The following is a 56,211-nucleotide window of genomic DNA, read 5'->3' as shown; positions in this document are numbered from 1 at the left end:
CGGGCGCGGGCGACCGCGTCCTCGCCGCACATGCGGAGGTAGGCGGTGACGGCGGCCCGGGCGACGGCCAGCGCCTCGCGGTCGACGGCTCCGGGCACGTCGGCGTACGGACCGGTCTGTCCGGGTGCGGTGCCGGCGGCCGTGTCGAGGGGGTGCACGGCGTCGGCGGCGGCCTCGACGAGGTCGAGGACGGCGGGGTCCCGGATGGCGGCCAGATGGTGCAGGGCGGCGGCGCGCGCGCCGGGGGCGCCGGCGCGGGCGGCGGCCAGCAGCTCGGGCCGGTCCTCGGGACCGGCCACGGCGGCCAGGCAGCGGGCGGCGGGTCCGGCGAGGTCGGCGCCGCGCTCGTACCCCTCCTGGGCCCAGTCGAGGACGGCGCGGACGCTCCAGCCGGGGCGGGGCCCGGTGGGGCGCAGCTGCCGCTGCCAGCGGTCGAAGGAGCCGTGTTCCTGGGCGGCGCGGACGCGGGCGCCGACGGCGTCGCGCTGGTCCTCGGCCCACAGGCGCCAGGGGCGGGGCTCGAAGGCGTCGCGGACGGTGCCGGCGAGCGCGGTGTCGCCGGCCTCGTCCTGCGGGAAGCGGGCGAGGACGGGCTCGGCGAGCGCACGCAGTCCGGCGTCGTCGTCGCGCAGGGCGAGCTCGTCGAGGGCCCAGGCCCAGTTGGCGCCGGTGGCCGCGTAGCGCCGGAGGAGCAGCAGGGCGTCGTGGCGTCCGTAGGAGGCCAGGTGGCCGAGGACGGCGAGGGCGAGGCCGGTGCGCTGCTCCTCGGGGTCGAGGCGGTCCTCGGGCGCGAAGAGGTGCGCCTCGATGGCCTCCAGGCCTCCGTGGAGGTCGAGGTAGAGCCGGGCGTAGTAGAGGGAGCGGTTCTCGACCCGCCAGTCGTGGCGCGGGTCGGCGAGCACGCAGTGGTCGAGGGCCGCGAGGGCCTCGGCGCGGGGGGCGGCGAGGGCGTGCAGGGTGCCGTCGCCGCGGCCCCTCTGCAGCAGGCCGAGCAGGGTGCCGCTCGGCGCTATGGCTGGTTCGAACATGGGAAGACGCCTCACATCAAGCTGTCGTCACGACGGGTGGACCGGGGCGGCGGAGGCCGGGCACAGGGCCCGTCCGCGCGGAGCCCGGCCTAGTAGGCCGTGGGACAACAGATCGGGCCGTCCGTCGTACGTCGCTTGTGCGCGCTGCTCATCTTCCTCTGCCTCTCGTCCGTGGCCCGGTCGGACGGCCGGGCTTGTCGTCATGATGACCGACCGTCCGCACGGTCGCGACCACATTTACGGACCCGTTCCCACCTGGGGTTCAGGCCGCGTTCACCTGGTGGTGAAGAGCTCCAGGAGTTCGGTCTTGCCGAACATGCGGGCGGTGTCCACGGCGGACGGAGTCCCGGACTCCGGATTCGCGCCGCCGGCGAGGAGGGCGCGGATGACGGCGTCGGCGCCCTTGAAGACGGCTCCGGCGAGCGGGGTCTGGCCGCGGTCGTTGGCACGGTCGGCGTCGGCGCCGCGCTCCAGGAGGGCGGTGACGGCGTCGGCGTGGCCGTGGTAGGCGGCGAGCATGACGAGGGTGTCGCCCCGGTCGTTGGTGAGGTTCGCGGGGACGCCCGCGTCGAGGTAGGCGGCGAGGGCCGCCGCGTCGCCGGTGCGCGCCAGGTCGAAGACCTTCGACGCCAGCTCGACGACCTCGGGGTCCGGGGTCTCGCTCATCCTCACAACCGCCTTCCGTGCTCGACCGCGTACCGCGCGCCTGTCGCCCGGTATCGCCTGCCCTTGACCTGCGCACGGCACGCGCGGCCGTACGAGTGAACCGACAGGGTACTGCCCGCGCGGTGACATGACCGCGTCCGGCCGAGGCAAGGATCACGGCGTCCACCCCCGTGGCCCCCGCCCCTCGGGGCTCCCTTACCCCACTTCCGCGGTTTCGCCACCCGGGACGGCGATCACCGTCCGCCGGTCAAGTGAAAACGCCCGCCCTTCACCCGAATGCACCTTTAGTCACATAGATACTTGCCGTGAACCTGGAAGGACTCATCGTGACTGTCCCCTCAACCAGGAGAACACCCAATGATCCTGTCCATCTCAGGCGTGGTCCTGCTCGGCATCATCTGCTTCCTGTTCTTCAAGAAGGACGGCCTCAAGGCCTCGCACGCCCTCGTCTGCGCGCTCTTCGGCTTCTACCTGGCGGGCACCGCCATCGCACCGAGCATCACCGCGGGCGGCCAGAGCCTGGCCGGCCTGCTGGGCGGAATCAAGTTCTGACGCCACTCACCCCCTTCCACCCCTCCAGGAGTACGACGTGTCCCGGCGACCACTCCCCCGCATTCTGAGCAACGGCGGCGCGCAGCTCGCGCGCGGCCGAGAGATCGCGCGGTCGGCCGCCGACAGCGCCACCGACGTGCTCCACCCGCTGATCACGGTCTCCCGCGGTCTGCGGAAACTGGCCGCGACCGCGCGCGCCAAGTGGGCCGCGACCCCCAAGGAACGGCGCGGTCCCACGCTGTTCCTGGTCGCGGCCTGCGCCCTGGCCGTCGCCCTCATGCCGTACGGGCCGCTGCTCGCGCTCGTCGCGCTCATGGGCGCCGCCGCGTGGAAGGGGCGTGAGAAACCGGTCGTGAAGACCGGCCCCGACGAGGCGGAGACGGCCCGGCTGAAGGGGCTCTACGAGGCCCTGGTGCCGTACTTCTCCGTCCCGGAGGACCCCGACCCGCTCTTCGCCCACGGCGGCGACTGGTCCCGGGCCTTCGGCGACCACGCCTTCGACGACAGCGGCCGCCTGACACGGCTGCGGATCTCCTACCCCCCGTACTTCACCGACGGCGAGGCCGCCTCGCGCGCCCGCATCGAGCAGCTCCTGCACGCCAAGTCGGGCCGCGGCCGCGAGTACCTCTTCGACTGGGACGAGGAGGGCAACCGGCTCGACATGCACGTGCTGCCCGCCCTCCCGACCACCATCGCCGCCCAGCGGTTCGTCACCGCCCCCGGCGAGACCGTCCTCGGCTTCACCGACGCCGACGCCGTGCAGCGGACCGTGCCGGTCGTCTCGGCGGACGGCTCCGAGGACGCGCCGGCCGTCGTCTGGCGCACCGGCCCCCGCTCCACCGAGCCGCACCTGCTCGCCGTCGGCCAGCCCGGCAGCGGCACCACCTCCCTGCTGCGCTCCCTGGCGCTCCAGGCCCTCGCCCACGGCGACGTGCTGATCGTGGACGGAGCCGGCGCCGGCGAGTACGCCTGCCTGGTCGGCCGCGACGGCGTCCTCGGCGTCGAGAGCGAGCTGTCCGGCGCCCTGGAGAGCCTGGAATGGGCCTCCCACGAGACCGAGCGGCGGCTGATCACCGCGAACCGCGCCCGGCAGGCGGGGCACCCCGCCCCGGCCGACACCCGCCGCCCGCTGTGGATCCTCCTCGACCGCCCCGGCGTCCTCGGCCACCTGGCCGCCGCCGAGGGCCGGCCCGACCCCCAGGAGCTGCTCCGGGTTCCGCTGCGGCACGGCCGGGCGGCCCAGGTGACGGTGGTGGTGGCGGAGCAGTTCGACACCGCCGACGCGCTCCACGAGGGGGTACGCGCGCACGCCCGCGCCCGCGTGGTCCTCGGCCCCGCCTCCCCCGAGCAGATCGCCGGGGTGCTCGGCGCCGCCCCGCACACCACGCCGACCCCGCAGGTCCCGCCCGGCCGCGGCTACGCCCGCCTCGGCACCGGTCCGGTCCTCCGCCTCCAGGTGCCGGCCACGCCCGACCCGTACGACGACGCCGTCGGCGACACCGACCGCCAGGCCGTCCTCGACCTGCTGCCGGAGCGGCGGGCGGCGGTCACGGTGGCCCTGGAGAAGGTCCCGGAGGCGGCGGCCGAGCCGACCCCCGGCTCCCTCCCCCGCCACGCCCCGGTCCCGGCGGATGGCTGACCCCACCGGAAGCAGGGGACGGCGAAGGCCGGTGCGGACCCCGGGGTCCGCACCGGCCTTCGCCGTCCCCACGCGCGCGTGCGTGGGAACGGTTCCTCCACGCGCGCGTGGAGGGAAGGGCCGTCCCCACGCGTGCGTGGGGACGGAAGCCTCCCGTCAGGCCACGAAGGTCCTGAGCGGCTCCGCTCCCCCGCCGAGCCCCGACTCGACCAGCCGGGCCGCGGCGGCCAGCCGGACGGCGGCCTCCTCGGCGACCGGACCGCCGACGGTGAACGGCAGCCGGATGAACCCCTCGAAGGCGCCGTCGACGCCGAAGCGGGGGCCGGAGGGCACGCGGACGCCGACCCGCTCGCCCGCCTCCGCCACCCGGGAGCCGGAGAGCCCGCCGGTGCGCACCCAGAGCGTCAGGCCGCCCTTCGGCACCTCGAACTCCCACTCCGGCAGCTCCCTGCGGACCGCCGCGACGAGCGCGTCCCGGTTCTCACGCGCCTGCGCCCTGCGCAGGCCGACGGCCTCCTCCCAGCCGCCGGTGCGCATCAGCCAGTTGACGCCGAGCTGCTCCAGGACCGGGGTGCCCAGGTCGGCGTAGGCGCGGGCGGCGACGAGGGAGCGGATGACGTCGGGCGCGGCCCGGACCCAGCCGATCCGCATCCCGGCCCAGAAGGCCTTGCTCGCCGAGCCAACGGTGAGGACGGTGGAGCCGGCCGGGTCGAAGGCGCAGACCGGCCGGGGCATCGCCACGTCCTCGTCGAGGCGCAGCTCGGTCATGGTCTCGTCGACGACCAGGACGGTGCCGGCCGCCCGGGCGGCCTCCACGAGCCCCCGGCGCTGGTCCTCGTCGGCGAGGGCGCCGGTGGGGTTGTGGAAGTCGGCGACCACGTACGCGAGGCGGGGCGCGGCCTCGCGCAGCACCTGGCGCCAGCGCCCCAGGTCCCAGCTGCCGAGCCCCTCGGACATGGCGACGGGGACCAGCCGGGCGCCCGCCTCCCGCATGAGCTGGAGGATGTTCGCGTACGACGGGGATTCGACGGCGATCCGCTCGCCGCGCCCGGCGAAGAGGTGGCAGATGGCGTCGATGGCGCCCATCGCGCCGGTGGTGACCATGATCTGCTCGGGCATCGTCGGGATGCCGCGGGCGGTGTAGCGCTCGGCGATCGTGGCGCGCAGCGCGGGGAGCCCGGCGGGGTAGTCCCCGTGGGTGTGCGCGTACGGCGGCAGCTCCTCCAGGGCGCCCTGGACGCTGCGGGTCAGCCAGGGCTCGGGGGCGGGCAGCGCGGCGCAGCCGAGGTCGATGAGGGAGCCGAGGGCCTCCGGCGGCAGCGGTTCGAGGCCGCGCGCGGGCAGCGGGTTGCCGGCCGGGACGGCGGTCCAGCTGCCGGCGCCGCGCCGGGACTCCAGGAAGCCCTCGGTGCGCAGCGCCTCGTAGGCGGCGGCGACGGTGGTGCGGCTGACGGTGAGGGCGAGCGCGAGTTCCCGCTCGGCGGGCAGCCGGGCGGCGACCGGCACCCGGCCCTCCAGGACGAGCAGGCGGATGCCGTCGGCGAGGGCGCGGTAGGCGGGCGGCTTCCGGGCGCCGGGTCCCGCGGGGCGGGGCTGCTGCGCCTGGAGCTGCCGGGCGAGCTGGGCGGCCCCGACGGCCGAAGTCCACTGAGCCATGGAAATCAGTCCACCTTCATCAAATTGGCCATGGTTGGCATCCGTTCTCCCGCCACAGAGTGTCATGGGTCGGTCCACTCCCACCACAGCGGGCCGCGATCCTCTGCCGACACCACCACCCCAGGGGGGCACCTCCATGTCCATCGCCTCCGGCTCCCGCGGCCGGCATCTGACCCGCCGGCTGGTCCAGCTGTACGCCGGCCTCACGCTGTACGGGGTCAGCTCGGCCCTGCTGGTCAGGGCGGGGCTCGGCATGGAGCCGTGGAACGTGCTCCACCAGGGCCTGGCCGGGCTGACCGGGCTGACGATCGGGCTGGTGTCGATCGTCGTCGGCGCGATCGTGCTGCTGCTGTGGATCCCGATCCGGCAACGGCCGGGCCTGGGCACGGTGTCGAACGTCTTCGTGATCGGCCTGGCGATGGACGGCACCCTGGCACTGCTTCCGGACGGCCACGGGCTCGTGGTCCGCGGCGCCCTCATGGCCCTGGGCATCGTGCTGAACGGACTGGCGACCGGCCTGTACATCGCGGCCCGCTTCGGGCCCGGCCCGCGCGACGGCCTGATGACGGGCCTGCACCGGGTGACCGGATGGTCGATCCGGCTGACCAGGACCCTGATCGAGGTGGCGGTGGTGACCTCCGGCTTCCTGCTCGGCGGCTCGGTCGGCGTCGGCACGCTCCTCTACGCGCTGTCGATCGGCCCGCTCGCCCAGTTCTTCCTCCGCTTCTTCGCGGTCCCGGAGTCACGGCCCGTCGGGACGGCCGTCGCCCCGGAGTCACCGGAAGGCGCCATACTGCGGCGGTGACGCACGTACGACACCCCTACCTCGACCATCCGTCCCCGCTGCCCTTCGCCCACCGGGGCGGCACGGCGGACGGCCTGGAGAACACCGCGGCCGCCTTCCGCCGGGCCGCCGCCGCGGGCTACCGCTACTTCGAGACCGATGTCCACACCACCGCCGACGGCGTGCTGGTCGCCTTCCACGACGCGACCCTGGACCGGGTGACGGACACCGCGGGCCGGATCCGGGACCTGCCGTGGGCGGCGGTGCGGGAGGCCCGGGTGGCCGGCAAGGAGCCGCTGCCGCTCTTCGAGGACCTGCTCCAGGAGTTTCCCGAGGCCCGCTGGAACGTGGACCTGAAGACCGAGTCGGCGCTGGCCCCGCTGGTCGACCTGATCTCCCGCACCGACGCCTGGGACCGGGTCCTGGTCAGCTCCTTCACCGAGGCCCGGATCGCCCGCGCCCAGCGCCTCGCGGGCCCGCGCCTGGCCACCTCGTACGGCGTGACCGGCGTCGCGGCCCTGCGGCTGCGCTCGCTCGGCCTGCCGGCCCCGCTGCGGGCCGGCGCGGTGGCGGCGCAGGTCCCGGAGACGCAGGGCGGGGTCCGCGTGGTGGACCGCCGCTTCGTCCGGGCGGCGCACGCGCGCGGCCTCCAGGTGCACGTGTGGACCGTCAACGATCCGGAGCGCATGGAGTCTCTCCTCGACCTGGGGGTCGATGGCATCATGACCGATCATCTGGAGACGCTGCGCGAGGTCCTCATCGCCCGCGGGGCATGGGTCTGAGGGCGGGCGGGCTTCCCGGGGACGGGGACGAACGAGGGGGGCGTGCGGCCGTGACCGCCGAGACGACCGGGCCCGAGGGGCCCACCACCGATCCGGCCGAGCGCAGACGGGAACAGCGCGGCTGGTACTTCTACGACTTCGCCTGCTCGGTGTACTCGACCAGCGTCGTGACCGTGTTCCTGGGCCCGTACCTGAACGAGCTGGCGAAGACGGCGGCCGGCGGCGGGACGCACGTGTACCCGCTCGGCGTCCCGGTGCACGTCGACTCGCTGTTCGCCTACGCGGTGTCGGCGTCGCTCGTGGTGGCGATCGTCGCGATGCCGCTGGTGAGCGCGGCGGCCGACCGCAGGGGCCGGAAGAAGCCGCTGCTCGCGGCGGCCGCCTACCTCGGGGCGGGGGCGACGACCTGCATGTTCTTCCTGAAGGACGACCGCTATCTGCTCGGCGCCCTGCTGCTGGTCGTGGCGAACGCCGCGCTCGCGGTGTCGATGATGCTCTACAACTCCTACCTGCCCCAGATCTCCGAGCCGGAGGAGCGGGACGCGGTCTCCTCGCGCGGCTGGGCCTTCGGCTACACCTCGGGCGCGCTGGTCCTGGTCCTCAACCTGGTCCTGTACTCGGGGCACGAGTCCTTCGGCCTGTCCGCGGGCGAGGCGGTCCGGATCTGCCTGGCCTCCGCCGGGCTCTGGTGGGGCGCCTTCGCGCTGATCCCGCTGAAGCGGCTGCGCGACCGGGGGCTCCCGGCGGCCGGCACGGCCGAGGCGGACGGGACGGGCGCGGTGGGGGCCGGGTGGCGCCAACTGCGGGCCACGCTCGTGGACATGCGCAACCACCCGAAGACGCTCGCCTTCCTGCTCGCCTACCTCGTCTACAACGACGGGGTGCAGACGGTGATCTCGCAGGCGGCCGTCTTCGGCAAGAACGAGCTGGGGCTGGAGCAGACGACGCTCATCACGGCGGTCCTGCTGGTGCAGGTGCTCGCGGTGGCCGGAGCGCTCGGGATGGGCCGGCTCGCCCGGACGCACGGGGCCAAGCGGACGATCCTGGGCGCCCTGGTCGTGTGGACCCTCATCCTGCTGGCGGGGTACTTCCTGCCCGCCGGGGCGCCGGTCTTCTTCTACTGCCTGGCGGCGGCCATCGGCCTGGTGATGGGCGGGACGCAGGCGCTCTCGCGCTCGTTGTTCTCGCACACGGTGCCGGAGGGCAAGGAGGCGGAGTACTTCTCGGCGTACGAGCTGAGCGACCGGGGGCTGAGCTGGCTCGGCCCGCTGGTGTTCGGGCTCGTGAACCAGCTGACCGGAAGCTATCGAGCTGCCATCATCTCCCTGGTGATCTTCTTCGTGGCCGGATTCGTCCTCCTCGCGCGGGTGCCGGTGCGCGAGGCGGCACGGGAGGCGGGGAATGTCGTACCCGAACGAATTTAGACGCGGAAGTGAAAGGCCGGTAGTGTACGCGTTTGGCCTGCCAGGCGGACCGTTACTGCGTGCTGCTTTAGTGAAGACCACGAGTCACATCTGCCGCCGGATGTGACAAAACGGGCACTGGTGGGTACAACAAGGGGCGGCACGACGGGCGACGCATTACCCGGAACGGGAATCTTTCTCGCCGACCGGACGTTGACCGGATGACGACGACAGCGACACCTGTCCTGTGGGCGACAAGCCCGGGAGGCACGATTCATGAGTGAGCGAGCTCTTCGCGGCACGCGCCTCGTGGTGACCAGCTACGAGACCGACCGCGGCATCGATCTGGCACCTCGCCAGGCCGTGGAGTACGCATGCGAGAAGGGCCATCGTTTTGAGATGCCCTTCTCGGTGGAGGCGGAAATTCCGCCGGAGTGGGAATGCAAGGTCTGCGGAATCCAGGCACTCCTGGTGGACGGCGACGGACCCGAGGAGAAGAAGGGCAAGCCGGCGCGTACGCACTGGGACATGCTCATGGAGCGGCGTACCCGTGAGGAGCTGGAGGAGGTCCTCGCCGAGAGGCTGGCCGTCCTGCGCTCCGGCGCCATGAACATCGCGGTGCATCCGCGCGACAGCCGCAAGTCCGCCTGACGGACGACCCGGCACGAGCAACGCCGAGGGGCCCGGTACACGGATCGTGTACCGGGCCCCTCGGCGTCGCCGCGCCCGCCCCCGGAGGAGCGGGCGCTCGGGTACGCGGCCGGATCGATCAGGGCATCAGCGGCGGGCGGCGGTCGTCGGCGGCGCCGTACGGCCCCCGGGGGGCGTCGTCACGGATGACCTCGCCCTGCACCACCTTCCCGTCCGGACGGTGCATGCGGGCCTGCTGGAAGGCGTCCTGGAGGCTGCCGGGAGGTGCCGCGGCCATCCGGCGCTCGACCGCCCGCTCCGCGGCGCGCCCGAGGGCCGCCCGCACCGGGGGCACGAGGAGCAGCAGTCCGGCGGCGTCGGAGAGGAGCCCGGGGATCATCAGGAGCAGTCCGCCGAGCATCAGGAAGCCGTTGCGGTCCTCGGCGCCCTTGCGGTCGGCCGCGGTCGGAGCCGTACCGCTCTGCGCGGCGGCCTGGGCCTGCTGGAAGGTCGAGGTGAGGTTGGCGAAGGCGCGGCGCCCGGCCCGCTTGATCACCACGGTGCCGAGCACGGCGCCGCCGATCAGCAGGAGCAGCACGGTCAGCCCGCCGGCGACGTCCGCCACGACGGTGAGGAGCCAGATCTCCAGGACCAGCCAGGCGGCCAGGCCCAGCGGGAGCAGGGTGCGCGCCCGGGAGCGCCGAGGGGTCTGCGAGGGTGCGCCGGTCGTCATGGGCTCCAGTGTGCCTGGGGTCCCGCTAAAACGTCGTAAGGAAAGGATCGACCCGGCCCGTGGGGCCGGGTCGAAGGGCGGTGCCCGTGCCGTCAGGCGTTCTTGCGGCCCAGGGCCTTGGAGAGCTTCTCGGCGCGGGCCGTGACGCCCCAGCCGGTGACCCGCCACAGGGCCTCGACGACGATGTTCCGGCTCATCTTCGAGTCGCCGATCTCGCGCTCGACGAAGGTGATGGGGACCTCGACGACGTGGAAGCCGGCGGCGACGGCGCGGCGGGCGAGGTCGACCTGGAAGCAGTAGCCGGCCGAGGCGACGTCCTCCAGGCCGAGGCCCTCCAGGGTCTCCTTGCGGAAGGCGCGGTAGCCGCCGGTGACGTCGCGGATCGGGACGTCGAGCATGAGGCGGGAGTACAGGCTGCCGCCGCGCGAGATGAACTCGCGGGACTTCGGCCAGTTCACGATCCGGCCGCCGGGCACCCAGCGGGAGCCGAGGACGAGGTCGGCGCCCTTGAGCGCGGTGAGCAGGCGGGGCAGCTCCTCGGGCTGGTGGGAGCCGTCGGCGTCCATCTCGACGAGGACCTCGTAGCCGTTCTCGATGCCCCAGCGGAAGCCCGCGAGGTAGGCGGCGCCCAGCCCCTCCTTGCCCTTGCGGTGCAGGACGTGGACGTGGTCGTCGTCGGCCGCGAGCTCGTCGGCGAACTTGCCCGTGCCGTCGGGGCTGTTGTCGTCGGCGACGAGGATGTGCGCCTCAGGGACGGCCTCCCGCACCCGCGCGACGATCGGCCTGATGTTGTCCGCCTCGTTGTAGGTCGGAATGATCACCAAGACCTTGCCGAGCGGGCCGTAACGCCTCACGCCACCGTCGTTCACTACTGCCCCTTCGGATACAGACACAGGCCCCCACCTTAGCGAGGTCTCCGACGTGGTCCGGTCCTGCGGGGTGTGAGACGTGCGACCTCGGCGCGGGGTGCGGTGCGGGGCCCGACGTCCTTCGGTCCGACCCGGGACCCGCCGGCTGCGGATCGGCACAAGGCCGTTGTCTACTGAACGTCCGGGCCCCACCCGGGTCGCACCTTCCGCCGGCGAAACCTTCCCTCGCGGCCGAGGCGCGGGCGGCGGTCGGCGCGTGCGAGGAGGCGTGGTCCGGTCGGACGTCCTGTGGTGGACGCGGGAGAACCTACCGGGCCAGGACGGTCGGCTGTCAACACCCGCTTGACCTGCGGGGTTACCGAGAAGCCGCAGGCCGGGCCGGGAGATCCGCAGGTCCGGGACGAACCCGTGGTGCGCACATCCGGGTGGCCGTCAACCGGACATCACTCGTTCGGTCGTACGAACACCGTCTGTCCGTGCACGACCGTCCGCAGGCAGACGGGGAGGTCGACCCCGGGAGACAGGTCGGGCAGACCGGGCGTTCCGGACCTGGGGTCGGTGGACCAGCGGGCCACCCGGTCGTCCGGCGCCTGGACGACCAGGTCCCCGGTCCGCCAGATCGCGTAGTCGGCGGGCGCGCCCGGCACCAGGATGCCGGCGTCGTCCCGGCCGACCGCGCGCCAGCCGCCGCGCGTATGGGCGGTGAAGGCGGCCCGGACCGAGATCCGGTGCTCGGGGGTGCGGTGGAAGGCGGCGGCCCGGACGGTCCCCCACGGGTCCAGCGGGGTGACCGGGCTGTCCGAGCCGAAGGCCAGCGGCACGCCGGCCCGCAGCAGGGCCGCGTACGGGTTGAGGGTGCGGGCCCGCTCGGCCCCGAGCCGCTCGGCGTACATGCCGTCCTCACCGCCCCACAGGGCGTCGAAGGCGGGCTGGACGGAGGCGGTGAGGCCGAGCTCGGCGAAGGCTGCGACCGTCTCGGGGGTGAGCATCTCGGCGTGCTCGACGCGGTGCCGGGCGGCCCGGACGCGGGCCGGGCCGAGCTTCTCGGCGGCGGCCCTGACGCCGTCCACGACGGCGCTCACCGCGGCGTCGCCGATGGCGTGGAAGCCGGCCTGGAGCCCCGCCTCCGTGCAGGCGACGACGTGCGCGGCCACCGCGGCGGCGTCCAGGTGGGCCGCACCGGTGTGACCGGCGGAGTCCGCGTACGGCTCGTGGAGGCAGGCGGTGTGCGAGCCGAGGGAGCCGTCGGCGAAGAGGTCGCCGGCCGCGCCGAGGGCGCCGAGCGCCCGGGCCCGCTCGACGTCCAGGTCCGCCCAGTAGCCGACCACCCGGGGGCCGGGCTCGCCGCGGGCGAGGTCGAGGAGGCCGGTGAAGTCGTCCTCGGAGGAGATCTGCGGCCCGCCGCACTCGTGGAGGGTGCCGATGCCGAGGGAGGCGGCGCGGACGCGGGCGGCGCGCTGGGCCTCGGTGCGCTGGGCCGGCGAGACGGCGGCGAAGGCGGCGGCGCGCACGGCGTGGTGGGCGTCGCCCGTGAGGGGCGCGCGCCCCTCGTGGAAGCCGTCGAGCTCCCGTACGCCGGGGACGAGGTCGAGCAGCGCGGTGGTGACGACGGCCGAGTGGACGTCGATCCGGGTGAGGTACAGCGGGCGGCCTCCGGTGAGGCCGTCGAGCTCCTCGCGGGTGAGCGGGCGCCGTTCGGGCCAGCGGGAGGCGTCCCAGCCGTGGCCGATGAGGATGCGGTCGCCGGGGCGGGCGGCGGCGTGGGCGCGGACCAGCTCCGCCGCCTCGGCGAGCGAGGCGGCGGAGGAGAGGTCGAGGCCGGTGAGGGCGAAGCCGGTGGCCGTGGTGTGGACGTGGGCGTCCACGAAGGCCGGGGTGACGAGCGCGCCCTCCAGGTCGATCACCTCGTCCACGCCGGAGGCGAAGGCGTCGGCGGCGCCCTCCTCGCCCACCCAGGCGACGTGACCGCGCTCCACCACCATGGCGGTGGCGAAGGGGTCGGCGGGGCTGTGGACTTCTCCACCGCGCAGCAGCACGGTGCGGTGTTCGCCGGAATTCAGGCTCTCGCTCATGCGACCAGGCTAAATGCGGGGCGGCCTGGCTTCGTACGGGGTGGACAGGACGACGGTGGTGCGGCTGGAGACGTGCGCCTGGGAGCGGATCCGGCTGAGCAGGTGCTCCAGCTCCAGGGGCGTGGCGACCCGGACCTTGAGGATGTAGTTCTCGTCACCGGCGACGCTGTGGCAGGCCTCGATCTCGGGGATGTCGGCGAGCCGGTCGGGGGTGTCGTCGGGGGCGCTGGGGTCGAAGGGTTTGACCGAGATGAAGGCGGTCAGCGGCAGGCCCACCGCCTCGGGGTCGACGACGGCGGCATAGCCGCGGATGACTCCGCGCTGCTCCAGGCGGCGGACGCGCTGATGCACGGCCGACGTGGACAGGCCGGTGGCCTTGCCCAGGTCGGTGTAGCTCATGCGCCCGTCCTTGACGAGCAACTCGACGATCTGACGATCCAGCTCCTCCATGCGCCGACCCTATTGCGCCGAAGGGTCCCGGGCCCAGCCGGGAGGGATCCTTATGGACCGCTATGAGCCCCCGCGGGGCACCTGCGACAGGCATGTGACGAACGCCACAGGTTTGCCCGGGGCATCTGCGGTCCGCTCACGGTTATGCGGAGTTCCGCATGGGAAGGGCTTGCTGTGGTCCCGGCCGCACAGTATCGGCCGACCGGTCCGAGGGGGAGATTCTCCATGCAGGAGCCCGTTGAATCCGTCGAGCCGTCCGACGAGCTGGACGCGTACGACACCTTTGAGATGTACCGGGTGGTGTGCCCGGAGTGCGATCAGCCGATCGCACTGCTCGCCGACGAGGACGCGCTGCCCGAGCACGCGCTCTGCCCGTCGCCGTGGAACCCCTTCACCTTGACGGTCTGCCCGGGCACCGGCCGGGCCGCCGACGAGGCGGAGTCCGCCGACGCCGAGGCGGGTGTCCAGGAGCAGGACACCGCGCTCCTGCTGACGCTCCCCCAGGGGCTCGACTGGCGGACCCAGCCGTTCTCGCACATCGGCGGCCCCGGCTCCCGGCCGATCCGCGCGGCGCAGCTGCGCCGCGCGGCCTGAGGCCCGCCGGTCCCGTAGCGTCCCCGCACCATCGCCGCGAGGGCGGCGTGGTGCGGGATCAGCCGGCCGGGGTCCACGGGGACCTCGACCTCGCCGAAGTACGCCCGGCGGTACGCGATCCCCGGTATGACGATCGCGTGCCGCAGCGCCGCGCGCAGGATGCGCCCGGTCGGTCCGGCGCACCGCCGTCCGGCCGCCTCGCGGCGCAGGAAGCCGGGGAGGCCCGGCCGGCCGGAGCCCTCGGTCGGGTCCTGGAGGAAGCTGTGCGGGGAGACGCCCCAGCCGAGGTCGGCCGCGCGGGGCGCGCAGGCCCCTCGACGTCCGGCCACCGCTCCTCCAGGCGCGCGAGGACCGCCTCGATGAGCGGTGAGGGCGCGAGGCCCTCCACCACCCAGGCGCAGGAGGCGCGTCGGGCGTCGGCGTGCCGACGCGGCGCGCCACCGTCGCCGACGGGCAGCAAGGAACTCGGCCTCCTTCGCCGGGAACCGGTCGTGGAGCCGGGCCAGGATCGCCACCGACTCCGTCTCCAGCGCTTCCCGTCGGGCGTCGGTGGCGGCGTGCGGCCGGTTCCCTCGTCCGTGGAGGGCATGACGTCCGGCGGGACGCGTCCCCCGGCGCGGGCCGTACGAAGAAGGACGTGCGCGAGGACACGCGCAAAGGCGCGCACCAGGCCGCGGGCAGGGGCGCACGCGGGGGGTGAACGGCGGCGCGCATAAGGGCCGGATAAGCGATGAGTAGGCCGCGAACTGGCGCTCGAATCCGTCGGGCGGTGACCCGGCGAGCCCGGGGCGCGTTGGTCCGGGCATGACCACGCTGTACTCCACACCCAGCGGAGTCGGTCGGCATCGGCAGACCGAACCGCGCGGTGAAGAATCGGTTCTTCCCTGGATTCCGGAGGCCTCCGGCCCCTCGGACCCGGCCTCCGACGGCACCGCGCCGGCACCGGTACCCCTGCGGTCCCCGGTTCCCCCGCCGCCCCCGGCCCCGAGCCCCGCTCCGGGCCCGACCCCGGCTCCGGTTTCGGCCCCGGAAGGGGCGTCCCGGCCCGCGCCGGCCCCCACGGCCGTCGCCCCGGTACCGGTGGTGCCCGTGCCGACGCCCGCGCCGGTCCCCGTACAGGTCCATCCCGACCCGCCGATCTACCAGGCGCTGTACTCCCTCTGGGCCAGCCAGGGCCGCACCCTGCCCGGGCGCCGGGACCCCGAGTGGGCACGGCTCGCCGCGGGCCCCGTCTGGGCCGACCGGACCGTCCGCGTCAGCGGCGTCCTGGTCGCACCGGACGGCGCCCGCTGACCGCCCGCCGGGTCACATGAGACCCGCTCGGGTGACGAGGACGGCGAGCAGGACGACGAGGGTCCAGCCCAGGACGTGCTCCAGGAGCTCGGGACCCCGGTCGTCCTGGGGCCCGCCGGTGCGCGTACGCGTGAACAGACGGGCCGCGAAGGTGGTGGTGGTGGCGCTCATGCCCACCACCATGGGCCAGACCCCCGTCCCCCCACCAGAGACGTCGCTCACACCCCCGGACGGCCCCCGGACGGCTCAGAGCACGCCCACGGCCCGAAGCGCCTTGCGCTGCGCGGGAGTCGGCCGGTCGGGGAAGTACAGGTAGCAGACCCCGCCTGTGCCGGACACCACTTTCCCGCTCGCGTTGTACCGCTTCGTGCGGAGCCAGATGTTCTCCCACTCGCGGCGGCGGTAGACCCGGCGGACGGCGTCGTTGGTCGGGGAGGCGGGATCGTTGGCGATCACGTCGCCGTCGGGGGTGAAGCCGATGACCGTCATCAGGTGGCCCGCGGTGCCGTAGCCGGCGCCGGTCAGTTCCTCCGCGCGGAAGGACTGGGAGGTGATCGCCGGGATGCCGGCGCGGATCAGGGTCTCCAGGTCGGTGAGCGAGCGGAGCCGGGTGACGACGGCGTTCAGGTCGGGGTAGGCGGCGGCGTAGGCGGCGTTGAAGGGCCAGTTGCCGCAGCCGGAGTACTGGTGGTCGTAGGTGAAGCGGGCCGCGTGGCAGACCTGGGGGTCGGCGTAGTCCGGGTTCACCCAGGCCAGGTCCGCGGCGGAGGGGGCCCGGCCCCAGTACTCGACGATCATCTGCGAGGAGGTCGGGCTGCACCAGGCCTCGCCGCCGTTGTCGTACTCGGGGTACTGGCCGGCGTGGGTGTTCTGGGAGTAGCGCGGGACGGCCAGTTCGCGGGCGAGGCCGGGCACGGAGGCCGGGACGGTGAAGCGGTCCGGGACGTCCGAGGCCATCGCGCCGAGCCGCCACACGGTGGGGGTGAGCGCGGTGCCCGGACGGCGGTGGAGGGTGAGCCGGAGGCGGTACGAGGCGAGGCGGAGGCCGCTCGCCGGGTCGTCGACGGCGAGGGTGTCGGTCCAGACGGTGCTGCGGCCGTCGGTCTGGTCGTCGACCGAGGTGCGCTTGATGTCGGTGTCCCCCGAGGCCCAGCGGCCCATCACGAACCAGGGGGTCCGCGTGCCGTCGGAGTACGCGCCGGAGAGCTCGACCTGGAGCCAGGTGCCGGCCGGGGTGTGGGCGTTCCAGGAGGCGATCACCTCGGTGGCGGGCACCGCCGGGGCGTGCTCCGGCGAGGTCCAGCGGGCGTACTCCCAGGCGGAGGTCGTCCCGGTGTGCGGGTCGGTGTAGTCGGTACGGCCCAGGGGCGCCTCCAGGACCAGGCCGGGGCGGTACCCGGCGACGGCCCGGGTGCCCTCGGCGGTCCCGGAGCGCCAGTCGGTGAAGGTCGACCAGAAGCGGTTGGCGACGGTCGCGGCGGCCGGGGCGGCGGAGTCCGCTTCCGCGGCGACGGGTTCGGCCGCCGTGGCCGACACGGCTCCCGCGGTGCCCGCGGCGGCCGCGAGCGCCGCGGCGAGGACGGTCCGGCGTGAGGCTGATCCGGGCATGGCGAGGACCCCCAGTCGAGGACGGGACGGCGATCGGACGGGGCTGCGCGGGCCCACTATCCCGGCTCGGCGGGGCCTTCGCCAGCACTTCGGCCCGCGTCGCCGCCACCGACATGGGTGCAGACCACTGACGGCGGCACCGCGCTGACCTGCGCGGGCGGCCCTGGCCTACGCTGGGCGGCATGGACGACCTCGACCGCGCGGCCCGCGCACTGCGCCGGCTGCCGCCCTCGCTCGGCCCGGTGCGGCTGGTCGCGGTCGACGGCCACGCCGGCTCCGGGAAGTCCACCCTCGCCCGCCGGCTCGCCGCCGCGCTCGACGGCGCTCCCGTGCTCCGGCTCGACGACCTCGCCACCCACGAGGAGCTCTTCGCCTGGACGGACCGGCTGCGCGCCCAGGTCCTGGAGCCGCTGGAGCGCGGCGAGACGGCTCGCTACCACCCGTACGACTGGAATCTGCGGAGCTTCGGCGCCGCCCGTGCGCTGCCCCCGGCGCCGGTGGTGCTGGTGGAGGGCGTGGGCTCCGGGCGTCGGGAGCTGCGGCCGCACCTGGCGTGGCTGCTGTGGATGGAGCGGCCGGCCGGGGCGTCCTGGGAGCGGGGGCGGCACCGGGACGGGCCGGAGCAGGCGGAGTTCTGGGACGGCTGGGTGGTGGCGGAGACTCGCCATTTCGCCGAAGACCCGTCGCGGCCCTTCGCCGACACCCTGGTACGGGAGCGGGGCGAGGGGTACGCATGGCTTCCCGGGCCCACTGTGACGGCGGGCGCGGACCAGATCATCACCCACCGTGACGGCCTGATGGCGGCGGACTGAGTCCCCGGAATTCCGCTTCCGCAAGTGCCTGGAGGGCGCTTGACCCCGGGGGCTTAAAGGTCTTACGTTCTCAATGTGCGGCTTTTCTACAGCCGCCGCGGACACGAAGCCCCCGGTTGTTCCCCCGTGATCGGGGGCTTCGTTCCGCCCTCGCGCGCCCTCGCCGGCCCCCTTCCCACCGCCTGCGCTCACCCAGGGTCACCACTTCCGGATCTTGCGCTTCTTCTTAAGCGCACCCCGCCTGCGCAGGTACGATGCCCGCAGGTGCGGTCAAATCCCGTCCATACGCCGACGGTTGTGGGGGACCCGATGGACATCGGCACGCAGGGCGCGCAGGCCCCCGCCGAACTCGCCTGGCTGCGCGGAGTGGACGCCTACACGATGGGCGCCTACCCGCAGGCCGAGGAGGAGTTCCGGGCCGCGGTGCGGATCGACCCCGGCATGGCGGACGCCTGGCTCGGGCTGCACGCCCTCCGGGTGGACACCACCACCGCACTGCTGCGCATGTACCGCAACCGCGAGCGCTTCGGCGAGCAGCGCGCCCGGCACCGCCGCACCCTCAACTCCTGGTACTGGCTCGGCTGGTGGGTGCAGCCGGTGCTGGAGAGCCCGCGCGACCTGCTGCTCGCCCACGCCTCCCACTGGCTCGACGGGCGGCACGTCCCGGAGCTCGACCGGGCGCTCGCCGAGCTGCCACCGGTCGACACCGACCCGCAGGTCCGCTTCCTGCACGCCTGCCGCTCCTATCTGGTCAAGGACTGGGACCAGCTGGTCCGGCACACCGAACCGCTCGTGGACGACCCGCTGCTCGGCATCGAGGCGGGCCTCTTCGGCGGCATGGCCCGGGTGCGCCTGGAGATGTACGGGCAGGCCGAGCCGCTGCTCTCGGCGGCCCTGATGCGCTGCCGCAGCGAGCAGCCGCAGCGCAAGGAGCTGCGCTACTGGCTCGCCCGCGCCCACGAGGGCACCGGCCGCAGCGCCGCCGCCCTCCCCCTCTACCGGGCGGTGCACCGGGTCGACCCGGCGTTCATGGACACCGCCGCCCGGCTCGCCGCCATCGCCGAGTACGACGGCTTCGACGGGCTCGACGGCATGGACGAACAGGCCGGCCTCGCCGCCGTCGTCCTCGGCACGGTCGGCGCGGGCCCCGGGCAGGACGGCACGGACACCGCCACCGGCCCCGAGACGGAGCCCCTCTCCCCCGGCGACGGGCTGCGCCGCTCCCCCGATCCGGTGCCGCCCGGCACGCCGGCCGGGCCCCGGGAGGTCGTACGGCACAGCTCTCCGGTGCCCGCGCAGCCCGGTCCGCCGCGCTTCCCGGCCGGGCCGACCGATCCGGCGCTGCTCGCCGAGGCGCTCGCCGAGCTGGAGGGCATGGTCGGACTCGAACCGGTGAAGCGTCAGGTCAAGGCGCTCTCCGCCCAGCTGGAGATGGCCCGGCTGCGGGCGGGGCAGGGACTGCCGGTGCAGCCGCCGAAGCGGCACTTCGTCTTCTCCGGGCCGTCCGGCACCGGCAAGACGACGGTGGCCCGGATCCTCGGCCGGGTCTTCTACGCGCTCGGTCTGCTCGGCGGCGACCATCTCGTGGAGGCCCAACGGGCCGACCTCGTCGGGGAGTTCCTCGGCCAGACGGCGGTGAAGGCGAACGAGCTGATCGACTCGGCGGTCGGCGGGGTGCTCTTCGTCGACGAGGCGTACGCGCTCTCGAACTCCGGCTACAGCAAGGGCGACGCGTACGGCGACGAGGCCCTCCAGGTGCTGCTGAAGCGGGCCGAGGACAACCGCGACCACCTCGTCGTCATCCTGGCGGGGTACCCGGAGGGCATGGACCGGCTGCTCGCCGCCAACCCCGGGCTCTCCTCCCGCTTCACCACCCGGGTCGACTTCCCGTCCTACCGGCCGCAGGAACTGACCGCGATCGGCGAGGTGCTGGCCGCGGCGAACGGCGACGGCTGGGACGAGGAGGCCCTGGAGGAGCTGCGCTCGATCAGCGGCCACGTCGTCGAGCAGGGCTGGATCGACGAGCTGGGCAACGGCCGCTTCCTGCGCACCCTGTACGAGAAGTCCTGCGCCTACCGGGACCTGCGGCTCTCCGGCTACTCCGGCACGCTCACCCGCGAGGACCTGGCCACGCTGCGGCTCGGGGACCTCATGCAGGCGTACGGCGAGGTGCTGTCGGGCCGCGGTCCGGCGGACCGCGGCCCCCAGCAGGAGCCCCCGTTCTGACCCGTCCCTAGCCGGCCGGAGCCGGCGACGGGGCGGGCGCCAGGCCGGAAGCGGGCTCCTGACCCGGAGTGGGCGCCTGATGCGGAGTGGGCGCCTGATGCGGAGTGGGCGCCTGATGCGGAGCGGGTGCCGCCGGGGCCGGGTTCGGGCGCAGCCGGTGCGCGGGGTCGCGGACCTCGCCCACCAGCGTCTCCAGGACGTCCTCCAGGGCGACCAGGCCGAGGACCCGGCCGGAGGCGTCCGCGACCTGCGCGAGATGGGTGGCGGCCCGGCGCATCACGGTGAGGGCGTCGTCCAGCGGCAGCTCCGCGCGGAGCGTCGCCATCGGGCGCCACAGCTGCCGTGGCACGGGCCGCTCCCGCTCCTCCAGGTCCAGCACGTCCTTGACGTGCACGAAGCCGAGGAAGGCGGTCTGCCCGCGGTCCTCGGCGACGACCGGGAAGCGGGAGTAGCCGGTCCGTACGGTCAGCTCCTCGATCCGCTCCGGGGTGGCCGACGGCGGGACGGTGACGAGCGCCGCGGCCGGGAGGAGCACGTCGGTGACCGGGCGGCTGCCCAGCTCCAGGGCGTCCTCCAGGCGCTCCTGCTCGGCCGGGTCGAGGAGACCCGCCTGGCCGGCGTCCTCGACCAGCCGGCCGAGCTGCGCACTGGTGAAGACGGCCTCCACCTCGTCCTTCGGCTCGACCTTGAAGGCCCGCAGGACCACGGCCGAGCAGGCGCCCAGGGCGGCCGTCACCGGCCGGCAGAGCCGGGCGAAGCCGACCAGGGCGGGGGCGAGCCAGAGCGCGGTCCGTTCGGGCGCGGCCATCGCGAGGTTCTTCGGGACCATCTCGCCGATGACGAGGTGGAGGAAGACGACCACGGCGAGGGCGATCACGTAGCCGAGCGGATGGATGAGCCCGGCCGGCACGCCGACGGCGTGGAAGGCCGGTTCGAGGAGGTGGGCGACGGTCGGTTCGGCGACCGCGCCGAGGGTGAGCGAGCAGACGGTGATGCCGAACTGCGCGGCGGCCATCATCCGCGGCAGGTTCTCCAGGCCGTACAGCACCTGCTTGGCGCGGGCCCCGCCGAGCGGCTCGATCTGGCTGCGGCGGACGGAGACGAGCGCGAACTCGGCGCCGACGAAGAAGCCGTTGGCCAGGACGAGGAAGAGGGCGAGGAGGAGCTGGAGGGTGCTCATCGGACCGCCTCCGCCATCGGCACGGGGGCGGTGCGCACGATCCGGACCCGTTCGGCCCGGAAGCGGTCGACCCGGCGGACCGAGAGCCGCCAGCCGGGCAGTTCGGCACGGTCGCCGGGGGCCGGGATCCGGCCCAGCAGGTCGGCGACGAGCCCGGCGACCGTCTCGTACGGGCCGTCCGGCACGTCGAGGCCTATCCGGCGCAGGGTGTGGACCCGGCAGGAGCCGTCGGCCTCCCAGGCGGGGCGGCCGTCCTCGGCGGGCGCGGCGGCCAGCTCGGGGCGGGCGTCGGCGGCGGTGTCGTGCTCGTCGCGGACCTCGCCGACGAGCTCCTCGACGATGTCCTCCAGGGTGACCACGCCGGCCGTGCCGCCGTACTCGTCGACGACGACGGCGATCGGCTGCTCGCGCCGCAGCCGCTCCAGGAGGGCCTGGACGGGCAGCGACTCGGGGACCAGGAGCGGGGGGACGGCGATCCGTCCGACCGAGGTCCGCGGGCGGGCGTCGGGGGCTACGGCGAGGGCGTCCTTGAGGTGGACCATGCCGACGACCTCGTCGATGCGGTCCCGGTAGACCGGGAAGCGCGAGAGGCCGGTGGCGCGCGTGAGGTTGAGGACGTCGGCCGCCGTGGCGTCCCACTGGAGGGCGCCGACCTTCACGCGCGGGGTCATGACCTGCTCCGCGGTGAGACCGGCCAGGGACAGGGTGCGGACGAAGAGGTCGGCGGTGTCCTGTTCGAGGGCGCCGGCCCGGGCCGAGTGCCGGGCGAGGGATTCCAGCTCGCCGGGGGTGCGGACCGAGTCGAGCTCCTCGGTGGGCTCGACGCCCAGGGCGCGGACCAGGGCGTTCGCCACCCGGTTGAGCAGGGCGATCACCGGCCGGAAGAGGGCGGAGAAGCGGCGCTGCGGGGCGGCGACGAAGCGGGCGACCTGGAGCGGCCGGGAGACCGCCCAGTTCTTGGGCACCAGCTCGCCGACGACCATCTGCACGGCCGAGGCGAGCAGCATGCCGATCACCACGGCGACCCCGGAGACGGCGCCCGGGGGGAGCCCGGTGGCGGTCAGGGGGGCGCGCAGCAGGCCGGCGAGCGCGGGCTCGGCGAGCATGCCGACGACGAGCGAGGTGAGGGTGATGCCGAGCTGGGTGCCGGAGAGCTGGAAGGAGAGCTCGCGCAGCGCCGAGACGACGGTGCGGGCGCGCCGGTCGCCGGCGGCCGCGGCCCGCTCGGCCTCCGCGCGCTCGACGGTCACGAGACCGAACTCGGCGGCAACGAAGAAGCCGTTGGCGAGGATCAGGAGGAAGGCTGCCAGAAGGAGCAGCAGGGAGACGATCATGCCGCCGCCTCGGGGGACGAGGGGGCGGCGCTTGTACTACCGGACGATCCGTCCATTGCCGGAGGGAGTCACTCCTCGGGTCGAAGGGTGGCCTCGCCGGCCGCCGGCGGCGGCCCTGCACACGCGAGGCGGTGGTGCGCCCGGCACCACCGCCTCAAGAGTAGTCACGCGAGCGCCCCGCACGGCAGGGGGACGCCCCGGATGGGGGACGCTCCGGGGTTCTCCCCGAGGCCCGACCGAGACCCCGACCGATGCCCGGGCCGTCTCGCGTCCGGGCTCAGGCCGTCTCGACCCCGGTGCCCCGGCTGTCCGCGAGGGCCCGCAGGGCGCGGGCGTCCCTGATGGCGGACTCCTTGGCGATGCCGGGCTGGATGCCCAGGGCCGGCAGGCTGGTGCCGTCGCTGAGGTCGAGGAAGACCCACGGGTCGCCGGGACGGAGGTTGACGCGGAGGATCTCCGCCCAGGCGAGGCGCCGGGTGCGGGTGATGTTGACGACCGTGACGCCCTCGCTGTCGGCGACGACCTTGGGGCGGCTCAGCATCACCAGGACACCGAGGAAGAGCGCGGCGGTGAAGACGAAGCTGGCCCGCTCCCCCGGTCCGAGCCGCTCCAGCATCAGGGCCACGGCGGTGATCGCCGCGAACATGGCGACGCCCACGGTCAGCAGGACGGCGCGGGTGCGGCCCGGCCGGAAGGTGACCGGAAGGACGGGCGTGGGCGACTCGGACATCGGGGTACCTCGGCCAGGAGTGGTGCGGCGGGGGGTCAGAGACGGCAGGCGTGGATCGCGGTGGTGAGGATCGCGCGGGCGCCGATTTCGTACAGGTCGTCCATGATCCGCTGCGCCTCCTTGGCGGGGACCATCGCGCGGACGGCGACCCAGCCCTCGTTGTGCAGCGGGGAGACGGTCGGCGACTCCAGGCCCGGGGTGAGCGCGACGGCCTGCTCCAGGTGCTCGGCGCGGCAGTCGTAGTCCATCATCACGTAGCTGCGGGCGACCAGGACGCCCTGGAGGCGGCGCAGGAACTGCTGGACCTGGGGGTGGTCGGTCTCGGCCCCGTGGCGGCGGACGACGACCGCCTCGGACTTCAGGATCGGCTCGCCGATGACCTCCAGGCCGGCGTTGCGCAGGCTGGTGCCGGTCTCGACGACGTCGGCGATGACCTGGGCGACGCCGAGCTGGATCGCGGTCTCGACGGCGCCGTCCAGGTGGACGACGGAGGCGTCGATCCCCTGGTCGGCGAGGTGCTTGGCGACGATGCCCTCGTACGAGGTGGCGATCGTCATGCCGCCGAAGTCCTCGGGGCCCTGGGCGGTGCCCGGGCGGGTGGCGTAGCGGAACGTGGAGCGGCCGAAGTTCAGCGCCAGGATCTCCTCGGCACTGGCGCCGGAGTCGAGCAGCAGGTCACGGCCGGTGATGCCGATGTCCAGCTTGCCGGACGCCACGTAGATGGCGATGTCCTTCGGACGCAGGTAGAAGAACTCGACCTCGTTGTCGGGGTCGATGACCACCAGTTCCTTGGACTCCTTGCGCTGGCGGTAGCCGGCCTCATGGAGCATGGCCGACGCAGGTCCGGAGAGGGAACCCTTGTTGGGGACGGCGATGCGCAGCATGGGGTGGGCTTCCTTTGCCTGGGAGTGGTGGGGAACGGGGGGTGCGTGCTCGGGGCGGGCCGTGCCCGGGACGGCCCGGTGGGCCGTGCCCGGGGGCGGTCCGTGCTCAGAGGTGGGCGTAGACGTCGTCGAGCGAGATCCCGCGGGCGACCATCATCACCTGGACGTGGTACAGCAGCTGCGAGATCTCCTCGGCGGCGGCTTCCTTGCCCTCGTACTCGGCGGCCATCCAGACCTCGGCTGCCTCCTCGACGACCTTCTTGCCGATGGCATGGACGCCCTTGCCGACCAGCTCGGCGGTGCGGGAGGTGCTGGGGTCGCCGTTGGCGGCCTTGAGCTGAAGCTCGGTGAAGAGCTCTTCGAAGGTTTTGTTCGCCATGATGTCCTTAGGGTACGGGTTCGGCCGGAGGCCCCGTCGCCAGGGTTCACTCCGTGGACTTGCGCCAGGGCTCGCTGACCGACCGGAGGGTGGTGGCGGTGGCGACGGCGGCGGTGACCGCTTCGTGGCCCTTGTCCTCGTTCGACCCCTCCAGGCCGGCGCGGTCCAGCGCCTGCTCCTCGTTGTCGCAGGTCAGCACGCCGAAGCCGACGGGGACTCCGGTGTCGATCGAGACCTGCACGAGGCCCTGGGTGACGCCCTGGCACACGTAGTCGAAGTGGGGGGTGCCGCCGCGGATGACCACGCCGAGGGCGACGACCGCGTCGTAGCCGCGCTCCGCGAGGACCTTGGCCACGACCGGGAGCTCGAAGCTGCCGGGGACGCGGAGCAGGGTGGGCTCGTCGATGCCGAGCTCGGACAGCGCGCGCAGGGCGCCGTCCACGAGGCCGTCCATGATCTTCTCGTGCCACTGGGCCGCGACGACCGCGACCCGCAGGTCGCCGCAGTTCTTCACGCTGAGGACGGGTGCGCCCTTGCCGCTCATGGTTCTCCTAGCCGGTGGTGTCGTACGGGGTGATTACTGGTTGCCGCAGGTGGGGGCCGGGGAGCCGTCGAGCCACGGCAGGTCGTGGCCCATGCGGTCCCGCTTGGTGCGCAGGTAGTGGAGGTTGTGCTCGCCGGCCGTGACGGGCATCGGCTCGCGGCCCTCGACGGCGAGGCCGTGCCGGGTGAGGGCCTCGATCTTGTCGGGGTTGTTGGTCATCAGGCGGAGGCTGCGGACGCCGAGGTCGCCGAGGATCTGCGCGCCGGCCGCGTAGTCGCGGGCGTCGGCGGGCAGGCCCAGTTCGAGGTTGGCGTCGAGGGTGTCGCGGCCGCGCTCCTGGAGTTCGTACGCGCGCAGCTTGGAGAGCAGGCCGATGCCGCGCCCCTCGTGGCCGCGGAGGTAGACGACGACGCCGCGGCCGGCCTCCTGGATGCGGTCCATGGAGGCCTGGAGCTGGGGGCCGCAGTCGCAGCGCAGCGAGTGGAAGACGTCGCCGGTGAGGCACTCGGAGTGGACCCGGACGAGGACGTCGGCGCCGTCGCCGATCTCGCCGTGGACGAGGGCGACGTGCTCGACGCCGTCGACGGTGGAGCGGTAGCCGTAGGCGGTGAAGTCGCCGTGCGCGGTGGGGAGGTGGACCTCGGCCTCGCGGCGGACGGTGGGCTCGGCGGAGCGGCGGTAGGCGATCAGGTCCTCGATGGAGATGATCGTCAGGCCGTGCTTGCGGGCGAAGGGGACGAGTTCGGGCAGGCGGAGCATCACGCCGTCCTCGCCGGCGATCTCGACGATCGCGCCGGCCGGGCGGAGGCCCGCGAGGCGGGCGAGGTCGACGGCGGCCTCGGTGTGCCCGGGGCGGGCGAGGACGCCGCCCTCGCGGGCGCGCAGCGGGAAGACGTGGCCGGGGCGGACGAAGTCGGAGGGCTCGTGGTGGCCGCTCGCGAGCATCCGGAGGGTGGTGGCGCGGTCGGCGGCGGAGATGCCGGTGGTGACGCCGTGCTCGGGGCTCGCGTCGACGGAGACGGTGAAGGCGGTCCGCATGGACTCGGTGTTGTGCTCGACCATCTGCGGGAGGCGGAGCCGCTCCAGTTCGTCGTGCTCCATGGGGGCGCAGATCAGGCCGCGGCACTCGCTCATCATGAAGGCGACGACCTCGGGGGTGGCCTTCTCGGCGGCGATGACGAGGTCGCCCTCGTTCTCGCGGTCCTCGTCGTCGACGACGACCACGGGGCGGCCAGCGGCGATGTCGCGGATCGCCTGCTCGACGGGGTCGAGGGCGAGGCTCTCATCGAGGTCCCAGGGGTTCATGCGGGGGCTCCTTCCAGGACGGGGGTGCGGGACCGGAGCCACCAGTCGCGCATGCCCCACAGGACGAGGGCGAAGTAGACGACGTAGACGAGGCCGGAGAAGGCGAGGCCGCTGTTGAAGGCGAGCGGGACGCCGACGAGGTCGACGAGGAGCCAGGCGAACCAGAACTCGACCAGGCCGCGGGCCTGGGCGACCATCGCGACGAGGGTGCCGACGAAGATGTACGCGTCGGCCCACGGGCTCCAGGAGAGCGACGGGAAGAGGGTGAAGAGGCCGCCGACGGCGAGGGTGCCGAGGAGGGCGCCGCCCGCGAGGAGGCCGCGCTCCTTCCAGGTGGCGAAGCGGACGGCGATGGAGCCGTCCTGTGCCTGCTGCTTCCCGCGGTTCCACTGCCACCAGCCCCAGGCGGCGACGCCGATGACGAGGAGCTGCTTGCCGACGCCGCCGGAGAGGTGGGCGGAGGCGTAGGCGCCGACGAGGACGAGCCCGGAGAGGAGCTGGGCGGGCCAGGTGAGGATGGAGCGGCGCCAGCCGAGGGCCAGGGCTATGAGGCCGATCGTGTTGCCGATCAGGTCCGACCAGATGATGTGCTGGTCGAGGACGGTGAACGCCTCGGAGTTGAGCCAGTTCACTTGCCGTTCTCCTGTGCGTCCGTGCCGAGCAGCCGCTCGACGTACTTGGCGATGACGTCGACTTCGAGGTTGACCGGGGCACCGGGCTGCTTGAGGCCGAGCGTCGTCAGGTCGAGGGTGGTGGGGATGAGGCTGATGGTGAACCAGTCGTCGCCGACCTCGACCACGGTGAGGCTGACGCCGTCGACGGTGATGGAGCCCTTCTCGACGACGTAGCGGGCGAGCGGGGCCGGGAGGCCGACCTTGACGAGCTCCCAGTGCTCGGAGGGGGTCCGCTCCAGGACGGTGCCGGTGCCGTCCACGTGGCCCTGGACGATGTGTCCGCCGAGGCGGCCGCCGACGGCCATGGGCCGCTCCAGGTTGACCCGGGAGCCGACGTCGAGGGCGCCGAGGCTGGACCGCTTGAGGGTCTCGGCCATGACGTCGGCGGTGAACTCGCCGTCGCCGTGCTCGACGACCGTGAGGCAGACACCGTTGACGGCGATGGAGTCGCCGTGCCGGGCGCCTTCCGTGACCAGGGGGCCGCGGAGCCGGAAGCGGGAGGCGTCCTCCAGCTGCTCGACGGCGACGACCTCGCCCAGTTCTTCGACGATTCCGGTGAACACGGTCAGGCTCCCTTGAGGGTCGGGACGGCGGTGATGCGGATATCGGATCCGATGTGTGCGGTCTCGGTGATGTCGAGGCGCAACGCGCGCGTGAGGGTGGTGATTCCGGCGTCGGCGAGGGCGTTCGGGCCGGCGCCGAGGAGGGCCGGGGCGAGGTAGCCGACGACCTGGTCGACGGCGCCCCCGGCGACGAAGGCGCCCGCGAGGGTGGGGCCGCCTTCGAGGAGGACGGAGCGGATGCCGCGCGCGTACAGGTGGGCGAGCAGCTCGTGCACGCCGACGCGGCCGTCGCGCAGCGGCAGCCGGAGCAGTTCGACGCCGGGCAGGTGCCGGGTGTCGGCGTCCTCGCCGACGACCAGCAGCGTGGGCGCGGCGTCGTCGAGGACGCGGGCGGTGGGCAGGAGCTCGGCGCGGGTGTCGAGGGCGACCCGCAGCGGCTGGACGGCGTCCTCGACGCCGCGGACGGCGAGGTGCGGGTCGTCCGCGCGCAGCGTCCCGCCGCCGACCAGGACGGCGTCGGCCTCGGCGCGCAGCCGGTGGACGTCGGCGCGGGACGCGGCGGAGCTGATCCAGCGGGAGGAGCCGTCGGCCGCGGCGACGCGGCCGTCGAGGGTGGCGGCGTACTTCCAGCGGACGAAGGGGCGGCCGGTGCGGACGGAGGTGAGCCAGGCGGTGTTGCCCGCCTCGGCCTCGTCCTCCAGGAGGCCGGCCGCGACCTCGACGCCCGCCGCTCGGAGGGTGTCCGCGCCGCCGGTGGCCTGCGGGTCCGGGTCGGCGACGGCGTAGACGACGCGGGCGATCCCGGCCTCGATCAGGGCCTGGGCGCAGGGGCCGGTGCGACCGGTGTGGTTGCAGGGTTCGAGGGTGACGTAGGCGGTGCCGCCACGGGCTTCCTCGCCGGCCGCGCGCAGGGCGTGGACCTCGGCGTGGGGGCCTCCGGCGCGCTGGTGCCAGCCTTCGCCGACGACCCGTCCGGAGGCGTCGGTGACGACGCAGCCGACGACGGGGTTGGGGCTGGTGGCGCCGAGTCCGCGGGCGGCGAGCTCCACGGCGCGTCGCATGGCGGTGATGTCGGCCTGCCGGTCCACCGGGTCCTCCTGCCTCTTCGGGCACGGACTCCGGGGCCTGTCGATGACGACAGAGAGCGGGTACGACGGCTGCGCAGCAGGTGTGCCGGTAGGCCGGAGGTCCACGGGTGCGCCGACGCGGAGCGCGGCCACCAGCGGACGTACGGCCGGCACACCCCTGTCAGGGGTCGCCCGCCGCGCACTGCCTCCCATCCGGACTTTCACCGTCGGTCCAGGAATTTCACCTGATCAACCGGCCGCTGGCTGCGGACGGGTCGCGGACTATACCGCCGGTTCGGAATTACACCGACCCCGGAGTGCGCTGCTGCTGATACAGGGCCAGTGTGCCACGCCCCGCCGAAGGTCATGCACACGATCTCTGTGCGATGACTCACACGGCCTTTCAGAATGCTCCGATGGTCCAGACCTATTGACGCACTGGTCTAGTCCTCTTAATGTCCGTGTCACCTCCGAGGCACGGCCCGCCGGTGTGCGCACACCCCGGGCCCAACACGTACCACCCCCTTGTTCGTTGCGTGTTTCTTGACCTCCCCGAGGAGGACCCGATCGTGCTGTCCCCCACGACCAAGAGAGCGTCGCTGCTCGCGTCCGGTGCCGCCGTCGCCGGACTGCTGCTCAGCTCGCTCGCCGGCGGCGTCTCGTACGCCGCCGACAACGAGAGCTGTCGCCCCGACGGCCTGTACAAGACGCCCGGCGTCGACGTGCCCTACTGCTCGGTCTACGACACCGAGGGCCGCGAGAAGATGGGCGCCGACCACCAGCGCCGCGTCATCGGCTACTTCACGGGCTGGCGCACCGGCAAGAACGGCGAGCCCGCGTACCTCGCCCACAACATCCCGTGGGACAAGATCACCCACATCAACTACGCCTTCGGCCACATCGGCGGCGACAACAAGCTCTCGGTCGGCACGGACGGCCCGAACAACGCCGCCACCGGCATGACCTGGCCCGGCGTGGCCGGCGCCGAGATGGACCCGGCCCTCCCCTACAAGGGCCACTTCAACCTGCTGAACAAGTTCAAGAAGCAGCACCCCGACGTCAAGACGCTGATCTCCGTCGGCGGCTGGGCCGAGACCGGCGGCTACTTCGCCGACAACGGCGACCGGGTGAACTCCGGCGGCTTCTACTCGATGGCCACCAACGCCGACGGCTCGGTCAACCAGGCCGGCATCGACACCTTCGCCACCTCGGCGGTCGACTTCATCCGGAAGTACGGGTTCAACGGCGTCGACATCGACTACGAGTACCCGACCACCATGAAGGACGCGGGCAACCCGCTGGACTGGTCGCTCGCCAACCCCCGCCGCGCCGGCCTCGTCAAGGGCTACGACGCCCTGATGAAGTCGCTGCGCGAGAAGCTGGACCGGGCCGGCGCCGCCGACGGCAAGCACTACCTGCTGACCGTCGCCGCCCCGTCCTCCGGCTACCTGCTGCGCGGCATGGAGACCTTCCAGGTCCAGAAGTACCTGGACTACGTCAACATCATGTCGTACGACCTGCACGGCGCCTGGAACGAGTACGTCGGCCCCAATGCCTCGCTCTTCGACGACGGCAAGGACGGCGAGCTCGCCGCCGCCAACGTCTACGGCTCCTCCCAGTACGGCAACATCGGCTACCTCAACACCGACTGGGCGTACCACTACTTCCGCGGCTCCATGCCGGCCGGCCGCATCAACATCGGCCTGCCCTACTACACCCGCGGCCACAAGAACGTGCAGGGCGGCACCGACGGCCTCTGGGGCAAGGCCACCGCGGCCACCTGCCCGGCCGGCGCCGGCCTGACCAAGTGCGGTGACGGCGCCGTCGGCATCGACAACCTGTGGCACGACAAGGACACCACGGGCAAGGAGTCGCCCGCCGGCTCCAACCCGATGTGGCACGCCAAGAACCTGGAGAAGGGGATCGTCGGCGACTACGTCACGAAGTACGGCTTCCCGGCGAACACCACCCTGACCGGCACCTACGCCCGCAAGTACGACTCGACCCTGGTCGCGCCGTGGCTGTGGAACGCCGAGAAGAAGGTCTTCCTCTCCACCGAGGACGAGCAGTCCGTGGCCGCCAAGGCCGACTACGTGGTCGACCGCGGCATCGGCGGCACCATGGTCTGGGAGATGGCCGGCGACTACTCCTGGAACGCCGCCAAGGGCCAGTACGAGATGGGCTCCACGCTCACCTCGCTGATGTACGACAAGTTCAAGGCCGCCGCCCCGTACGGCGCCAAGAAGTCGAACAAGGCGCTGCCGACCCAGGCCGTGAACATCGAGACCGCCTTCACCGAGTTCAAGCTGGGCGACTCGAACTACCCGATCACCCCCAAGGTGAAGATCACCAACCGGACGAACACCACGCTGCCCGGCGGCACGGAGTTCCAGTTCGACTACGGCACCTCGGCCCCGGCCAACGCCTCCGACCAGTCCGGCTTCGGCACCAAGGTCATCAACAGCGACCACACGGGCTCCAACGTGGGCGGCCTGAAGGGCGACTTCCACCGGGTCTCGCTGAAGCTCCCGGCCTGGCAGACGCTGGCCCCCGGCGCGACGGTCGAGCTCTCCTTCAACTACTACCTGCCGGTGTCCACCCCCTCCAACTGGACGGTGAACATCAGCGGCACCACGTACGCCCTCGCCGGCGACCTGGCGCGCGGCACGACGGTCGTGGAGCCGGGCTCCGGCACCACGCCGACCACCCCGCCGACGACGGAGCCGCCGACCGGCTGCACCGCCCCGGCGTACGTGGCCGGCACGGTCTACAACGCGGGCAACGAGGTCTCCCACAAGGGCCACAAGTGGAAGGCCCAGTGGTGGACCCAGAACCAGGAGCCGGGAACGACCGGCGAGTGGGGCGTCTGGAAGGACCTCGGCACCTGCTGACGCGCCCCTCCTGAAGAACCCCCGGCGGCGGTCTCACGGCCCTTGGCCGCCGCCGGGCCGCACCCTCCGCGCCGCGCCCCCCTGTCCGGGGCGCGGCGCGGTCGCGTGCTCCGGGGTCCCTCGGACCCCGCGGGGCCGTGGGCGGGGCCCCACCTACGGGAAGAGGGCGTCCTGGGCCGCGTCCCGGGCCCGCAGCAGCGCGCCGCGCAGGACGGCCGTGTCGCCGAGCGTGGTGGCGCGGACCTCGGTGCGCAGCGGCGAGAGCGCGGCGAGTCCGGCCTCGACGCGGGCGGCGAGCTCCGGGCCGCCCTGGTGGCCGGTCTCGCCGGCGAGGACCACACAGCCCGGGTCGAGGACGGCGGCGACGGCCGCCGCGCCGACCGCGAGCCGGCGGGCCAGGGCGTCGAGGAAGGGGCCGTGCCCCGAGGCGAGGGCACCGGCCGGGTCGAGGCCGTGGGCGGCGGCGAGGGCCTCGACGGCGGCGGTGCTCACCAGCTCGTGGAAGCCGCCGTCGCAGCCGGTGGCCGAGGGCAGCCCGGAGGTGCCGGGCACGGGCAGGAAGCCGATCTCGCCGGCGCCGCCGGAGGCCCCCCGGCGCAGCCGTCCGCCGAGGACGACGGCGGCGCCGATGCCCTGGCCGAGCCAGAGCAGGACGAAGTCCTCGCGGCCCGTCGCGGCGCCCTCGCGCAGCTCGGCGACGGCGGCGAGGTTGGTCTCGTTCTCGACGAGCACCTGGGCGGGGAGCCGTTCCTGGAGGACGGCGACGAGCCGGCGGTGCCAGGCGGGCAGTCCGGTGGAGTCGCGGAGCTCGCCGGTGGCCGGGTCGATGAGGCCGGGGGCGCCGACGGCGACGGAGTGGAGCCGCTCGACGCCCGCCTCCTTCGCGGTGCGTTCCAGGAGGGCGACGGCCAGCTCGACGGCGGCGCCGGTGCCGGCGTCCTCGCCGACGGGGGCCGCCGCCTCGGCGAGCGGGGCGCCGAGGAGGTCGGTGACGGCGACGGTGACCGAGCGGGTGCGGAGGTCGAGCGCGGCGAGGTGGGCGCGGTCGGCGACGAGTCCGTAGAGCTTGGCGTTGGGACCGCGGCGCTCGGCGCCGGTCTCGCCGACGACGTGCACGAGACCGGAGCCGCTGAGCCGCTCGACGAGGTCGGCGACGGTGGGCCGGGAGAGCCCGGTGAGGGTCTTGAGCTGGGCTGCCGTCAACGGTCCCTCGTCCTGGAGCAGACGCAGGGCGAGCCGGTCGTTGAGGGCCCGGGCGGTGCTCGGGGATGCGGCCATGCGGTGATCCTCTCAGACGCTTCCCCGCCGTCTTCTCTCCGGACCACTATTTATCAGGCAGGGTTCCTGATAGTTTACTGCCCGTCATCGGACGACACGTATCCCGAGGAGGACCCATGGCGGCGGAGACCGTCCTCAGCTCCGAACGGCTCCGGCGGGCCCGCTTCGCCGTCGCCGCCGTCTTCTGCGTGCACGGGGCCGTGACCGGCAGCTTCGCGACCCGGATCCCCTGGATCCAGGAGCACGCGGGGGTGAGCGCCGGCCAGCTCGGCCTCGCGCTCGCGTTCCCGGCCCTCGGCGCCTCGCTCGCGATGCCGCTGGCCGGCCGGATCAGCCACCGCTTCGGCGACCGGACCGCCCTGCGCGGGCTGCTCGCCCTGTGGACGCTGTCGCTCGTCCTGCCCTCGCTCGCGCCGAACGTCTGGGGCCTGTGCGCGGCCCTCTTCGTCTACGGCGCCACCGCCGGCATGTCCGACGTGGCGATGAACGCGCTCGGCGTCGAGACGGAGACCCGGCTCGGCCGCTCCATCATGTCCAGCCTGCACGGCATGTGGAGCGTGGGCGCCCTGCTCGGCTCGGCGGCCGGCACCGTCGCCGCCCATCTCGGCGGCGACGCCCGCGTCCACCACCTGATCGCCGCGCTCGTCCTGACCGCCCTCGGCCTCGTCTGCTGCCAGGGCGTCCTCGACCCGGCGCCCGCCGAGGCGGAAGAGGCCCCGCCGCGCTTCGCGCTGCCCCCCAGGTCCGCCCTGGTCATCGGCGCGATCGGCTTCTGCGCGGTCTTCGCCGAGGGCGCCAGCCTCGACTGGTCGGCCGTCTACCTCCGCGACGAGCTGGGCGGCTCGGCCGGTCTCGCCGCCGCCTCCACCACCGCCTTCGCGCTGACCATGGCCGTGGCCCGGCTGATCGGCGACCGGGTCGTGGACCGTTTCGGCGCGGTCCGCACCGTCCGGGTCGGGGGCGTGGCCGCCACCCTCGGCGGGTTCATGGTCGTCGTCGCCCCGAACGCCGCCGTCGCGATGGCCGGATTCGGACTGCTCGGCCTCGGGGTCGCGGTCGTCGTCCCGCTCGCCTTCGCCGCCGCCGGGCGCAGCGGTCCGAACCCGAGCCAGGCCATCGCGGGCGTCGCCACCATCACGTACACCTCCGGTCTGATCGCCCCCTCCGCGATCGGCGGCATCGCCGACGCCACCTCGCTGGTGTTCTCGTTCGGCCTGGTCACCGCCCTCGCCTTCGGCCTGGTCCTGGGCGCGGGCGTGCTGCGGACCGCCCCGCGCGCCACAGCCGCGGCGCCCGCCGGCACGGACACGGCGAAGAGCGCGGGCCCGGTCGGCTGAGCCCGGGACCGGGGCTTCCGGCGCCCTCCCCCGGCCGGTTCCGGCGCATACCATATGGCTGATCTTCTGCGGCCGCGTCCTGGCCGCCGGAACCGGAGAACGGGAGCGACCTCATGAAACTCGGCGTGCGCTGGACCCTGCACGGGGACGGGAGAACGCCCGCCCCCGGGGCCGTCGTCCGCCCCGACGAGCGGCTCTCCTGGCCCCGTACCGTCGGTCTCGGCGCACAGCACGTGGTCGCCATGTTCGGGGCGAGTTTCGTCGCCCCGGTGCTCATGGGCCTCGACCCCAACCTCGCGATCATGATGTCCGGCTTCGCCACGGTCATCTTCCTGCTCGCGACGCGCGGCACGGTCCCCTCGTACCTCGGCTGCTCGCTCTCCTTCGTGGGCGTCGCCGCCGCCATCCGGGCCTCCGGAGGCAGCAGCGCGACCGTGACCGGCGCCGTCCTCGTGGTCGGCGCGGTGCTCTTCCTCGCCGGTCTCGCGGTGCGGAGGTTCGGCGCCCGGATCATCCACGCGGCGATGCCCCCGGTGGTCACCGGCGCCGTCGTCATGCTGATCGGCTTCAACCTGGCGCCCGTGACGGCCTCCACGTACTGGCCGCAGGACCAGTGGACGGCCCTCCTGGTGATGCTCTTCACCGGTCTGGCCGTGGTCTGCCTGCGCGGTTTCTGGTCACGGATCGCGATCTTCCTCGGCCTGGTCTTCGGCTACGCCCTCTCCTGGGTCCTCGACCTGGTCTTCGGCAAGATCCACTCGATGTCCCCGAGCGGCCAGGTCACCGACCACTGGCGGCTCGACCTCTCCGCCGTCGGCAAGGCCGACTGGATCGGCCTGCCCGACCTGCACGGCCCCAGCTTCGAGTGGTCCGCCATCCTCGTCGCGCTCCCCGTCGTCATCGCGCTGATCGCCGAGAACGCCGGCCACGTGAAGGCCGTCGGCGAGATGACCGGCGACGACCTCGACGACAAGCTGGGCACCGCGATCGCCGCGGACGGCGCCGCGTCCATGCTGTCGACCGCCGTCGGCGGCCCGCCGAACACCACGTACTCCGAGAACATCGGCGTCATGGCCGCCACCCGCGTCTACTCCACGGCCGCCTACTGGGCCGCCGCCGGCTTCGCGCTCCTCTTCGGCCTCTGCCCCAAGTTCGGCGCGGTCGTCGCCGCCATCCCGGGCGGCGTCCTCGGCGGCATCACCGTCATCCTCTACGGCATGATCGGCCTGCTCGGCGCGCAGATCTGGATCAACGCCAAGGTCGACCTGCGCAACCCGCTCAACCTGGTCCCGGCCGCCGCCGGCATCATCATCGGCGTCGGCGGCGTGAAGCTGAGCTTCACCGACACCTTCGAGCTCGGCGGCATCGCACTCGGCACGATCGTCGTCATCACCGGCTACCACGTGCTGCGCACCTTCGCCCCGGCGCACCTCAAGGCCGCGCCCACGGAGCAGGAACCGCTCCTGGACTCGGGCACCAGCTCGTACGAGACGGGCCCCGGCGACACGGCGAAGAACTGAGGTATTCGCCCGTTCCGGCGAAGCCGGGCCCCGGAGGCTCCCTCCGGGGCCCGGCGGCTGGAAGTCTGCCCCCATGGCGCAGACCCAGTGGACGGATGAACGGCTCGGGCAGTTCGTGGCGGTCGACCCCGTCGTGGACCGGATGCGGTCGCTCCGCGCGGCCTGGCACCCGGGCGACGGCGTCGCCGTCTTCAACCGGGTGTACCTGACGGTCACCGAGGAGATCGGCCACGCCATCGAGGCGGGCGCCTTCGAGGACCGGCGGGCGGCGGCCACCCTGGACGTGCTCTTCGCCGAGCGCTACCTCGCCGCCGTCGAGGCCCACGCGGCGGGCCGCCCGGGGCCCGCCTGCTGGCGGCCCCTCTTCCACTACCGGCGGCACCCCGGCGTGACCCCGCTCCAGTTCGCGCTCGCCGGGATCAACGCCCACATCGGCCACGACCTGGCGCTCTCCCTCGTCGACAGCTGCGCCGCCCTGGACTGCGCGCCGGCCGACCTGGAGGACGAGTTCGACCGGGTCGGCGACGTCCTCGTCCTCCTGGAGGAGCGGATCCGCGAGGAACTGATGCCGGGCCCGGACCTCCTGGAGATCGCGGACCCGCTGACGCACCTGCTCGGCTGCTGGAGCCTGGACCGGGCCCGCGACGGGGCCTGGCTGGCCGCCCGCTCGCTGTGGCAGCTGCGGACGCTGCCCGGGATCGCGGCCGAGTTCACCGAGCGGCTCGACCGCTCGGTCGGCCTGGTGGGGCGGATGCTGCTCACGCCCCTGGCCAGGCCGTAGGGCCTCCGGGGATCAGTCCTCCGGCAGCTCGACCGGGGCGATCTCGTCGTAGACGTCGCCCGGGCCCGGGTTGGTGGCGTCGGTGGCGCCGCCGAAGTGGTGCATCACGCCCCACACCGCGTTGAGCGCCGTCTGCACCGCGCCCTCGGCCCAGCCGGCCGTCCACGAGATGTCGTCGCCGGCGAGGAAGATGCCGCGCTTGTCCTCAGGCAGGCGGTCCTGCATGAAGTGGGTGAACAGGCGCCGCTGGTAGCGGTAGTGCCCCGGCAGGTTGGCCTTGAAGGCGCCCATGAAGTAGGGCTCGTTCTCCCAGGAGACCGTCACCGGGTTGCCGATGATGTGCTTCCGGATGTCGACCTTCGGGTAGATCTCGCCGAGCGACTTCAGCATGACCTCCATCCGCTCGTTCGCGGACAGCGGCAGCCACTTCAGGCTGTCGTCGCACCACGTGTACGAGAGGCAGATGACGGCCGGCTTGTCCGGGCCGTCGTCCAGGAGGTAGGTGCCGCGGGTCATCCGGTCGGTCAGCGTCATCGACATGACGTCCCGCCCGGTCTCCTCATCCTTGTCGAGCCAGAACGGCCGGTCGACCGGGACGAAGAGCTTGCTCGACTCCATGTAGTGGGTCCGCTCGATCGCCGTCCAGTGGTCGATCGGGAAGAGCGAGTCGTCGCAGGCGATCTTGGAGAGCAGCATCCAGGACTGGGCGGTGAAGATCGCCGCCTGGTAGGTGCGGATGTCGCCGGACGCGTCGGTGACGGTGATCCGGTTGCCCGCCGTGCGGTTCAGCCGGGTGACGGCCGGCTTCGGCTGCCCGCCCTCGTGCAGGGAGGCCAGCGAGGTGCCCTGCGCCCAGTGGACGATCTTCTCCGGCTCGCGCTCCCACAGGCGCAGCGGCAGCTGCTGCGAGCCGCCGACGATGCCGCGGTGGTGGTCGTCGGCCTCGGTGTAGACGACGCGGAGGATCTCCAGGATGGAGTTGGGGAAGTCGGTGTCCCAGCCGCCGGTGCCGAAGCCGACCTGGCCGAAGATCTCGCGGTGCCGGAAGGACTTGAAGGCCTCGGACTCGCAGAGGAAGCCGTAGAAGGTCTGGTTGTCGAGCTTCTCGACCAGCTTCGCCCAGATCTCGCGGATGCGCGGGACGTCGCGCTCGCGCATGGCGCGGTTCATGTCGGAGAAGTCGGCGCCCTCGTCGAGGCACTTGTTCCACGCGGCGGCGACGTCGCGGTAGACCTGCGGCAGGTCGTCGACGGTCTCGGCGTAGTGCGACTCGCCCTTGAGGTCGACGACGGTCGAGGGGGTGGCCTCGGCCAGCGGGTTCGGGAACGGCGTGGTCTCCAGGCCGACCAGGTCGATGTAGTGCTGGAGGGCGGTGGAGGAGGGCGGGAAGCGCATGGCGCCCATCTCCGCCGTCAGCCCCTCGGTCTCCGGTCCCTCGAAGCCCACCGTGCGGAGCCGGCCGCCGATCTGGTCGGCCTCGTAGACGACGGGCTTGAGGCCCATCTTCATCAGCTCGTACGCGGCGATGATGCCGGACAGGCCGCCGCCGACGACCGCGACCTCGGCGCCGTGCTCGGTCGCGGGTATCTGGCCGAGGCCGGCCGGGTGGGCCAGGAAGTCGTCGTACGCGTACGGGAAGTCCGGGCCGAACATGGTGATCGGCGGCTGCTGCTCGTCGGCGTGCTCGACGGCGTTGGGCACGGTGGACGTCATGGGGGTGCGGACTCCTTGCGCGGGGGGTGGGAGAGGAAGGGGGAGGGGGCGGCTCAGACGAGGGAGCCGTACAGGCCCGGCCTGCGGTCGCGGAGGTACGGGTTCTCCGCGCGGGAGGCCGCCAGGGCCTCGGGGTCGACGTCGCCGAGGACGAGGTCCTCGCCGCGGCCGGCACGTGCCCGGGCGGTGCCGTCGGGGCCGGCGAGCACGGAGAGCCCGACGAACTCGAAGTCGCCCTCGGCGCCGGCGCGGTTGGCGTACGCGATGTACATCTGGCTCTCGAAGGCGCGCACCGGGACGACGGAGAGCGGCACGATCTCGGCGGGGTGCATGAGGGCGGTCGGCACGAGGAGGAGGTCCGTGCCGGCCAGCGCCTGCGCCCGTACGTTCTCGGGGAACTCGACGTCGTAGCAGATCATCAGGCCGACGGTGAGGTCGCCGATGCGGGCCTGGACGAGCGGCTCGTCGCCCGGGGTGAACCACTTCAGCTCGAAGTCGCCGAAGAGGTGGGTCTTGCGGTACCGCGCGAGGGGGGCGCCGTCGGCGCCGAAGAGCGCGGCCGCGTTGTAGATCACGCCGTGCCGCTCGGTGTCCCGCTCGGGGTAGCCGTAGCCGACGGCGAGGCCGTGGCGGGCGGCGATCTCCGCGACCGCGCGGGCCGAGGGGCCGTCGGACGGCTCGGCGAGGCGGGCGATGTCGGCGCCGATCGCGTAGCCGGTGAGGAAGAGTTCGGGGGCGAGCAGCACGTCCGCGCCCGCGGCCGCGGCCCGGGCGGCGGTCTCGTCGAGGATCCGCAGGTTGGCGGTGACGTCACCGAGCCGTCCGGAGCTCTGGAGCAGGGCGGTGCGCACCGTGGGCATGCTGTTCCTCGTGGGGGCGGAGGGGAGGGAGGGGCGTCTCCGGGAGACGTCCAAAACGGTACGGTTCCGGGCTCGGCCCGGACAAGACGGGACCGTTGCGGACCGACCGTCGAACCGTTGCGCGATGTACGACCGGAGCGGCGATTCGTTGCGCGGCGACCGGACCGGGGGCGTGCGCGCTCCGCGGCCGGCGGCTCACCCCCGGATCGTCCGCCGCCGCGACGGCCCGCCGGCCGGGCCGCGGCCGGCCTCCGCCCCGCGGACGGACGAGGTGCCGCCGTGCGACGCCGCCGCCCCGCACGAAAGGCCGTGCGGGGCGGCGGGGACTTCCCCGTGCTGCCGTGGACCCACGACGGCACGGCCGGGTGGCGCGTCAGGCGGGCGATCCCGAGGAGAAGCGCCGCAGCAGCGGGGAGAGCACCAGGACGGACTTGGTGCGCTCCACGAAGGGCTCGCCCGCGATCCGCTCCAGGACGCGCTCGAAGTGGCGCATGTCGGAGGCGAAGACCTGGACGACGGCGTCCGCGTCACCGGTGACGGTCGACGCGGACACCACCTCCGGATACCGCTCCAGACCTCGCCGGATGTCGTCCGGCGAGGTGTTGTGGCGACAGAAGATCTCGACGAAGCCCTCCGTCTCCCAGCCGAGCGCCGCCGGGTCCACCCGTACGGTGAAGCCGGTGATGGCGCCCTCGGCCCGGAGCCGGTCCACGCGCCGCTTCACGGCGGGGGCGGAGAGACCGACGAGCGAGCCGATGTCGGCGTAGCTGCGGCGGGCGTCTTCCGCGAGGGCGTGGACGATGCGTTCGTCGAGGTCGTTGAGTCGCACTACGGGTGGATCACTTCTCTGCGTCGGTGGTCACGGGCTCGGTGACCAGGCGGGAGCGGCGCATGCCGTACAGGAAGTAGAACACGAGACCCGCGGCCATCCAGGCACCGAAGTACACCCAGGTGATCAGGTCGAGGCTGTACATGCTGTAGCCGCAGCAGAGGAAGCCGAGGACGGCGAAGACCGGGCCGAAGGGCACCTTGAAGGAGCGCTCCATGTCGGGGCGGGTGAAGCGGAGCACCACGACGGCGATGTTGACCAGGGCGAACGCGAAGAGCGTGCCGATGCTGGTGGCGTTGACCAGCTCGCCGAGCGGGACGACGGCCGCGAGGCCGCCGCAGAGCAGCGAGACGATCAGGGTGTTGGTGCGCGGGGTGCCGGTCTTGGCGTCGACCTTGCCGAAGACCTTGGGGACGAGGCCGTCGCGGGCCATCGCGAAGAGGATGCGGGTCTGGCCGTAGAGCACGGTGAGGACCACGCTGGCGATGGAGATCACGGCGCCGGCGGCGAGCAGGGTGCCCCAGAAGCTCTGGCCGGTGACGTCGTTCATGATCGCGGCGAGGGTGGCGTCGGTGCCCTCGAACTTCTTCCAGTCCCAGGCGCCGACCGCGACGGCCGCGACGAGGACGTACAGCGCGGTGACGATGACCAGCGAGAGCATGATCGCCCGGGGCAGGTCGCGCTTGGGGTTCTTCGCCTCCTCGCCGGCCGTGGAGGCGGCGTCGAAGCCGATGTACGAGAAGAAGAGGATGGCCCCGGCGGCGCCGACGCTGCTCATGCCGAGCGGCATGAAGTCGGAGTAGTTGCCGGACTTGAAGCCCATGAAGCCGACGGCGCAGAAGAGGACCAGGGCGGCGATCTTCACCACGACCATGATCGTGTTGGCGCGGGCCGACTCCTTGGCGCCGCCGAGCAGGAACAGCATCGCGAGGACGACGACTATCAGGGCCGGCAGGTTGAAGACACCGCCCTCGCCGGGCGGCGCGCTCAGCGCGGCGGGGAGGGTGACGCCGATCGTGCCGTCGAGCAGCTCGTTCAGGTAGTCGCCCCAGCCGACGGCGACGGCGGCGACCGAGACGCCGTACTCCAGCATCAGGCACCAGCCGCAGACCCAGGCGATGAGCTCACCCATCGTTGCGTACGCATACGAGTAGGAGGAGCCCGCGACCGGGATGGTGCCGGCCAGCTCGGCGTACGAGAGGGCCGAGAAGAGCGCGGTGAGACCGGCGAAGACGAAGGCGAGCGTCACGGCCGGACCGGCCTCGGGGACCGCCTCGCCGAGGACGACGAAGATGCCCGTGCCGAGCGTGGCACCGATGCTGATCATCGTCAGCTGCCACATGGAGAGCGAGCGGCGGAGACTGCCGCCCTCGCCCTGCCCACCCTCCGCGACCAGGCGTTCCACCGGCTTGCGGCGGACGAGGGCGGTCAGGAAGGGGGTCTTGCGGGCGGTCGGGGACTCGACCGGTGGGGCTGCGCCGTGATCCAGCACTGCGGAGGCTCCTTATCGCTGCCTGTCGGTACGACGGGGATCGCGGCGGCCGCGTGCCGGTTCCGCGGGCATGCCGAAGCAGTCCACGGGGGCAGGAAGTCCGCCGAGCAGGCGGTCCCCGCCACTCCTGGTACGAGGGATGAGCCTAGCGCTCCGCTTCGCATCCGTAATGCAGTGTTGTTGCGCAGTGGCGAATGATCATTGCGCACTTCCGGCCCGGACGGGGAAACATTGCGCGCCCCCGCATGAATCGACACATCAGGGGACAGGACGGAACCTGGACGATGCCGTGACTCCCCACCGCCCGGGCCGCTCCGGACCGGGCCGATCGGAGGTGCCGAGTGAGCTGGCTGGAACCCGGGCCCTTCCTCCGCGGCACGGCCTGGCGGGACGGCGACCGGGCGGTCCGCGCCGACCCCGCCGACCTGGACCGACTGCCCTGGGACGTCGCGGAACGGGCCGCGCTGCCGATCGGGGTACGGGTCGAATTCCTCGCGGAGCCCGGCACTTCGGCGGTGGAACTCCGCTACCGGGCGGCCGTTCCGCCGGCCGGCGACGAACTGCGCGCGCTGCGGCACGTGTTCGCGCTCTGGCAGGACGGACGGTGTGTGCGGGAGGTCTGCGCGGAGCCCGCGGAGGAGACCACGGTACGGCTCCGACTCCCGCCGGGCGGCGGGGAGTTCACCGTCCACCTGCCGGAGGCGCAGGCGCCCGTCGTGCGCGGCGTCCGGGCCGTCGGCGGGGCCCTCTCGCCCGCGCCCGCGCGGCCCCGGTGGCTGGTCCACGGCGACTCCATCACCGAGGGCTGGTGGTCCACCCGGCCGGCCCACGCCTGGCCCGCGGTGGCGGGGCGCGCGCTCGGTCTCGACCCGGTGAACCTCGGGTACGCGGGCGGGGCGCGCGGCGAACTCGTCCTGGCGGAGCACCTCTCCCGGCTCCCGGGCGACGTGATCACCCTGGCGTTCGGCACCAACTGCTGGGACCGGGTGCCGGCGACGCCCGAGTGGCTGCACGCGACGGTGCGTTCCTTCGTGGGGCTGGTCCGGCGGGGCCACCCCCGCACCCCGCTCCTCCTGGTCTCCCCCGTGCTGCGCCCGGCCGCGGAGCACGCCCGCAACGCGCTGGGCGCGACGCTGACGGAGCTGCGGCGGGCGATGGAGCGCGCGGGCCGCGAGCTGGCGTCGGAGGGCGACGACCGGCTCCTCGTCCTGCCGGGCCGTCCCCTCCTCGGCCCCGAGCACCTGGCGGACGGCCTCCACCCCGACGACACCGGCCACGCCGTCCTGGCCGAGGCGGTCACGAAGGTCCTGTCCCGCCTCGGGCCCGCCTTCCGCTAGGGCGCGGTGCCCGGCCGCTCCCGGCTGCCTCCGCGCATGCGTCTGAACCCGCACCCTTACATCGGGTGCGGGTTCAGGCGCGGGCGGGCCGGGGCCTAGCTCCAGCTGGCGTGGAGGGGCTTGCCCTCGGCGTAGCCGGCGGCGGACTGGATGCCGACGACGGCCTTCTCCTCGAACTCCGCCAGCGTGCTCGCACCGGCGTACGTGCAGGACGACCGCACGCCCGCGATGATCGAGTCGATCAGGTCCTCGACGCCCGGGCGGGCCGGGTCGAGGAACATCCGCGACGTCGAGATGCCCTCCTCGAAGAGCGCCTTGCGCGCCCGGTCGTACGCCGACTCCTCGGACGTGCGGTTCCGCACCGCCCGCGCGGACGCCATGCCGAAGGACTCCTTGTAGGCGCGGCCCTGCGCGTCGTGGTGGAGGTCGCCGGGGGACTCGTACGTCCCGGCGAACCAGGAGCCGATCATCACGTTGGACGCGCCGGCGGCGAGCGCCATGGCGACGTCGCGCGGGTGCCGGACGCCACCGTCGGCCCAGACGTGCTTGCCGTACTTCTTCGCCTCGGCGGCGCACTCCAGGACGGCCGAGAACTGCGGGCGGCCGACACCGGTCATCATGCGGGTGGTGCACATGGCGCCGGGGCCCACGCCGACCTTGATGATGTCCGCGCCGGCCTCGATGAGGTCCTTGACGCCCTCGGCGGAGACGATGTTGCCCGCGACGATCGGGACCTGCGGGTCGAGCGCGCGCACCGTCCTGATCGCGGAGATCATCGACTCCTGGTGCCCGTGGGCGGTGTCGATGACGAGCGTGTCGACGCCCGCGTCGAGCAGCAGCTTGGCCTTGCCGGCCACGTCGCCGTTGATGCCGACGGCCGCGGCGATCCGCAGCTTGCCGTCCGCGTCGACGGCCGGGGTGTACAGGGTGGCCCGGAGGGCGCCCTTGCGGGTGAGGATGCCGGCCAGCTTGCCGTCCGCGTCGACGGCGGGGGCGTAGCGGCGGTTGGCGCCGTCGAGGGTGTTGAAGGCCTCGCGGGGGTCGATGTCCGCGTCGAGCAGCAGGAGGTCCTTGGACATGACCTCGGAGAGCTGGGTGAAGCGGTCGACGCCGGCGAGGTCCGCGTCGGTGACGACGCCGACGGGGCGGCGGTGCTCGTCGACGACGACGCCGGCCTCGTGCGCCCGCTTGGGCAGCAGCGCGAGGGCGTCGGCGACGGTCTGGTGCGGCTCCAGGACGATGGGGGTGTCGAGGACCAGGTGGCGGCTCTTCACCCAGGAGACGACCTCGGTGACGACCTCGATCGGGATGTCCTGGGGGATGACGACGATGCCGCCCCGGCGGGCGACCGTCTCGGCCATGCGGCGGCCGGCGATCGCGGTCATGTTGGCGACGACCAGCGGGATCGTCGTGCCGGTGCCGTCCGGCGCGGAGAGGTCCACGGCCTGTCGGGAGCCGACGGCCGACCGGCTCGGCACCATGAACACATCGTCGTACGTGAGGTCGTACGGCGGCTTGACGTCATTGAGGAAACGCACGTGCTGACATCCCAGTCGTTCGGATCGGCCCCTAGGCATTTCAGCCAGGGGAAAAAGCACGTAGTTCATTGTCCCACGCCGGTACGGATACCAGCCCCGGGCGGATCCTCCGAGCCTCACGACCCACCTTTCGGAGGATCGCCCGAACGCTTTCGGTCACACGTCGCTCTCCGCGGTGTGACCGGGGCGGATCAGCCCCGTCTCGTACGCGAGGACGACGAGCTGGACCCGGTCGCGCACGCCGAGCTTGGTGATCGCCCGGGTGACGTGGGTCTTGGCCGTCAGCGGGGAGATCACCAGCCGTTCGGCGATCCGGTCGTTGGAGAGCCCGGCCGCGACCAGGGCCACCACCTCGCGCTCGCGGGCGGTGAGCGCGGTGAGCCGCTCCGCGGCGACGGTGGTGGCGGGTGCCCGGTGGGCGAACTCCGCGACGACCCGGCGGGTCGCGCTCGGCGAGAGCAGGGCGTCGCCGGCGGCGACCGCCCGGATCGCCTGGCGCAGGTCGTCCGGTTCGATCTCCTTGGTGAGGAAGCCGCCGGCGCCCGCCCGGAGCGCCGCGAAGACGTACTCGTCGGTCTCGAAGGTGGTCAGCACGATGACCCTGGTGCCCGCGAGTTCCGGGTCCCGGGTGAGGGTCTCGGTGGCGGTCAGCCCGTCCGTCCCGGGCATGCGGATGTCCATCAGGACGACGTCGGGGCGCAGCTCGCGGACGGCGCGCAGCGCCTCGTCGCCGGTGGCCGCCTCGCCGACCACCTCGATGTCACGGGTCCGCCGGAGCAGGCTGCGGAAACCGGCCCGGACGAGGGCCTGGTCGTCGGCGAGGAGTACCGAGATCGTCATGATCGTCAGCTTGGCACAGGAATCACGGCCCGGACGGTGTGTCCGCCGTGCTCGCCCGGCCCGGAGGCGAACTCTCCGCCGAGGACGGAGACCCGCTCCCGCATCCCGGCGACCCCGTGGCCGCCGCCCGCCCGCGTGTCGGCCCCGTCCCCGGTGCCGGTCCCGGTGCCGTCGTCGGCGATCTCGACGCGGACGGCCCCGGGGCCGTACCGCAGCCGGACGTCGACGCGGGTGCCGCCGGAGTGCAGCACCGCGTTGGTCAGCGACTCCTGGACGATCCGGTAGACGGCGAGCGCGACGGGCGCCGGGACCCCGGCCGGGTCGCCCTCGGTCTCGACGGCCGCCTGGAGTCCGGCGGCCCGTACGCCCTCCACGAGGTCGGCGACGCCGTCGAGTCCCCGCCCCGGGGCGAGCTCCATCGCGCCCGGTTCCTCCCCGGGGTCGCGCAGGACGCCGAGGAGCGCGCGCAGGTCGGCGACGGCGGTCGCCCGGACCTCCTGCGCGGTCCGCAGCGCGGCCCGCGCCTCCGCCGGCTCGTCGTCGAGGGCCTCGACGGCCACCCGCAGCTGCACGCCGACGACGGTCAGGGTGTGCGCGACCACGTCGTGCAGCTCGCGGGCGATCCGGAGCCGCTCCGCCTCGGCCCGCCGCCGGGCCTCCGCCGCCCGCTCCCGGGCGGCGCGTTCGCGGCCGGCCGCCTCCTCGCGGCGCCAGTTGCGGCCGTTGCGCCAAGCGGTCGCGGCGGCCAGGACGAGGGCGAGCCAGAGGGTCTCGGCGCCGAGTTCGGCGACGGCCTCCCGGCCGTCGAGCCCGGCGACGTACCGCTCCCAGTTCGCCGCGAAGACGACCTGGAGGACGCCGACGGCGACGGCGAAGGCGAGCCCGCGCGGCACCCGCCGCGGCGGCGGGCCGAGCCGCTTCCCCTCCTCGTCCGGTGTGCGCCCGGTCCCGGTCCCCGCCGCGACGAGGAAGTACGCGGCGGAGGCGGGCCAGATCCAGCCCACGTCCGACATCCCGGCGCCGCGGAAGGCGATGACGGTCTGGACGCTCGCCAGGAGGGCGGCGCGCGGCCACCGGCCGGCCACGAGGACCAGGGCGGCGAGCCCGAGCCCGTACGGCACCGCGCCGGCCAGAAGCGGGCCGTCGCCCGCCAGGGCCTCGGCGGTGACCACGGCGACCGCCGTCACGACCGCCGCGGCGCCCCGTACGGCCCCGGCGGCGCGCGTGGCCGCCGGTCCCCCGTCCGCCCCCGCCCCACCGCTCCACCCGCCCCGGAGGGCACGCTCGTCGCTCACCTGCCCATTCTGCCCAACTCCCGCCCGCGGCCAGGGCCGTTCGGGCCTCACGCGCGGTCCTGCGGCCGCGCGGCGGCGACGGCGGCGAGCGCCACCCAGACCAGGGCGGTGCCGAAGGCGACCCGCTCGACGAGCCCCACGACGGTGGGCACGGCGGCCGTGCCGAGCGAGGGCCCGTCCATCACGTCGACCAGGCAGACCAGCAGCGCGCCGGTCGAGACGAGCGAGGTGACGAGCACGGCCCGCAGCGCCCGGGCGGCGCTCGGCCGGCGCCGGGCCAGCCACCGGTGCAGCACCAGCGCGGCCACGGGCAGCGCCAGGAAGGCGGGGGCGGCGGCGGTGCCGTGGACGAGGTCCGAGGCGGAGGGCCGGCTCCACCGCCCGGGCGGGTCGGCCGGGAACACCCCGGCGACCAGGACGCCGACGGCCCACACCCCCACCGCCCACCGGCCGGCCCGCGGCGCCCCGGCGCGCCGCAGCAGGGCGAGGAGGAGGGCGGACGCCCCGGCGATCAGCAGCAGGGCGGCGGTGACCAGCCATCCGGCGGTCCCGTTGACGTACCGGCTGATCACCTCGGTGACCGGGCTGTACCCCGGGTTCAGCAGGTCGGCGGCGGCGATCCCGGCCACGGCGGCACCGACCCCGGCGACGACGGCGGACGAGGAGGAGGACGGGGAGCGGGTCTGCACGAGGAACCTCCGGACGGTGCGGGGCGGCGCTTCCGCCCGACGGCCCTCACGCTAGGAACCCGGCTCCCCCGCCCGCGTCCCCCGCCCGCCGACATCCCGGCGTACTCCCCCGGCGCACGCCGTACTCCCCACGGTGTACGCGCCGCGCCGACCGCGCCTCACTCCTCCCCTTCCGGTCCCAGGGCGACCAGCACCGAGAGCCGCTCGCCGGACTCCTCGACGGCCGTCGCGAACACCTCCCGGGCGAGGTCCCAGTCACGCGGGGCATGGCGCGCGTACGCCTGCCAGTGGGTCACCACGACGGCGACGGGCCGGGGCAGCTCGCCGAGGCTCTCGGCCAGCGCGTCCCAGTTGCGGCCGAACCAGTCCGGCAGGCCGAGCGCGTCCGCGCAGCGGTCCATGAAGCCCGCCTTGTCGGTGACGCCGCGCAGATCGAGGACGACGGGGTCATCGAGCCTCATCGCCGACCACCACCTCCCGGAAGCTCTCGTAGTGGTCGTCGGTGTAGTACCGCTCCCCGTCCCCGCCGGTGACGATGCGGCGGGCCCCGCGGTCGCGTTCGCCGGGGGTGCGGACGGTGTACTCGCGGTAGTGGCCGCGTTTCCTGGGCGGCAGGATCCGCTCGAAGTTCGAGAAGACGCTGCCGTCCTTGGCGTACGGGAAGGGACCGCCGGCCCGGATCAGGGCGAGGGTCCTGCGCGCCTCGGGCGGCAGCTCCGACTCCCGGACGGTGGGGAGGTCCGAGACGGGCGTGGCGGTCGCTCGGCCCGAGGGCGCGGGAACGGCCGACGCGGCGGTACGGGACGGGGCCGCGGGGGCGGTCGGCGTGGCGGTCCCGGCCGAGCAGCCGGTGAGGAGCAGCGTCAGCCCGACCAGGACGCCGAGCCCCGCCCGAAGACGGCGAGCGATCATCCCCCGATGCTGCCACCGGCCGCCGGACCGGGCCGGAGGACGCGCCCGGGAGAAGCCGGACGGAGCCGGGAAGGCGCCCGGCCGGCGGCCCGTCCGGGATCGGCGGGCTTCGGTCCCGGTGTCCGGGATCAGCGGGCGCCGGTGCCCCGGCCCGGGATCAGCGGGCGTCGGTGCCCGTGTCCGGGTCTTTGCGGTCGAGGGCCGGGCGCGGGCCCGGGCTGGACTCGGTGAGCAGGTGGTCGGCGGCCGAGCGGTCGGTGACGAGGCTGGTGACGAGGCCGGAGCGGAGCACCGCGCCGATCGCCGCCGCCTTGCGCTGGCCGCCCGCGATGGCGACGACCTCGGGGATCCGGCGCAGCCGGTCCGCCTCGACGGTGATGCACCGCTCGCCCAGGTCGCGGCCGACCCGGCGGCCCTCGGCGTCGAAGAGGTGCGCGGACATCTCGGCGGCCACGCCGAGGGTGGCGTAGTGGGCGCGCTCCTCCTCGGTGAGCATGTCGTGGACGGTCGAGATGCCCGGCTCCCAGGAGCCGATGGAGACGCAGGCGACGGTGACCTTGTCGAAGTACTCGAAGGCGCGGGCGATGCCGGTCTGGCTGCGCAGCGCGGCGGCGGTGGCCGGGTCGGGCAGCAGCATGGGCGCGTAGATGGGGTGGGCCTCGCCGCCGGAGACCTGGGCGGCGCGCCGGACCGCCTCGACCGAGCCGCGCTCGGCGGTCCCGGCGTCGTACACGCCGGTGAGCTGGACGACCGTGCACGGGGGCAGCCGGTCGAGGGCGGCCGCCATGTGGATGGTCGAGCGGCCCCAGGCCAGGCCGAGGACGTCGCCCTCGGCGACCAGCTCGCCGAGGAGGTCGGCGGCGACCTCGCCGAGGTTCTCCGGATCGGGCGACTCGTCGTCCTCGGCCGGGGACTCGACGACGACGGCGTGGCGGAGCCCGTAACGGGCGCGCAGCGCGTCGGAACGTTCGGCGTCCAGCTCGGCCGGTACCCGGATCTCGATGCGTACGAGATCCCGCTCCAGAGCGGTCTCCAGGACCCGGGCCACCTTGAAGCGGCTCACGCCGAACTCCTCGGCGATCTGGATCTTGGACTTCCCCTCCAGGTAGAAGCGGCGCGCCATGGCCGCCGCCTGCACCAGCTCCGCGGGGCCCATCCGCAGGGCCGACCGTCCCGCCGACATTCCCGCCACCGCGATCTCCTCACTGCTGTTCACGCACCGCTGTCCACGATCCGTGTTCGTTCACACTCTGGACCCGCTGTTCATCCTGTCAGAAACGGCGGCCCTTGATCAGTCCTGTCGGCGGCCCGTCGGACCGCGTTCACCGGCCGGAGGCTCAGTGGCCACATGCCCAGGCGGCACCGGCCGTGGCGGCGTCCGCCCTGGCCCGCAGCGCGGCCACCGCGGCGGCCGGATCGGCCGCGCCGTAGACCGCCGAGCCGGCCACGAAGACGTCGGCGCCCGCCTCGGCGCAGCGCTCGATGGTCGCCTCGGAGACGCCGCCGTCGACCTGGAGCCACAGTTCCAGACCGTGCTTCGCGATCAGCTCACGGGTGCGGCGGATCTTGGGAAGCATGATGTCGAGGAAGGCCTGGCCGCCGAAGCCGGGCTCCACGGTCATGATGAGCAGCATGTCGAGCTCGGGGAGCAGGTCCTCGAAGGGCTCGATGGGGGTGGCCGGCTTGAGCGCCATGGAGGCCCTGGCGCCCTTGGCGCGGATCTCCCGGGCGAGCCGGACCGGTGCGGCGGCCGCCTCGACGTGGAAGGTCACGGAGCCGGCGCCCGCTTCGACGTACTGCGGCGCCCAGCGGTCCGGGTCCTCGATCATCAGGTGGCAGTCGAGGGGGGTGTCGGTCGCCCGGCTGAGCGACTCGACGATCGGCACGCCCAGCGTCAGGTTGGGCACGAAGTGGTTGTCCATGACGTCGACGTGCAGCCAGTCGGCTCCGTCGACGGCCTTGGCCTCGTCCGCGAGGCGGGCGAAGTCTGCGGAGAGGATGCTGGGATTGATCTGCGCCATGAGCCAAGCCTGCCACGTTCTTGGGGACTTCTTTGCCGCGAACCGGTCCACGGCCCTTCCGGCACCGGACGTACTGGTACGGACCAGCAGAAACCGTCAGGCCGTCCGGCGGATCAGCGCCAGATACATGGCGTCCGTACCGTGCAGATGCGGCCACAGCTGGACGTCGGGGCCGTCGCCGAGCCGGTCGACGCCGGGGAAGAGCGGTCGGGCGTCGACCAGCTCGGCGCCGCCGAGCCTCTTCAGGACGTCGTCCACGACGACCCGGGTCTCGGCGAGGTGCGGCGAGCAGGTCGCGTACCCGACGACCCCGCCGACGCGGACGGCCCGGAGCGCCTCGGTGAGCAGCCCGCGCTGGAGCGGGGCGAAGCCGTCGAGGTCCTCGGGGCGGCGGCGCCAGCGGGCCTCCGGGCGGCGGCGCAGGGCGCCGAGCCCGGAGCAGGGCACGTCGACCAGGACCCGGTCGAAGGAGCCCTCGCGCCACGGCGGGCGGGTGCCGTCGGCGGCGATGACCTGGTACGGGCCGGGGTTGCCGGCCAGCGCGCGCTCGACGAGCCGGGCGCGGTGCGGCTGCTTCTCGGAGGCGAGCAGGGCGGCGCCGCGCTCGGCGGCCAGCGCGCCGAGCAGGGCGGCCTTGCCGCCGGGCCCCGCGCAGCCGTCGAGCCAGCGGGTGTCGGGTCCTTCGAGCGGCGCGTTGGCCAGCGCGATCGCGACGAGCTGGCTGCCTTCGTCCTGGACGCCGGCCCGGCCGTCCCGGACGGCCTCGATGGCACCCGGCTCGCCGCCGTCGCTCAGCCGCAGGGCGTACGGCGACCAGCGGCCCGGCTCGGTCTCGGCGGCCTCGGCCAGCTCCTCGACGGTGGCCCGGCCGGGGCGGGCGACGAGGGTGACCTCGGGCCGCTCGTTGTCGGCCTCCAGGAGCGCCTCGATGCCGGCCCGGCCGCCGCCGAGCGCGTCCCAGAGCGCGGAGACCACCCAGCGGGGGTGGGAGTGCACGACGGCGAGGTGGTCCTCGGCGTCCTTCTCGTACGGCGGGGCGACCTCGGCCACCCAGGCGTCGAGGTCCTGCCGCGTGATCTTCCGCAGCACGGCGTTGACGAACTTGGCGCGTCCCTCGCCCAGCACCGCGCGGGCCAGCTCGACGGTGGCGGAGACGGCGGCGTGCGGCGGGATCCGGGTCCCGAGCAGCTGGTGCGCGCCGAGTGACAGCACGTCCAGGACCGGCGGGTCGACCTCGCGCAGCGGCCGGTCGACACAGGCCGCGATGATCGCGTCGTACGTGCCCTGCCGGCGCAGCGTCCCGTAGACCAGCTCGGTCGCGAGGGCCGCGTCCCGGGCCTCGAAGCCCTCCTTCTCCCGCGCCTTGCGCAGCAGCGGGGGCAGCACGAGGTTGGCGTACGCGTCCCGCTCGTCGACCGCCCGGAGCACCTCGAAGGCGAGCATCCGCACGGGATCCTTCTTGGGCCGGCGGTGGGGCTTGGGGGGACGGCGACGTGCCTGCTCGCTCAAAGGTGCTCCGCGTGACGAAAGGAGGGGTCGAACCCACCCAGCCTACGTCCGCGCGCCGCTACCGGGGAAAACACCCCTGCCGGACGACCGGGTCCTCGGCGGCGAGGAGGCAGGTCACCGGCGCGGTGCCGCCCCCGTCCGCCTCGAAGGCGAGGAGCACGGGCGGCTCCTCGCCGACGGTCCGCAGGACCTCGGCCCGCTCCCCGGCGGTGGGCTCGCGGAAGACGGGGTCCATGAAGCCCGTCGGGCACCGGACGTACGAGACGTCCACGAGCTCCGCCTCCAGGCCGTGGTGGCACGTGAGGTCGTACCCGGCGACCAGGGTGAGCCGGCTGCCGTCGAAGCGGCGCGGCTCCCAGGCGTCCCACGGCCCTTCGGGAAGCGGCGGCGGGGTCACGCGCCCAGGCGCTCGCCCGCGGCGATGCGGACGCCGCGGGCCCAGTCGGCGGCCTTCATGGGCTTCTTGCCCTGGGGCTGGACCCACAGCAGCTCGACGGCGTACGACCCCGTGCCCGCGTACACGTCGTTCTTGCCGACCGCCAGCTCGCCGGGGGCGAGGCCGGTGCGGTCGGCGACGGGGGCGACCTGGATGAGCTTGAGGCGCTCGCCGCGGAAGAGGGTCCAGGCGCCGGGGGCGGGGGTGCAGCCGCGGACGACGCGGTCGACGCGGAGGGCGGGGGCGGCGAAGTCGACGTGGGCGTCCTCGACCTCGATCTTCGGGGCCAGGGTGATGCCGTCGGCGGGCTGCGGGACGGCCTTCAGGGTGCCGTCCTCGATGCCGTCCATGGTCGCCGAGAGCAGTCCGGCGCCGGCGAAGGCGAGGCGGGTGAGCAGGTCGCCGCTGGTGTCGGTGGGGCGGATCTCCTCGGTGACCACGCCGTAGACCGGGCCGGAGTCGAGGCCCCGCTCGATCTGGAAGGTGGAGGCGCCGGTCACCTCGTCGCCCGCCATCACCGCGTGCTGGACGGGGGCGGCGCCGCGCCAGGCCGGGAGGAGGGAGAAGTGCAGGTTGACCCAGCCGTGGGCCGGGATGTCGAGGGCCTTCTGCGGGAGCAGCGCGCCGTAGGCGACGACCGGGCAGCAGTCGGGGGCGATCTCGCGCAGCCGGGCGAGGAAGCCCTCGTCGCGCGGGTGGGCCGGCCGCAGGATCTCGATGCCCTCCTCCTCGGCCCGCTGCGCGACCGGACTGGCGACGAGCCGCCGCCCGCGCCCCGCCGGCGCGTCCGGCCGGGTGACCACGGCCGCCACCTCGTGCCGGCCCGAGGCGAGCAGGGCGTCCAGGGCGGGAACGGCGACCTCGGGGGTGCCTGCGAAGACCAGCTTCATGGGTGGCGACTGCCTGTCTGTCCGGGGGCGTTGCGAGCGACGCATCAGTCTAGGCGCTGTCTCCGACGCCGGCCGGAGGGGACGGCCGGGCCCCGGCGGAGAGGCCCCGGCCGGACGCACCGGAGGGCCCCGCGGCCCGCCCGCGGAGGGGGGCGGCCGGGCCGTGCCGGGCGGCGGGAAGGCGCCGTCGGCCGCTCCCGGCCTCGCGCGGGGAGGAGAGGAGCGGGGCGGCGCGCGGAGGGAGGGGGCGTGCGCGGCGGTGAGCGCCCTGCGCATATGCGTGTACGCCCCCGCAGCGTGACCCAAGCCCCGGTGGCGCGTTGGTCAAGAGAGATTGACCTCATCGGGCTGCCGTCCCCCTGCGGCCGCCCGCCCTTCCATCGCCGGTTCGAGAGGCTTTCACATGGCCGACCACGCAACCCACGACGCCCAAGCCCGGGCGAGTCTGCACCTGTTGGTGCGGGACATCGAGCGGGTCCGGCGGCAGGTGGACGCACTGCGCACGCTCACGGCCCAGCTGGGCAATGTCTACCGCCCTCGCCGCTCCGGCCCGTCCACGGGCTTCGTCGTCTACGGCCGCGCCCCCGCCCCCACCGTTCGGCTCGCCCAGGAGCTCCGCGACAGCGTCGAGACCCTGGTGACCGCGGCCGTCGAGTTCGACCGCTCCCTCGGGTTCTCCTGGGACGCCGTCGGTTCCGCGCTGGGTGTCACCAAGCAGGCCGTCCACCGCCGTTACGGTGCCCGCCGGACGCCCCAGCAGCCTTCGGCGGAGCCGGAGCAGCACGGCGCCGAGCCGGGCGCGACCCGCACCCTGCCGTCGGTGCCCGCCGCCCGCAGCATGCCGCCGCAGCCCACCTCGGGCAGCGCCACCCTCCGCGAGGAGCCCCGCTCCCCCGCTTTCCCCAGCCCGCGCAACGGCTGACCCCGCGGGGCCGACGACCGGCCGCCGTCCCCTGGCCGAAGGGGGCGGCGGCCGTCGTCGTGTCCGCCCCGTGGTCGGTCGCCGTCAGCCGATGTCCGGTGGGTCCACCCTGATCCGGACGGGATCGCCGGTGCCGCGTGCCTGACGGCTCGCCCGGGCGTGCTTGAGGGCCTGCGCGAGCGCCGCGCCGCTGCCCGGCGGGACCCGGACGAGCGCCCGGTCCCACCGCTCGCCGGGCGGCGGGTCGCCGGGCCGGCGGACGGATCCCGGGCGGACCACCGGCAGCGGCACCGGCCCGAGGACCTCCGCGTCCATGGGCAGCGCGGCGCCCGTGAGGAAGGTCGCCACGGACTCGGGAGGCCCGGCCACCGCCGCCATCCGGGAGACCGGCGGGAAGCCCAGCTCGGCCCGCTCGGCCAGCTCCCGCTGGGCGTGCCCGACCGGGTCCCAGCGGACGAGCGCCTGCACGGGCCGGAGCGTCGGCTCGGCGACCACCACCACGGTGCCGCCCTCCGCCTGGCCCCTGACCAGCGAGGCCGCGTCCATCCAGCGCCGCAGCGCCTCCTCGCCGGCCCGCAGGTCGGGGCGGCCGAGCAGGGCCCAGCCGTCGAGCAGCAGCGCCGCCGCGTAGCCGCGGTCGGCGACCGGCTCGGCGCCGGGGGTGGAGACGACGAGGGCGGGGCGGTCCGGGACCCGGTCCAGGACGTGATCGCGGCCGGAGGTGCGCACCGGGACGGCGGGAAAGGCCCGGCCGAGCTCCTCCGCGGTCCTGCGGGCGCCGACGACCTGGGCGCGCAGCCGGGCGGAGCCGCACGCCTCGCAGTGCCAGTCGGGGGCCTCGCGCCCGCACCAGGCGCAGTGCAGCTCGCGCTGGTCGGGGGCCTCCAGCGGTCCGGCGCAGTGCCGGCAGCGGGCGGGCGTCCGGCACTGCTGGCAGGCGAGCCGGGGCACGTATCCGCGGCGGGGGACCTGGATGAGGACCGGGCCGTCGCGCAGTCCGTCCCGGAGCGTCTCCCAGGCGAGCGAGGGCAGCCGGGCGGCGCGCGCGGCCCCGTCCCGGGCGAGCAGGTCGTCGCCGACGGTGCGCACCAGGGGCGCGGCCCTGCGGACCTCCTCGCGGCTCGCGGCGAGCGGCCGGGCCCAGCCGGACTCGACGAGCTGCGCGGCCTCCACGGTGCAGCCGGTGGCGCCGAGCAGGAAGGCGCACCGGTCGTGCGCGGCACGGAGGAGCAGCACTTCGCGGGCGTGCGGCTGCGGGGCGTGGGGGTCGCTGTGGCTGTCGTCGCCGTCGTCCCAGATGGCGACGAGGCCCAAGTCCCGGACGGGCGCGAACATGGCGGCCCGGGTGCCGACGACGGCCCGCACGGAGCCACGCCGCACGGCGAGCCACTGCCCGTACCGCTTCTCGGGCCCGGCCTCGGCGGTGAGCACCGCGTGCCGCCCCTCCCCCAGGACGGCGGTCAGCGCCGCGTCGACCCGCCCGACGGCCCGCCCGTCGGGCACGACGACGAGGGCGCCGCGCCCGGAGGCGAGCGTGGCGGCGACCGCGCGGGCGATCTCCTCGGCCCAGTGCGGCCCCGGCAGCGCCGTCCAGACCGCCCGGGGCGCCCCGCCGCGCGCCAGGGACTCCAGGAACGCCGGCCCCTGCTCGTACCGGCCCCAGGTGGCCGGCTCCGGCGGCGGGGGCGGCGGCAGCGCCGGGGGCGAGGCCCGCCGCTCGGCGGCGGCGTTGCGCGGCGGGACGGCGAGCTGGAGCACGTCGGCGAGGCTGCCCGCGTACCGGTCGGCGACGGCCCGCGCGAGGCCGAGCAGTTCGGGCCCGAGCACGGGCTCGGGCGACACCACGTCGGCGAGGGCGGCCAGCGGCCCGGAGTAGTCGGAGGCGGCCCGCCGCTCGACGAGGAACCCGTCGATCAGCCGCCCGCCCTCCCGGCGCCCGCCCCGCACCTGTCCGGCCCCGGCGCCGAACCGCACCCGCACCCGCACGCCCGGCCGCGCGGCCTCGTCGAGCTCCTCGGGGACCGCGTAGTCGAAGAACTGGTCGAGGTGCAGCACCCCCTTGTTCACCACCACCCGTGCGACCGGCAGCTCCTTGGCGAGCGCCGCCCCCCGCCACGTCCGCGGCTTCGCCTTCGGCACCTTCGCCTTGCGCACGGTCTCCCGGATGAGCGCGAGCTGCTCGGGCCCCTCGCCGCTCTCGTCGTTCCCCTTCTCGCTGCTCACAGCCCCATACCTACCAGACGGCTCGGACAGCCGGGGACGCCGGAAGCCCGGCGCCCCCGAGGGGGTGCCGGGCTTCCGGGTGGTGGTGCGGGTGACCTACAGGCCGGCGGCCTTCTTGAGGGCGTCGACGCGGTCGGTGCGCTCCCAGGTGAAGTCGGGCAGCTCGCGGCCGAAGTGGCCGTAGGCGGCGGTCTGGGAGTAGATCGGGCGGAGCAGGTCGAGGTCGCGGATGATCGCGGCCGGGCGCAGGTCGAAGACCTCACCGATGGCGTTCTCGATCTTCTCGGTCTCGACGGCGTTGGTGCCGAAGGTCTCGACGAAGAGGCCGACCGGCTCGGCCTTGCCGATGGCGTAGGCGACCTGTACCTCGCAGCGGGAGGCGAGGCCCGCGGCGACGACGTTCTTGGCGACCCAGCGCATGGCGTAGGCGGCCGAGCGGTC

The 56,211-nt window shown here is 74.1% G+C and carries 53 protein-coding genes and 1 riboswitch (1 of these 54 only partly in view); of the genes, 16 read left to right on the top strand and 37 right to left on the bottom strand.

What is annotated here, in order from left to right; translation table 11 throughout:
- Both IE245_RS29700 and IE245_RS29695 read right to left on the bottom strand, forming a co-directional pair.
- A protein-coding gene (locus IE245_RS29700; RefSeq protein ID WP_189953136.1) for a HEAT repeat domain-containing protein crosses the window boundary here: on the bottom strand, positions 1-1,028 show its 5' portion. The gene continues 469 nt to the left of window position 1, outside the view; the window shows 1,028 of its 1,497 coding nt (coding positions 1-1,028); its start codon is at positions 1,026-1,028; the stop codon falls past the left edge of the window.
- 273 nt (positions 1,029-1,301) lie between these two features.
- Positions 1,302-1,694, bottom strand: coding sequence for an ankyrin repeat domain-containing protein (locus IE245_RS29695; RefSeq protein ID WP_189953134.1), 393 nt, complete (start codon positions 1,692-1,694; stop codon positions 1,302-1,304).
- 357 nt (positions 1,695-2,051) lie between these two features.
- Here IE245_RS29695 and IE245_RS29690 point away from each other — a divergent pair, with 357 nt between their 5' ends.
- Both IE245_RS29690 and IE245_RS29685 read left to right on the top strand, forming a co-directional pair.
- Complete coding sequence (locus IE245_RS29690) at positions 2,052-2,246, top strand: hypothetical protein (protein WP_030493667.1); 195 nt, start codon at positions 2,052-2,054, stop codon at positions 2,244-2,246.
- Positions 2,247-2,283: 37 nt separating this feature from the next.
- Entirely contained in the window at positions 2,284-3,885 is a 1,602-nt protein-coding gene (locus tag IE245_RS29685) for a hypothetical protein (RefSeq protein ID WP_189953132.1), read from the top strand.
- Between the two features lie 156 nt (positions 3,886-4,041).
- Here the strand turns inward: IE245_RS29685 and IE245_RS29680 are convergent, their stop codons facing one another.
- Positions 4,042-5,541, bottom strand: coding sequence for an SCO1417 family PLP biosynthesis transcription factor (locus IE245_RS29680; RefSeq protein ID WP_189953131.1), 1,500 nt, complete (start codon positions 5,539-5,541; stop codon positions 4,042-4,044).
- A 136-nt stretch (positions 5,542-5,677) separates the two neighbouring features.
- Here IE245_RS29680 and yczE point away from each other — a divergent pair, with 136 nt between their 5' ends.
- The 4 genes from yczE to IE245_RS29660 all read left to right on the top strand — a co-directional run bounded on the left by yczE (position 5,678) and on the right by IE245_RS29660 (position 9,161).
- Complete coding sequence (gene yczE / locus IE245_RS29675) at positions 5,678-6,346, top strand: membrane protein YczE (protein WP_189953128.1); 669 nt, start codon at positions 5,678-5,680, stop codon at positions 6,344-6,346.
- Positions 6,343-7,107: a glycerophosphodiester phosphodiesterase family protein gene (locus IE245_RS29670; protein WP_189953125.1), complete on the top strand. Its 765-nt coding sequence runs from the start codon at positions 6,343-6,345 to the stop codon at positions 7,105-7,107. The genes yczE and IE245_RS29670 overlap by 4 nt, the downstream gene beginning before the upstream one ends.
- Positions 7,108-7,157: 50 nt before the next feature.
- Positions 7,158-8,531 carry an MFS transporter gene (locus IE245_RS29665; RefSeq protein ID WP_229851664.1) on the top strand — a complete coding sequence of 458 codons (1,374 nt, stop codon included), beginning with the start codon at positions 7,158-7,160 and terminating at the stop codon, positions 8,529-8,531.
- Positions 8,532-8,786: 255 nt separating this feature from the next.
- Positions 8,787-9,161, top strand: coding sequence for an RNA polymerase-binding protein RbpA (locus IE245_RS29660; RefSeq protein WP_015032218.1), 375 nt, complete (start codon positions 8,787-8,789; stop codon positions 9,159-9,161).
- 118 nt (positions 9,162-9,279) lie between these two features.
- On the opposite strand, the gene fxsA is transcribed toward IE245_RS29660, so the two are convergent.
- From fxsA to IE245_RS29640, 4 genes are all read right to left on the bottom strand, one after another.
- On the bottom strand, positions 9,280-9,873 hold the full coding sequence (gene fxsA, locus IE245_RS29655) for an FxsA family membrane protein (RefSeq protein ID WP_189953121.1): 594 nt from the start codon (positions 9,871-9,873) through the stop codon (positions 9,280-9,282).
- A 92-nt stretch (positions 9,874-9,965) separates the two neighbouring features.
- Positions 9,966-10,742: a polyprenol monophosphomannose synthase gene (locus tag IE245_RS29650; protein WP_189953119.1), complete on the bottom strand. Its 777-nt coding sequence runs from the start codon at positions 10,740-10,742 to the stop codon at positions 9,966-9,968.
- A 443-nt stretch (positions 10,743-11,185) separates the two neighbouring features.
- Positions 11,186-12,814: an amidohydrolase gene (locus tag IE245_RS29645; protein ID WP_189953117.1), complete on the bottom strand. Its 1,629-nt coding sequence runs from the start codon at positions 12,812-12,814 to the stop codon at positions 11,186-11,188.
- Positions 12,815-12,823: 9 nt separating this feature from the next.
- A complete protein-coding gene (locus IE245_RS29640; RefSeq protein ID WP_030493658.1) occupies positions 12,824-13,264 on the bottom strand; it encodes an Lrp/AsnC family transcriptional regulator in 441 nt (146 codons plus the stop codon).
- A 225-nt stretch (positions 13,265-13,489) separates the two neighbouring features.
- On the opposite strand from IE245_RS29640, the gene IE245_RS29635 reads away from it, so the two are divergent.
- Both IE245_RS29635 and IE245_RS29630 read left to right on the top strand, forming a co-directional pair.
- The gene (locus IE245_RS29635) at positions 13,490-13,858 is read left to right on the top strand and encodes a hypothetical protein (protein ID WP_189953115.1); all 369 of its coding nucleotides are present in this window, start codon (positions 13,490-13,492) and stop codon (positions 13,856-13,858) included.
- A 1,089-nt stretch (positions 13,859-14,947) separates the two neighbouring features.
- Entirely contained in the window at positions 14,948-15,151 is a 204-nt protein-coding gene (locus IE245_RS29630) for a hypothetical protein (protein ID WP_189953113.1), read from the top strand.
- A 12-nt stretch (positions 15,152-15,163) separates the two neighbouring features.
- Here the strand turns inward: IE245_RS29630 and IE245_RS29625 are convergent, their stop codons facing one another.
- Both IE245_RS29625 and IE245_RS29620 read right to left on the bottom strand, forming a co-directional pair.
- Positions 15,164-15,322: an SCO1431 family membrane protein gene (locus tag IE245_RS29625; protein ID WP_189953110.1), complete on the bottom strand. Its 159-nt coding sequence runs from the start codon at positions 15,320-15,322 to the stop codon at positions 15,164-15,166.
- 75 nt (positions 15,323-15,397) lie between these two features.
- Entirely contained in the window at positions 15,398-16,759 is a 1,362-nt protein-coding gene (locus IE245_RS29620; protein WP_189953108.1) for a C39 family peptidase, read from the bottom strand.
- Positions 16,760-16,941: 182 nt separating this feature from the next.
- Here IE245_RS29620 and IE245_RS29615 point away from each other — a divergent pair, with 182 nt between their 5' ends.
- Positions 16,942-17,571 (top strand): uridine kinase family protein, encoded by a 630-nt coding sequence (locus IE245_RS29615; RefSeq protein ID WP_189953106.1) that lies wholly within the window; start codon positions 16,942-16,944, stop codon positions 17,569-17,571.
- A gap of 309 nt (positions 17,572-17,880) precedes the next feature.
- On the top strand, positions 17,881-19,797 hold the full coding sequence (locus IE245_RS29610) for an AAA family ATPase (protein ID WP_189953104.1): 1,917 nt from the start codon (positions 17,881-17,883) through the stop codon (positions 19,795-19,797).
- A gap of 7 nt (positions 19,798-19,804) precedes the next feature.
- Here the strand turns inward: IE245_RS29610 and IE245_RS29605 are convergent, their stop codons facing one another.
- From IE245_RS29605 to ribD, 10 genes are all read right to left on the bottom strand, one after another.
- Entirely contained in the window at positions 19,805-20,977 is a 1,173-nt protein-coding gene (locus IE245_RS29605) for a hemolysin family protein (protein WP_189953102.1), read from the bottom strand.
- On the bottom strand, positions 20,974-22,311 hold the full coding sequence (locus IE245_RS29600; RefSeq protein ID WP_189953101.1) for a hemolysin family protein: 1,338 nt from the start codon (positions 22,309-22,311) through the stop codon (positions 20,974-20,976). Before IE245_RS29600 ends, IE245_RS29605 begins: the two co-directional genes overlap by 4 nt.
- A 277-nt stretch (positions 22,312-22,588) precedes the next feature.
- Positions 22,589-23,041 (bottom strand): PH domain-containing protein, encoded by a 453-nt coding sequence (locus tag IE245_RS29595; RefSeq protein ID WP_189953099.1) that lies wholly within the window; start codon positions 23,039-23,041, stop codon positions 22,589-22,591.
- Positions 23,042-23,076: 35 nt separating this feature from the next.
- On the bottom strand, positions 23,077-23,925 hold the full coding sequence (gene hisG, locus IE245_RS29590) for an ATP phosphoribosyltransferase (RefSeq protein WP_189953097.1): 849 nt from the start codon (positions 23,923-23,925) through the stop codon (positions 23,077-23,079).
- 106 nt (positions 23,926-24,031) lie between these two features.
- Positions 24,032-24,304 (bottom strand): phosphoribosyl-ATP diphosphatase, encoded by a 273-nt coding sequence (locus IE245_RS29585; RefSeq protein WP_031005643.1) that lies wholly within the window; start codon positions 24,302-24,304, stop codon positions 24,032-24,034.
- Between the two features lie 46 nt (positions 24,305-24,350).
- Positions 24,351-24,848, bottom strand: a complete 498-nt coding sequence (gene ribH / locus IE245_RS29580) for a 6,7-dimethyl-8-ribityllumazine synthase (RefSeq protein WP_189953095.1) — start codon at positions 24,846-24,848, stop codon at positions 24,351-24,353.
- Positions 24,849-24,881: 33 nt separating this feature from the next.
- Positions 24,882-26,153, bottom strand: a complete 1,272-nt coding sequence (locus tag IE245_RS29575; RefSeq protein ID WP_189953094.1) for a bifunctional 3,4-dihydroxy-2-butanone-4-phosphate synthase/GTP cyclohydrolase II — start codon at positions 26,151-26,153, stop codon at positions 24,882-24,884.
- A complete protein-coding gene (locus IE245_RS29570; protein WP_189953092.1) occupies positions 26,150-26,785 on the bottom strand; it encodes a nicotinamide mononucleotide transporter family protein in 636 nt (211 codons plus the stop codon). Before IE245_RS29570 ends, IE245_RS29575 begins: the two co-directional genes overlap by 4 nt.
- Positions 26,782-27,390, bottom strand: coding sequence for a riboflavin synthase (locus IE245_RS29565; protein ID WP_189953090.1), 609 nt, complete (start codon positions 27,388-27,390; stop codon positions 26,782-26,784). The genes IE245_RS29570 and IE245_RS29565 overlap by 4 nt, the downstream gene beginning before the upstream one ends.
- 2 nt (positions 27,391-27,392) lie before the next feature.
- Entirely contained in the window at positions 27,393-28,478 is a 1,086-nt protein-coding gene (ribD, locus tag IE245_RS29560) for a bifunctional diaminohydroxyphosphoribosylaminopyrimidine deaminase/5-amino-6-(5-phosphoribosylamino)uracil reductase RibD (RefSeq protein ID WP_189953088.1), read from the bottom strand.
- A gap of 174 nt (positions 28,479-28,652) precedes the next feature.
- A riboswitch (FMN riboswitch) is annotated at positions 28,653-28,782 on the bottom strand.
- Between the two features lie 244 nt (positions 28,783-29,026).
- Between ribD and IE245_RS29555 the strand changes: the two genes are divergently transcribed.
- Positions 29,027-31,348 (top strand): chitinase C-terminal domain-containing protein, encoded by a 2,322-nt coding sequence (locus tag IE245_RS29555; RefSeq protein ID WP_189953087.1) that lies wholly within the window; start codon positions 29,027-29,029, stop codon positions 31,346-31,348.
- Between the two features lie 153 nt (positions 31,349-31,501).
- Here IE245_RS29555 and IE245_RS29550 read toward each other — a convergent pair whose 3' ends face one another.
- The gene (locus IE245_RS29550) at positions 31,502-32,626 is read right to left on the bottom strand and encodes an ROK family transcriptional regulator (protein WP_189953085.1); all 1,125 of its coding nucleotides are present in this window, start codon (positions 32,624-32,626) and stop codon (positions 31,502-31,504) included.
- Between the two features lie 116 nt (positions 32,627-32,742).
- Between IE245_RS29550 and IE245_RS29545 the strand changes: the two genes are divergently transcribed.
- The 3 genes from IE245_RS29545 to IE245_RS29535 all read left to right on the top strand — a co-directional run bounded on the left by IE245_RS29545 (position 32,743) and on the right by IE245_RS29535 (position 36,264).
- The gene (locus IE245_RS29545) at positions 32,743-33,963 is read left to right on the top strand and encodes an MFS transporter (RefSeq protein ID WP_189953083.1); all 1,221 of its coding nucleotides are present in this window, start codon (positions 32,743-32,745) and stop codon (positions 33,961-33,963) included.
- Between the two features lie 113 nt (positions 33,964-34,076).
- Positions 34,077-35,483, top strand: a complete 1,407-nt coding sequence (locus IE245_RS29540) for a uracil-xanthine permease family protein (protein ID WP_189953081.1) — start codon at positions 34,077-34,079, stop codon at positions 35,481-35,483.
- 73 nt (positions 35,484-35,556) lie between these two features.
- The gene (locus IE245_RS29535; protein ID WP_189953079.1) at positions 35,557-36,264 is read left to right on the top strand and encodes a DUF5995 family protein; all 708 of its coding nucleotides are present in this window, start codon (positions 35,557-35,559) and stop codon (positions 36,262-36,264) included.
- A 12-nt stretch (positions 36,265-36,276) separates the two neighbouring features.
- Here IE245_RS29535 and IE245_RS29530 read toward each other — a convergent pair whose 3' ends face one another.
- The 4 genes from IE245_RS29530 to IE245_RS29515 form a co-directional block, all read right to left on the bottom strand.
- Entirely contained in the window at positions 36,277-37,977 is a 1,701-nt protein-coding gene (locus IE245_RS29530) for a flavin monoamine oxidase family protein (protein WP_189953077.1), read from the bottom strand.
- Positions 37,978-38,030: 53 nt separating this feature from the next.
- Positions 38,031-38,837, bottom strand: a complete 807-nt coding sequence (locus tag IE245_RS29525) for a carbon-nitrogen hydrolase family protein (RefSeq protein ID WP_189953075.1) — start codon at positions 38,835-38,837, stop codon at positions 38,031-38,033.
- A gap of 373 nt (positions 38,838-39,210) precedes the next feature.
- Positions 39,211-39,666 (bottom strand): Lrp/AsnC family transcriptional regulator, encoded by a 456-nt coding sequence (locus tag IE245_RS29520; protein WP_043223665.1) that lies wholly within the window; start codon positions 39,664-39,666, stop codon positions 39,211-39,213.
- A gap of 10 nt (positions 39,667-39,676) precedes the next feature.
- Complete coding sequence (locus IE245_RS29515; RefSeq protein WP_189953073.1) at positions 39,677-41,158, bottom strand: amino acid permease; 1,482 nt, start codon at positions 41,156-41,158, stop codon at positions 39,677-39,679.
- A gap of 341 nt (positions 41,159-41,499) precedes the next feature.
- Between IE245_RS29515 and IE245_RS29510 the strand changes: the two genes are divergently transcribed.
- Positions 41,500-42,495, top strand: coding sequence for a GDSL-type esterase/lipase family protein (locus IE245_RS29510; RefSeq protein WP_189953072.1), 996 nt, complete (start codon positions 41,500-41,502; stop codon positions 42,493-42,495).
- Between the two features lie 95 nt (positions 42,496-42,590).
- Here IE245_RS29510 and IE245_RS29505 read toward each other — a convergent pair whose 3' ends face one another.
- The 11 genes from IE245_RS29505 to fmt form a co-directional block, all read right to left on the bottom strand.
- Entirely contained in the window at positions 42,591-44,033 is a 1,443-nt protein-coding gene (locus tag IE245_RS29505) for a GuaB1 family IMP dehydrogenase-related protein (protein WP_189953069.1), read from the bottom strand.
- Between the two features lie 156 nt (positions 44,034-44,189).
- Positions 44,190-44,873, bottom strand: a complete 684-nt coding sequence (locus tag IE245_RS29500; RefSeq protein WP_189953067.1) for a response regulator — start codon at positions 44,871-44,873, stop codon at positions 44,190-44,192.
- Positions 44,874-44,878: 5 nt separating this feature from the next.
- A complete protein-coding gene (locus IE245_RS29495; protein ID WP_189953064.1) occupies positions 44,879-46,168 on the bottom strand; it encodes a sensor histidine kinase in 1,290 nt (429 codons plus the stop codon).
- A 47-nt stretch (positions 46,169-46,215) separates the two neighbouring features.
- Positions 46,216-46,857 carry a DUF998 domain-containing protein gene (locus tag IE245_RS29490; protein ID WP_189953062.1) on the bottom strand — a complete coding sequence of 214 codons (642 nt, stop codon included), beginning with the start codon at positions 46,855-46,857 and terminating at the stop codon, positions 46,216-46,218.
- 158 nt (positions 46,858-47,015) lie between these two features.
- Entirely contained in the window at positions 47,016-47,318 is a 303-nt protein-coding gene (locus IE245_RS29485; protein ID WP_189953060.1) for a barstar family protein, read from the bottom strand.
- Positions 47,305-47,769 (bottom strand): guanyl-specific ribonuclease, encoded by a 465-nt coding sequence (locus tag IE245_RS29480; protein ID WP_189953059.1) that lies wholly within the window; start codon positions 47,767-47,769, stop codon positions 47,305-47,307. The genes IE245_RS29485 and IE245_RS29480 overlap by 14 nt, the downstream gene beginning before the upstream one ends.
- Before the next feature lie 157 nt (positions 47,770-47,926).
- On the bottom strand, positions 47,927-48,985 hold the full coding sequence (locus IE245_RS29475) for a sugar-binding transcriptional regulator (RefSeq protein WP_189953057.1): 1,059 nt from the start codon (positions 48,983-48,985) through the stop codon (positions 47,927-47,929).
- A gap of 121 nt (positions 48,986-49,106) precedes the next feature.
- On the bottom strand, positions 49,107-49,790 hold the full coding sequence (gene rpe, locus IE245_RS29470; protein WP_189953054.1) for a ribulose-phosphate 3-epimerase: 684 nt from the start codon (positions 49,788-49,790) through the stop codon (positions 49,107-49,109).
- 96 nt (positions 49,791-49,886) lie between these two features.
- Positions 49,887-51,299, bottom strand: coding sequence for an RsmB/NOP family class I SAM-dependent RNA methyltransferase (locus IE245_RS29465; RefSeq protein WP_189953052.1), 1,413 nt, complete (start codon positions 51,297-51,299; stop codon positions 49,887-49,889).
- Between the two features lie 58 nt (positions 51,300-51,357).
- Positions 51,358-51,696, bottom strand: coding sequence for a hypothetical protein (locus tag IE245_RS29460; protein ID WP_189953050.1), 339 nt, complete (start codon positions 51,694-51,696; stop codon positions 51,358-51,360).
- Positions 51,693-52,625, bottom strand: coding sequence for a methionyl-tRNA formyltransferase (fmt, locus tag IE245_RS29455; RefSeq protein ID WP_189953048.1), 933 nt, complete (start codon positions 52,623-52,625; stop codon positions 51,693-51,695). The genes IE245_RS29460 and fmt overlap by 4 nt, the downstream gene beginning before the upstream one ends.
- 403 nt (positions 52,626-53,028) lie before the next feature.
- Between fmt and IE245_RS29450 the strand changes: the two genes are divergently transcribed.
- The gene (locus IE245_RS29450) at positions 53,029-53,547 is read left to right on the top strand and encodes a hypothetical protein (RefSeq protein ID WP_189953046.1); all 519 of its coding nucleotides are present in this window, start codon (positions 53,029-53,031) and stop codon (positions 53,545-53,547) included.
- Between the two features lie 84 nt (positions 53,548-53,631).
- Here IE245_RS29450 and IE245_RS29445 read toward each other — a convergent pair whose 3' ends face one another.
- Together IE245_RS29445 and IE245_RS29440 are read right to left on the bottom strand one after the other, a co-directional pair.
- Positions 53,632-55,770: a primosomal protein N' gene (locus tag IE245_RS29445; protein WP_189953044.1), complete on the bottom strand. Its 2,139-nt coding sequence runs from the start codon at positions 55,768-55,770 to the stop codon at positions 53,632-53,634.
- A gap of 96 nt (positions 55,771-55,866) precedes the next feature.
- The coding region (locus IE245_RS29440; RefSeq protein ID WP_189953042.1) for a methionine adenosyltransferase domain-containing protein at positions 55,867-56,211 on the bottom strand (345 nt) is incomplete at its 5' end.

The organism is Streptomyces roseolus (genome assembly GCF_014649855.1).
Lineage (GTDB): Bacteria > Actinomycetota > Actinomycetes > Streptomycetales > Streptomycetaceae > Streptomyces > Streptomyces roseolus.
Note: the sequence above shows the minus strand (reverse complement) of the source record. Positions and strands in the feature narration are given on the sequence as shown.

What these genes read in the sequence shown, in the direction of transcription:
- IE245_RS29695 (WP_189953134.1), bottom strand. Translation starts at nt 1,694, where the DNA reads ATGAGCGAGACCCCGGACCCCGAGGTCGTCGAGCTGGCGTCGAAGGTC.
- IE245_RS29690 (WP_030493667.1), top strand. Translation starts at nt 2,052, where the DNA reads ATGATCCTGTCCATCTCAGGCGTGGTCCTGCTCGGCATCATCTGCTTC.
- IE245_RS29680 (WP_189953131.1), bottom strand. Translation starts at nt 5,541, where the DNA reads ATGGCTCAGTGGACTTCGGCCGTCGGGGCCGCCCAGCTCGCCCGGCAG.
- yczE (WP_189953128.1), top strand. Translation starts at nt 5,678, where the DNA reads ATGTCCATCGCCTCCGGCTCCCGCGGCCGGCATCTGACCCGCCGGCTG.
- IE245_RS29660 (WP_015032218.1), top strand. Translation starts at nt 8,787, where the DNA reads ATGAGTGAGCGAGCTCTTCGCGGCACGCGCCTCGTGGTGACCAGCTAC.
- fxsA (WP_189953121.1), bottom strand. Translation starts at nt 9,873, where the DNA reads ATGACGACCGGCGCACCCTCGCAGACCCCTCGGCGCTCCCGGGCGCGC.
- IE245_RS29645 (WP_189953117.1), bottom strand. Translation starts at nt 12,814, where the DNA reads ATGAGCGAGAGCCTGAATTCCGGCGAACACCGCACCGTGCTGCTGCGC.
- IE245_RS29640 (WP_030493658.1), bottom strand. Translation starts at nt 13,264, where the DNA reads ATGGAGGAGCTGGATCGTCAGATCGTCGAGTTGCTCGTCAAGGACGGG.
- IE245_RS29635 (WP_189953115.1), top strand. Translation starts at nt 13,490, where the DNA reads ATGCAGGAGCCCGTTGAATCCGTCGAGCCGTCCGACGAGCTGGACGCG.
- IE245_RS29625 (WP_189953110.1), bottom strand. Translation starts at nt 15,322, where the DNA reads ATGAGCGCCACCACCACCACCTTCGCGGCCCGTCTGTTCACGCGTACG.
- IE245_RS29620 (WP_189953108.1), bottom strand. Translation starts at nt 16,759, where the DNA reads ATGCCCGGATCAGCCTCACGCCGGACCGTCCTCGCCGCGGCGCTCGCG.
- IE245_RS29615 (WP_189953106.1), top strand. Translation starts at nt 16,942, where the DNA reads ATGGACGACCTCGACCGCGCGGCCCGCGCACTGCGCCGGCTGCCGCCC.
- IE245_RS29610 (WP_189953104.1), top strand. Translation starts at nt 17,881, where the DNA reads ATGGACATCGGCACGCAGGGCGCGCAGGCCCCCGCCGAACTCGCCTGG.
- IE245_RS29605 (WP_189953102.1), bottom strand. Translation starts at nt 20,977, where the DNA reads ATGAGCACCCTCCAGCTCCTCCTCGCCCTCTTCCTCGTCCTGGCCAAC.
- IE245_RS29600 (WP_189953101.1), bottom strand. Translation starts at nt 22,311, where the DNA reads ATGATCGTCTCCCTGCTGCTCCTTCTGGCAGCCTTCCTCCTGATCCTC.
- IE245_RS29595 (WP_189953099.1), bottom strand. Translation starts at nt 23,041, where the DNA reads ATGTCCGAGTCGCCCACGCCCGTCCTTCCGGTCACCTTCCGGCCGGGC.
- hisG (WP_189953097.1), bottom strand. Translation starts at nt 23,925, where the DNA reads ATGCTGCGCATCGCCGTCCCCAACAAGGGTTCCCTCTCCGGACCTGCG.
- IE245_RS29585 (WP_031005643.1), bottom strand. Translation starts at nt 24,304, where the DNA reads ATGGCGAACAAAACCTTCGAAGAGCTCTTCACCGAGCTTCAGCTCAAG.
- ribH (WP_189953095.1), bottom strand. Translation starts at nt 24,848, where the DNA reads ATGAGCGGCAAGGGCGCACCCGTCCTCAGCGTGAAGAACTGCGGCGAC.
- IE245_RS29575 (WP_189953094.1), bottom strand. Translation starts at nt 26,153, where the DNA reads ATGAACCCCTGGGACCTCGATGAGAGCCTCGCCCTCGACCCCGTCGAG.
- IE245_RS29550 (WP_189953085.1), bottom strand. Translation starts at nt 32,626, where the DNA reads ATGGCCGCATCCCCGAGCACCGCCCGGGCCCTCAACGACCGGCTCGCC.
- IE245_RS29545 (WP_189953083.1), top strand. Translation starts at nt 32,743, where the DNA reads ATGGCGGCGGAGACCGTCCTCAGCTCCGAACGGCTCCGGCGGGCCCGC.
- IE245_RS29540 (WP_189953081.1), top strand. Translation starts at nt 34,077, where the DNA reads ATGAAACTCGGCGTGCGCTGGACCCTGCACGGGGACGGGAGAACGCCC.
- IE245_RS29535 (WP_189953079.1), top strand. Translation starts at nt 35,557, where the DNA reads ATGGCGCAGACCCAGTGGACGGATGAACGGCTCGGGCAGTTCGTGGCG.
- IE245_RS29530 (WP_189953077.1), bottom strand. Translation starts at nt 37,977, where the DNA reads ATGACGTCCACCGTGCCCAACGCCGTCGAGCACGCCGACGAGCAGCAG.
- IE245_RS29525 (WP_189953075.1), bottom strand. Translation starts at nt 38,837, where the DNA reads ATGCCCACGGTGCGCACCGCCCTGCTCCAGAGCTCCGGACGGCTCGGT.
- IE245_RS29500 (WP_189953067.1), bottom strand. Translation starts at nt 44,873, where the DNA reads ATGACGATCTCGGTACTCCTCGCCGACGACCAGGCCCTCGTCCGGGCC.
- IE245_RS29485 (WP_189953060.1), bottom strand. Translation starts at nt 47,318, where the DNA reads ATGAGGCTCGATGACCCCGTCGTCCTCGATCTGCGCGGCGTCACCGAC.
- IE245_RS29480 (WP_189953059.1), bottom strand. Translation starts at nt 47,769, where the DNA reads ATGATCGCTCGCCGTCTTCGGGCGGGGCTCGGCGTCCTGGTCGGGCTG.
- rpe (WP_189953054.1), bottom strand. Translation starts at nt 49,790, where the DNA reads ATGGCGCAGATCAATCCCAGCATCCTCTCCGCAGACTTCGCCCGCCTC.
- fmt (WP_189953048.1), bottom strand. Translation starts at nt 52,625, where the DNA reads ATGAAGCTGGTCTTCGCAGGCACCCCCGAGGTCGCCGTTCCCGCCCTG.
- IE245_RS29450 (WP_189953046.1), top strand. Translation starts at nt 53,029, where the DNA reads ATGGCCGACCACGCAACCCACGACGCCCAAGCCCGGGCGAGTCTGCAC.